The following is a 57,671-nucleotide window of genomic DNA, read 5'->3' as shown; positions in this document are numbered from 1 at the left end:
CACAACCAATACAACGGACTATATCGGTGACTTCATATTTGAAGATGGCAAGCTGAGCAAGTATCAGTTTGAGGGTGGCTATTGCTCATTCGACAGTAACCTCAATCCTACATACCACTATTACGAGAAAGACCATCTCGGAAGCATCCGCATGGTAGTGAATGAGAATGGTACGGTTGAGCAGGTAAACCATTACTACCCATTTGGAGGAGTATATGGCGACCTGACATACAACTCGGAATTGCAAAGAAACAAGTACATAGGCAAGGAGTTTGACCATACTTCGGGCTTGGATTGGTATGACCATGGGGCAAGAATGTATGATGCAGCCAAGGGTAATTGGGATAGAGTGGACAAATTAGCAGAGAAATACTGTAGTATAAATCCTTATATTTACAGTATAAATAATCCTATAAAATACTTAGACCTTGATGGGTTAAGGCCACGCATTTACATAGAAACAAATGGACTAGGACATACCTTTGTCACAATAGGAGAAGGCAGAAACACTATTGTATATACATATGGAAGGTATGGGGCTTTAGGTAGTTCTGGCAGCATTTTACATCAATTTACGCCTACAGGTGAAGGTGTGCTTGTCAGAAAAACAGGAAAACAAGCAAGAGAATATTTAAATGAGTTTTCAAAAAAAAGAAACATCTCAATTTACACAATAGAAAAAGGAAGCGATAAAGATATAGCTTCTTTCTTTGATGAAATATGGGGAAGTGGAACAAAAACCAAAAGTACTACAAAAAAAATAAAGAATAATCCAGATGCAAAGGTTGTAGACGAATACAATATCTTCACCAATAACTGTACGACAAAATCGATAGAAGGGGTAAACTATAAGCAAAGTAATCCTCTTGTCCCTGCAGAAGAAATAACTCCTATGCAAGATTTCGGTGGAAGCTATAATTACAAAGATAAAGTAATAAGTCCTTCCACATTGAAACATCTGTTAGATAAAGTTTCTAGAAAACATCCTAAAGACATAGTCAAGGTAAAGAACCCCCAAGAATTTATTAATCAATTATTTAAATAGCAAAGAAAATGAAAAAAAAATCATTTAAAATATTAGTGTTAATTTTAGTAGCTTTGCATATCTACCTCATTTTTATGAGATGGATATATTGGATGTTAGACTATCATTATGGAGATTTTGACTATATATTTTTAAAATTAGTTGATGTTCCTAATGGTTTTGAAGTTGTAGACAACCTATATAATGAGGTGTTATTTGATATATATTATTTGGCATTTTCCACAATAGTTACTATAATTATTGCTGTGAAATATCTAAAACAACAAAAGAAAAAAAATGAAAAAGATAATCATTTACATTAGCATCATGGTTAGCAATTGTGCCTCCTTGGGGGCACAAAGCCGCGAACTTACTGCCACCGCCAATCTCTCAAAAGGCGGTGACAGCATACACTATGACTTTATAACTGCAACAGTTCCGCAAAGTTCTAGTTTTTCGGAACAACTATGGGATTTCTCCAATTCCAAATATCTTGGACAAGAGAAAAAGGTGTTCTTTGTTGGAAACGATAGCAACCGCATCAAGATGATAGACAAGGATGCCATTCTCGATTTTTCACAAGATAAGGAGCATTTGCTTTTGAAGCATTTGCAAACCCCATTACTGAACATTGATTTTGGTAATTCTTTTGAATATCTCAAGTTTCCATTTCCCCTCAATGATTCCTTGGTCTGTCAGATTGAGGGCAAGGGGACTTATTGCTCAAAGAACAAACTTGTGTTATCAGGTACTTGCTGCACCAAAATCATGGCAAAGGGAAAATTAATCATGCCATACAATGATTCTCTCAACAATACGTTATTAATACAAAGGAACATCGTTGCCAACATCGATGTTTCAAAGGACAGTCTCATGTCTGTGAGACAAGACGAACCAATGAAATTCAAAGCTGCAATCTTCGAGTGGTACGCCATGGGATACCGTTATCCCATATTGAAAATCATCGAGGTTTCCATCAAAAAGGGAGAACGCAAAGTCTTGGAGCAATCCTTTGCCTATGCTGCCAATATTGAAGGAATGAGCCATCTAGAGGATGAACAAAACAAGGAACTGAAGGATAAAATGCGAGGCATAAGTTTGGAACCAAATACCAAGCAAGGTGACATTTCCTATAAAGTATCAGTCAATGGCAAGAAGGTATGTTTGTCATACTCCCTAGTCTCAGATGCTCAGCTCAGACTTCTCATCTGCAATACTTCCGGCATGGTATTCAAGTCTGCTTCCCTACAACAGCAGGCAGGTAACGATTATCGGAAAGATTTCGATTGCTCAGGGCTGCCTTTGGGAGAGTATGTACTTTATCTTTATGTTAACGGCAAAGCCTATTCAGAGAAAGTGATCTTAAAATAAAACAGAAAGTAGAGGCAAAAACAATGCCGGGCCATCTTTTTCAAGATGCACCCGGCATTTTTTCTTTCATCCGATAGCAAAATCAAAAAAATATCCGTATCTTTGCAGCAGTTTTTAAATACAAAGAAAAATGAAAAAAGCAATATTCTCTTTGCTCCTCATGGCAGCATCTGTCATCGGAGCCAGCGCTCAGGGCAGCGCAACAACAGCCCAGAACCCACAGGATGTGGATGTACTCTATGCCAAGAATCTCCTGGCTGTAGGAACAGAGGCCCCAGCCTTCCCTGCTCTCAAGAAGGGAACATGGACGGTATTGGATTTCTGGGCTACCTGGTGTCCTGATTGCCGTAGAGAGATTCCTACCGTCAAGGAGATGTTCCAAAAGTACGGCACCCGTGCCAAGTTCATCGGTGTATCCATGGATACCGACAAGCAGAAGCTCGACAACTACACCCAGGCAAACGGCGTGGAATGGGAGCAGTACAGCGAGTTCAAGAAGTGGAAGGAAACTCAGATTTCCAAGGATTACAAGATTTCCTGGCTTCCTACCATGTATCTCATCAACCCGGAGGGCAAGGTAGTTTATACCACCGTACTCGCAGAGCGCATGGCAAAGAAACTGGCAGAAATCTTCCCAGAGAAGTAAGAAAGAAAAATGGCAACCGAATTATTTCCGGTTGCCATTTTTTTGAGATGACATAGCAAAACGCTATTTCTTCCTCAAACTTTCGCGGTATTTCAATGGCGACATGTGGAGATGCTCCCTCACATACTTGCCAAAGAAAGATGTGTTGGAGAAACCAAGAATGCCCGAAATCTCCTTGATGGTCTTCGAGGTGGAACGGAGGAGATAAGTGATGTCTGCAAGCGTATATTCCGTAATCCACTCTATCGCCGTCTTGCCCGAATGGCGCTTGCAGATGATGGAGAGATACTTCGGAGTGATGCAGAGCTTGCGGGCGAAATTCTCCACCGGCTGATGCTTCACCTCCGCCTGCTGCAACAGCTCCAGAAACTGATCGAAAAGTTCGCTAGAACTGGAATTCAGCTCCTCCTTCGGCATATCCTCCAGCAGCATGTTGCTCACCGCCAGGAGCGCACTCTTCAAGAGCGTCTCTACAATCTCTCGGCGATAAGGCTTCCACGAAGTGCGCTCGCAGAACGACGGATCCAGGCACAGACGCACCAAATCGGTGAACTTGGCATAGAATACCATATCCACCTCGTTCATCTTCAGCACAGACACCTTGCTCACATACATCGCACGATTCCATACCGAAATATGAGAACGAAGGATATTCAGCATGCCGTGATTGCTCACACACATCGCCGTGCACGCAAAATCGCCCGACACTTCCACGATGTCGAGTGTAGAGTTGGGAGGACAGATAAAGATATCGCCCTTCTCTACCAAGAGGATATTGCCATTATACTCTACTTTCAGACTGCCACGCAAGCAGGATGCAATCATGTTCATCTGCAATCTCACGGGGTCAGGGTTCTGCAACACCTTGACATTGTCTATGATCAGGATGTCTTCGTCGAGATAACTGGCAGAAATCTCGGCGCTCTGTGCAAATTCGCCTTCCTCTACGCGCTGTTTAAAATCCTTCAGTTCCTGTTTTGCCATAATTTTTATTTTATATCCACTCCGGAAACCATGATTTCTAGAATGCCTCACGATACTTATTCTCGTCCTTATCTTCGAGCATAGAGAGATAGCTCTGATAGCGGCTGGCAGCAATATAATGCTCCTCCACAGCCTTGATGACGGCACAGCCCGGTTCGTGGGTGTGGGTACAGTCGGAGAACTTGCAATTCTGCGAAAACTTGAAAATTTCCTTGAAATAGCTGGTGAGTTCCTCCTTCTCGATATCAAAGGTACCGAAGCCCTTGATGCCCGGAGTATCAATGAGATAGCCTCCTTCCGGCAGTTCCAGCATCTCGCTGAAGGTGGTGGTATGCATACCGCTGTTATGCGCCTCGCTGATTTCGGCGGTGCGCTGTCCGGCATCCGGAATGAGCTGGTTGATGAGGGTTGACTTGCCTACGCCACTGTTGCCGCTGAGCAGCGACTTCTTGTCTCGGATGAGCGGACGCAACTCATCTACGCCCTCACCGGTAGCAGCCGAAATCTCTACACACTGGTAACCAATGGTCTCATAGAGGGTGCGCATCATTTTCTCGTAGCGCAGCTCTTCTTCGGTTAGAAGGTCGCACTTGTTGAACACGATGATGACGGGCACTCTGTATGCCTCGGCTCCAGCCAGGAATCGGTCGATGAAGGTGGTGGAAGTCTCAGGGTAATTCACGGTAACCACAAGCAGTGCCTGATCGAGATTAGCCGCAAGGATGTGACTCTGCTTGCTGAGGTTGGGTGATTTACGGATAATATAGTTCTGGCGGTCTTCGATGGAAGAGATGAACGCCGTGCCCTCCTGGTTGGTGATGAGCTGCACATAGTCGCCCACAGCCACAGGATTGGTGCTGCGGATGCCCTTCAATCGGAAATTGCCCTTGATTTTGCTTTCAATCAGCTGGCCATCGTCAGTCTTGACGGTGTACCAGCTGCCTGTATTCTTAATAACGAGTCCTCTCATTATCACATATTAATAATGTAAGTCTGATAAACATGACGTCTTTCTAGACAGTCATGATTTCCTTTTCCTTCTCGTCCATCAAACCTTCGAGCTGCTTGATGTACTTGTCGTGAAGCTTCTGCAAATCATTCTCTGCATCCTTCTCCAAGTCCTCTGAAAGACCATCCTTGATAGCCTTCTTCAGCTTCTCCTTGATTTCCTGACGCACGTTGCGAACCTCAATCTTGGCACGCTCCGCAATCTTGTTGCACTGCTTAACCAGCTCCTTACGGCGCTCACCAGTAGGCTGAGGGATTCCGAGGCGTACGATTTCACCGTTGTTCTCTGGTGTAATACCCACGCCACTGTCCATGATAGCCTTCTCGATATCCTTGATAGCCTTCTTGTCCCAAGGGCGGATGGCGATGGTGCGGGCATCTGGAGTGGTTACGGTAGCCACCTGGTTCAATGGAACCATGCTGCCATAGCTGTTAACACGCACGCCGTCGAGGATAGCCACGTTGGCGCGACCAGCACGAATATGAGAGAGCTCTTCTGCGAGATACATTGCAGCCATCTCCATACGCTCTGCTGCAGAATTCAAAGTTTCTTTTACGTCGATCATAGTCTGTATATATTTTTTTGTTTATTATTTTATTAATTCCAATCGTTTCAGTTCTTCGCCCACATAGTTGGTGAGTTCCACAAACTGCTGGATGCTGAGCTGCTCAGGGCGCTTGGTCATGATGTCGGTGGTGTAGAAATCCTCACGTGGGGTTACACCCGGGAACATCTGCTTGAGGCTTACTCGGAGCATCTTGCGGCGCTGGTTGAACACGGTCTTCACCAGTCGCTTGAAGAGTTTCTCATCACATCCCAGATCGGTCACCTCGTTACGGGTCATGCGGATGACGGCACTCTTCACCTTTGGCGGTGGATTGAACACGCCCTCATCTACTGTGAAGAGATACTCCACATCATACCATGCCTGGATGAGTACGCTGAGGATACCATACGCCTTGTTGCCCGGCTCGGAAGCCATGCGCAAAGCCACCTCTCGCTGGATCATACCCGTGCAGCAAGGAATGAGATCCTTGTAATCGAGCATCTTGAAGAAGATCTGCGAAGAGATATCGTATGGATAGTTGCCCGTGAGCACGAACTGCTTTCCATCGAATATCTGGTTGAGATCCATCCTCAGGAAATCCTCTCCGATAATGTTATCCTTCAGTGTCGGGAAATTCTCGTGGAGATATGCTACCGACTCAGAATCGATTTCCACCGCCTTTACCGGGCGAGGCTTCTCTACGAGATATTGGGTAAGAACGCCCATACCCGGTCCGATTTCAAGAACAGGTATATCAGGGCAGGCATCCACCGTGTCGGCGATGCGCTTGGCTATGTTGAGGTCAGTAAGGAAGTGCTGACCTAGATTTTTCTTTGGCTTTACAGCTTTCATACGTTCTATACGATATTGATATATTTATTTTGCAAAAATACGATTATTTTTCGAGAAATCACCCCTTGAATGCTTTTTTTTTCATCTTTTATATAAAAAAGAGGAAATAAAAAGGAGTCTAACCGTTTATTTATGCTAAAAATATGCGAAAGTAGTGCCATATAAGCGATAAAAGTGTTACCTTTGCAGCTATGATGGAAAAGAAAAAGATAGCAAACAATATTTGGCAGGTGGCACTCTCCTTGTTTCTGGGCGGTGCCATCCTCTATTGGATGTATCGCGGATTCGACTTCAAGAAGGTGGAGGAGGTACTGCTCCACAAGATGAGCTGGACCTGGATGCTGCTGTCGTTCCCATTCGGCATCTCGGCGCAGCTCTTCAGAGGATGGAGATGGAAGCAGGCGCTGGAGCCCATCGGCGAAAAGTCGCGCAGCAGCGTAAGCATCAACTCCATATTCCTCTCGTATGCCCTGAGCCTCGTCATCCCCCGATCGGGTGAATTTGCAAGATGTGCCGTACTGAAGAGATGGGACGGCGTTTCGTTTCCGAAAGCACTGGGTACCGTGGTGACCGAGAGAGCCATCGACTCGCTGCTCGTACTACTTATCACAGGACTGGTGTTCCTGATGCAGATTCCCGTCTTCCTGAACTTCTTCGACAAGACGGGCACGAGCATGGACAGCATCCTGGGCAACTTCACAGCCACAGGATACCTGGTTACCGCCATCTGCGGCATCGCCGTACTCTTCCTGGCTCACATACTGCTCAAGAAATTGGCTATATATAATAAGGTGAAAGCTACGCTGAGCGGACTCTGGCAGGGAGTAATCTCGCTGAAGGGCGTGAGAAACGTACCGCTCTACATCGCCTTCACCCTGGGCATCTGGCTGAGCTACTTCCTGCACTATTATCTCACCTTCCAGTGCTTTGAATCTACGAGCCATCTCAATCTGATGTGCGGACTGGTGACCTTCATCGTAGGAAGCATAGCTGTAATCGTACCTACGCCCAACGGAGCGGGCCCATGGCATTTCGCCGTGAAGACGATGCTCATCCTCTATGGCATCCAGCAGAACGACGCCCTCTACTTCGTGCTCATCGTTCACTCCGTGCAGACCCTGCTCGTCATCCTGCTGGGCATCTACGGATGGATTGCACTAGCGTTTACGAAGAAGCATAACATTCAAAAACAAATAGAACATTAACATTTAAAATAAAGATATTATGGCTGACATTAAGAATCTTAGTCCAGTGGAAATCTGGCGTAATTTCGACAAGTTGACACAAGTTCCACGTCCATCAGGACATTTGGAGAAAATTCAGGCTTATTTGCTCGACTGGGCAAAGGAAGCTGGCGTAGAGGCTTTCCAGGATGCTGCCGGAAACATCGTGATGCGCAAACCTGCTACTCCAGGCATGGAGAACAGAAAGGGTGTTATCATGCAGGCACACATGGATATGGTGCCTCAGAAGGCTCCTGAAAGCAACCACGACTTCGAGAACGATCCAATCGAGACCATCATTGACGGAGACTGGGTACGTGCCAATAAGACTACTCTGGGTAGCGACGACGGTCTGGGTGTAGCTACCATCATGGCTGTGATGGAGGCTAAGGACCTGCAGCACGGACCAGTAGAGGGTCTGATCACTGCTGATGAGGAGACAGGCATGTTTGGTGCCAACGGTCTTCCTGAGGGCGAGTTGAACGGTGACATTCTCCTGAACCTCGATACAGAGGTATGGGGTGAGTTCGTAATCGGCAGCGCCGGCGGAATCGACATTACAGCAACACTCGACTATAAGGAGGTTGAGACAGACAAGGAAGATGCAGCCGTGAAGGTTACCTTGAAGGGACTGAAGGGCGGTCACTCCGGCATCGAGATCAACGAAGGCAGAGCCAACGCCAACAAGTGCATGGTTCGCTTCGTACGCGAGGCTATCTCTGAGCTCGATGCACGTCTGGCTTCATGGCAGGGCGGCAATATGCGCAATGCCATCCCATTCCAGGCACAGGTAGTCCTCACCCTGCCAAAGGAGAACGTAGAGGCACTGAACGACATGGTAGCCGACTGGAAGGACGAGATCTGCGATGAGTTCAACGGCATCGAAAACATCGAGAACATTGAATTCTTCACCGAGAACGTAGAGACTCCAGCTACAGAGGTTCCTGCAGAGATTCAGGACAACCTGGTAGATGCCATCTATGCCTGCCACGACGGCGTATTGCGTATGGCTCCATCTATGCCAGGCATCGTAGAGACATCTTCTAACCTCGCCATCATCGAGATTGGCGGTGGCAAGGCTGCCATCAAAATCCTGGCTCGTTCCAGCCACGAGTACTACAAGATGTATCTCGCTACCATGATGGAGAGCTGCTTCAACATGGCTGGCATGAAGGTAGAGTTCAGCGGCGCTTACGGCGGCTGGAATCCTAACCCTAAGAGCGACATTCTGGAGCATGTACTGAAGGTTTACAAGGAGCAGAACGGCAAGGATGGCGTAGTACAGGCTGTTCACGCAGGTTTGGAGTGCTCTATCATCCTGGGCAAGTATCCTCACCTCGATGTAGTTTCATTTGGCCCTACATTGCTCAGCCCTCACACAGCCAATGAGCGTTGCCAGATTAGCTGCGTAGCTCCTTTCTGGAACCTGATGAAGCAGCTCCTGGCTGAGATTCCTGCTAAATAAGAAATAAGAAATTACAAAATGATGAAAAAAGAAAGCCGAGAAAGAAAATTCTCGGCTTTTTTGTTCCTTTTTTCAATTAAAATCATTACCTTTGCAGGCGATTTGGCAAGAACTGTAAAATCTGATCAGAACAGAATGCAGAAAAGCTTGCAGATGTTTCATTAAATAACAACCAAAATGGACGATTATCACGCGGAGAACAATAACGAATTGTAAGGCGTGGAGATTCAGCAACCGTAAGCCCACAAGAAGGGCGCAACCCAATGCTCATCTCCATACCCAAACCTTTTATTATTTGGAGATTAGCAAACAATGAAGACTTTCTGGAATATCGATAAGAATCTGACTGCACTCAATGAGTGGCAGCCAAACTGTTGGGTACAGGTAACATGTCCAACCGATGAAGACCAGCGACTGCTGGAAGAAGAATTCAAGATCCCTGATTATTTCCTTTCGGATATCAGCGATACCGATGAGCGTGCCCGCTACGAATACGACGACGGTTGGATGCTCATCATCCTCCGTATCCCTTACGTCAAGGAAATACGCAGCCGCACCCCATATACCACAGTGCCGCTAGGCATCATCCACAAGCGCGACGTAACCATTACCGTATGCTTCTACGAAACCAATATGATGATAGACTTCGTAAGCTATCAGCAGAAACGCGGCGAAGGATTCACCGACTATGTGGATATGATATTCCGACTCTTCCTCTCTTCTGCCGTATGGTATCTGAAACGACTCAAACAGATCAATTCACTTATCGAGAAGGCAAAGAGAAATCTTGACCACGGCGTGAACAACGAGAGCCTGATAGGCCTGAGCCGCCTGCAGGACTCCCTCACCTACTTCACCACCTCTATCCGCGGCAACGAAACCCTGCTCTCTAAACTGAAGTTCAAGCTGCAGGTGGATGAGCTGGATGCTGACCTGATCGAGGACGTAAACATCGAGATGACGCAGGCTAGGGAAACCACCAGTATCTACTCCGACATTCTGGAATCTACGATGGATACCTACTCGAGCATCATCAACAACAATATGAACACTACGATGCGTACCCTCACCAGTATCAGTATCGTCATGATGTTGCCAACGCTGATTTCATCCTTGTTCGGTATGAACCTGATCAACGGCATGGAAGAGAGTCCTTACGGATTCGCCTTCGCCCTGATACTCTCGTTCATCGTCTCAGGCTTAAGCTGGGGCTTCCTGAGATACAAGCGACTGTTATAAATATTGGAACAATTATAGCTGGAAAATGCAGCCCTAAGGGCTTCTATTGTTATAAAAGTATAAAAAATCGAATATCTTGACTAGATATTCGATTTTTTTGTTTAAGTTTGCAGAATTAATATAATAAATATTTTTGTGGGTCGAATCGTCTGAGACGACTACCGGCCAAAGAAACTCGAATCATAAACTAAACAAAGTGACATGATGGACTCTCAAGAAAACGCTCTGTTGCAGCAGAGCACCCTGGATCCTGCCAAGAAGGCATACGCCACCAAGCAGGAAGTACTCGAAAGAGTAAAAGAAATTGCTCATAGTGCAGAAGTTCCTAACAAAGAGGAGCTTGATATGCTGAAGACAATTTTCTACAAGATTCATCTCGCAGAAAGAGATGCGCAGACAAAAGAGTATCTCGCAGCAGGTGGTGATCCTGAAAAGTATGTTCTCTTACCAGATGACACAGAAGAAGCCTTCAAGGCCGAAATGCAGATTATCAAGGAAAAGAGAGCCAAGATCTTCCTTCAGCAGGAAGAGGAAAAGCAGGAAAACCTTGCGAAGAAACTTGAGATTATCGAAAAGATCAAAGCAATGACCACTTCGCCAGAAGAGGCCAACAAATCATATCAGGAATTCAAGACCCTGCAGCAGGAATGGAAGGAAATCAAGACTATCCCTGCTGACAAGGCAAATGAGGTATGGAAGAACTACCAGCTCTACGTGGAGCAGTTCTACGACCTCCTGAAACTCAACAACGAGGCTCGCGAATACGACTTCAAGAAGAATCTTGAGGCAAAGACTAAGCTCTGCGAGGCTGCCGAGAAGCTCGCAGAAGAGCCAGATGTAATCTCAGCCTTCCACCAGTTGCAAGACCTGCACCAGGAATACCGCGAAATCGGTCCTGTAGCAAAAGAGCTGCGCGAGGAAATTTGGACCCGCTTCAAGAACGCAAGCACCGTAATCAACAAGAAGCACCAGCAGCACTTCGAGGATCTGCGTGCCAAGGAGGAGGAGAATCTTGCCAACAAGACAGCCCTCTGCGAAAAGATTGAGGCTATCAATCTGAAGGAGAAGAAGCAGGCTTCCGATTGGGAGGATGCTACCAAGGCTATCATCGAGATTCAGGGTGAATGGAAGAAGATAGGCTTTGCTCCTCAGAAGATGAACGTGAAGATCTTCGAGCGCTTCCGCATCGCCAACGACGAATTCTTCAGCAAAAAGGCAGAATTCTTCAAGAATATCAAGAGCCAGTATGCAGAGAATCTCGAGAAGAAACAGAAGCTCGTGGAGAAGGCTAAGCAGTTGGCAGACAGCACCGAGTGGAAGAAGACCGGTGACAAACTGATCCAGATGCAGAGAGAATGGAAAAACATCGGCTACGTGCCTCGCAAGCAGGGCGACCAGCTCTGGAAGGAATTCCTCGGCGCATGCAATAAGTTCTTCGATGCACGCAACAAGCTGAACGCCGGTGCACGCAGCGAGGAGCATGCCAACCTGGACAAGAAGCGTGAGATCATCGCTAAGCTCAACGAGTTGGTTGAGAACGCCGGCGAGCACTTGCAGAAGAATATGCAGGACCTCATCGCAGAGTACAACGCTGTAGGTCACGTACCATTCAAGGAGAAGGACAAGGTTTACCAGGAGTATCACGAAGTGATGGACAAGCTCTACAAAACCTTACGTTCCAACAATGCCAAGCGCCATATCCACAACTTCAAGAACAACCTCAAGAATGTTGCCGAGAAAGGTGTCAACGCATTGGACAACGAGCGTGGCAGACTGTTGCGACGCTACGACCAGCTGCGCGCTGAGATTACTACCTACGAGAACAACCTCGGCTTCCTCAATGCTGCCAGCAAGAAGGGTAATAGCCTGGTAGAGGAAATGAACCGCAAGGTAGAAAAGCTCAAAGAAGACTTGAAGCTCGTAAAAGAGAAAATCAAGGCTATTGATGCAGAGAACAAATAAAAGATTTTATCGAAATCAAATAAGAGGGTGTGTCATAATTCCACGACACACCCTCTTTTCTTTTGAAGAACATAGTAGAAAGCGAAGTTCTCCCCAATCCCCAAAAGGTAAATATACGAAAAAAGCATCTTTCGAAATGAAAGATGCTCTCTAGTTGGGATACCCGGACTCGAACCAGGAATGACAGGACCAGAATCTGTAGTGTTACCATTACACCATATCCCAATATCATTGCAATCTCAAGCATATTGTTTCTCAATTGCGGGTGCAAAGGTACAACATTTTTTTGAATCACCAAAATTTTTCAGCACTTTTTTCTAAAAAATCTCAATTTTTTCTGTTTTCTATGGCTTTTTCGGGTATTTAGCGTATCTTTGTACCATAATTACATATAATAAGGTAGTAAATAAAGAAAATAAAAAAATAAAGAAAGATTAAATGAACACAGTTAAACAACTCGTAGAGACTATTAAGGAAGGAATACAGGAGAAAAAAGGTCAAGACATCGTTATCGCCGACCTCAGTGAAATGGATGGCACCATAGCCAAATATTTCATCATCTGTCAGGGTGGATCACCTACACAGGTAGAAGCCATCGCAGAATCAGTGGGCGATATGTGCCGCAAGAACCTTGGCGAAAAGCCGGTGAATGTGGCAGGTCTGGGCAACGACCAGTGGGTGGCTATGGACTTTGTGGATGTTCTCGTTCACATCTTCCTGCCAGAGGTACGCGCCTATTACGACCTGGAGCATCTCTGGGCAGACGCCAAGCTTACCCATATTCCGAATCTCGACTAATTCCCAAGAATGCCGAACATGGCAGCAGACTCTACAAATGCTTCAAGAACGGCATTAAGAAAGATGATGCACTAAAACAGCGCATCAAGAGAGAAAAAAAGAGCATACATCAAATAGAAATAAACAATAACAATGGAACAAAGCAACAACTTCAATAATCCTGGCGGAGGAAAAGGTCCGAAGATGCCTAGGTTTAACATGAATTGGCTCTACACCATTATCCTCATCGCCCTCATCGCTTTGTTTTTCAGTGGCGGTGGTGATGCCTTGGGCGGAAGCGCAGCCAAGGAAGCCACCTATACAGAATTCAAGCAATATGTAGATAAGGGATACGTGCTGAGCGTAGTAGCCAACAAGACGGAAAGTACTCTCAAGATATATATCAACCCGAAATATACGAGAGATGTCTATAAAATGAGCGCCCAGAGCGTAGGACCGAATCCTTACGTCAAGGTACAGTTCGGTTCGATCGACGAGGTAGATCGCTACGCCAACGAAATGGTGAAGGAGAAGAAAATCCGTTCCTTCAGTTACGATAACCAGAAGAGCAATGATTTCTGGAATCTCGTAATGAGCGTTGCCCCTCTCCTCCTCTTCTTCCTCTTCATCTACTGGATGTCGGGCAGAATGGGAAGCGGTATGAGTAACATGGGCGGCGGCATCTTCAATGTAGGTAAGAGCAAGGCAAAGATGTACGAGAAGGGAAATTCCCTGGGAATCACCTTCAAGGATGTTGCCGGACAGGAAGGTGCCAAGCAGGAAGTAGAGGAAATCGTGGAATTCCTCAAGAATCCGCAGAAATATACCGATCTGGGTGGTAAGATTCCTAAGGGCGCATTGCTCGTTGGTCCTCCAGGAACCGGTAAGACTCTCCTGGCAAAGGCTGTAGCTGGCGAAGCTGGCGTACCATTCTTCTCCATGAGCGGTTCAGACTTTGTAGAGATGTTCGTCGGCGTGGGTGCATCGCGCGTACGCGACCTCTTCCGCCAGGCAAAGGAGAAGGCTCCTTGCATCATCTTCATCGATGAGATCGATGCTGTGGGCCGTGCCCGCAGCAAGAACCCGGCAATGGGCGGAAACGACGAGCGAGAGAACACGCTCAACGCCCTGCTTACAGAGATGGACGGTTTCGGTACCAATAGTGGTGTCATCATTCTGGCAGCTACCAACCGTGTAGATATGCTCGACAGCGCCCTGCTCCGTGCCGGCCGTTTTGACCGAGAAATCCACGTAGATCTCCCAGGCTTGAACGAGCGTAAGGCAATCTTCCTGGTTCACCTCAAGCCTATCAAGATAGATGAAACTGTGGACGTGGACCTCCTGGCTCGCCAGACCCCTGGCTTCTCGGGTGCTGATATTGCAAATGTATGTAACGAGGCTGCCCTCATCGCTGCCCGCCACGACAAGAAGGCGGTATGCAAGCAGGATTTCCTTGATGCCGTAGATAGAATCGTAGGCGGACTGGAGAAGAAGACCAAGGTGATGACTGCCGATGAGAAACGAAGCATCGCACTCCATGAGGCAGGCCATGCAACCATCTCCTGGTTCTGTCAGTATGCCAATCCGCTCATCAAGGTTACGATCGTGCCTCGTGGTCAGGCACTCGGAGCAGCCTGGTATCTCCCTGAGGAGCGACAGATTACCACCAAGGAGCAGATGCTCGATGAGATGTGCTCGCTGATGGGTGGACGTGCAGCCGAGGAACTCTTCACCGGTCATATTTCTTCCGGTGCAATGAACGATCTGGAACGCGCGACCAAGAGTGCGTACGGAATGGTGGCTTATCTGGGTATGAGCAAGACTTTGCCAAATATCTGCTATTACAACCAGAACGAGTATTCATTCCAGCGTCCATACTCAGAGACTACAGCCCGCGAGATAGACAAGGAGGTTCTGCAGATGGTGAACGAGCAATACACCCGTGCCAAGAACATCCTGATGGAGCACAAGGAGGGTCACAACGCCCTTGCCGAGCTGCTGATTCAAAAAGAGGTGATTATGGCCGAAGACGTGGAGCACATCTTCGGCAAGCGTCCTTGGCTGAGCCGTTCTCAGGAAATCATGGAGGACGAACAGCCTAAGATTGATGATGCCGTAAAGGATATGCCTGAGGTTCAGGCAGCCATCAAGGAGCACGAAGAGGCAAAGAAAGCTTCGAAGGAGGAGGCTGAAGAGAATACTTCTGAGAAGACTTCTGAAAACGAGAAAAATAACGAATAAAAAGCAAGACCATGACTGAGAAACAAAAAAATCTAGTAATTAGATCCATCACAGGCGTACTCTTCGTTGTGTGTATGGTATCTTGCTTCCTGAATCCTAGGGCGATGGTATTCCTGTTCGCCCTGATTACAGGCCTAAGCATCTGGGAGTACTGCGGACTGGTGAACCAAAAGGAAGACGTAACCGTCAACCGATTCATCACCACCGTAGCAGGAGTATATTTCTTCCTTGCCGTAGCTGGATTCCGCACAGGTATCGTGGGCAACTTCGTGGTATTCGTACCATACTTGCTCACCATCATCTACCTCTTCATAGGAGGGCTCTATACAGCCAACAAGAACGCCATCAACGACTGGGCTTACACCATGCTTTCGCAAATGTACATTGCCCTTCCATTCTCGATGATCAACGTGTTGGCATTTGAGACTTCGGCATTCGACGGTCAGATTCATTATGATATGCTCTTGCCTCTGAGCGTATTCATCTTCCTCTGGACCAATGATACGGGTGCTTATTGCAGCGGTTCGCTTTTCGGCAAGCATAAGCTGTTTCCTCGCATCAGTCCAGCGAAGAGTTGGGAAGGTAGCATAGGTGGTGGCATCTTCGTGATTATCGCAGCCATCATCATCGGTTACATTGCCAACGATGGCGAGGCTCACCGCCTCAGCATTCTCGGATGGGTAGGTTTAGGAGTAGTTGTAGCAGTTTTCGGAACCTGGGGCGATTTGGTAGAGAGTCTCTTCAAGCGCACCCTGGGAGTAAAGGATAGTGGTAATATCCTGCCGGGCCATGGCGGAATGCTCGACCGCTTCGATTCATCACTCATGGCAATTCCAGCTGCCGTGATTTATCTCTACACCCTCCAGCTTTTCGGATAGACCTTCATTCAGAAAAAGTACAATAAGAAAAAAATCCAAGCCAGATTCATTCTAGCTTGGATTTTTTACGTTTATAATGGTTACAACTCATGGAGCAGCTATTTCAATTTCTCCTGCTGCGACTCATTGAGCTGCTCTTCTGCCCTTCTGGCTCTTTCGGCTTCTTCATCAGCCAGTCTTCTAGCCTCTTCCGCCTTTCTTCTAGCCTTTTCGGCTTCCTCTTCCGCTCTTTTTCTTGCAGCCTCAGCCTGTTGTTCCGCTTTCTTTTTTGCAGCTTCAGCTTCGGCCAGGGCTTTCAATCGGGCACGCTCGGCAGCTTCGGCAGCAGCCTTGGCTTCAGCTTCGGCTCTCTCCTTGGCAAGTCTAACCAGCATTTCACGACGCTTGACCAAAAGATCTAACATAATGGCAGCAGCCTCATCAGGAGCAACCTGGTTACCCAGACGTTCTCTCACCTCACGATATTCAGAAAGCATACGCTCCCTGCCCTCCTTGCCTGGCAAAATCCGATAAAGCTGGTCGGCGATGGCATCCACTTGAAAACGGTCGGCAAACATCTCCTGCACCACTTCCTTGTCGGCAATCAGATTCACCAGCGAAATATACTTGCACGACATCACATGCTTAAACGCAAGGCGAACCAGATGCGGCAATGGAGTCTCATAGCAAACCACCTGCGGAACCTCGAACAGCGCCGTCTCCAAAGTAGCCGTACCACTCGTTACCAAAGCCGCCGTACTGTGACTCAGGAGCGGATAGGTCTTATTGCGCACCATCTTGACAGGCGTACCCTTCAGGAACTTCTCATAATAAGAATCCTCGATGGAAGGAGCTCCTGCAAGCACCATTTGGTAATCCTCAAACCGCTCTGCCACCTCAATCATGGCAGGCAGATTATCCTTAATCTCCTGCAAACGGCTTCCGGCAAGCAAAGCAATAATCGGGCGATGCCTGTCCAGATTATTCTCTTCACAAAACTCCACGAAATTCTGATGATATTCCGACCGAAACTCATTCACCTCTTCTGCCGTAGGATTACCTACATAATGGATAGGATAACGGTGCTTTTTCTCGAAGAAAGGCACCTCGAAAGGCAGGATGGAGAAAAGTTCGGCGATATCACGCTTGATACTACGGATTCGCCATTCCTTCCACGCCCAGATTTTAGGAGAGATATAATAGTATGCCGGAATATTAGTCTTCTTTTTCAAGAACTTAGCGATATTCAGATTAAATCCAGGATAATCTACAAGGATTACCACATCCGGTTTCCATTTCACAATATCTTCCTTGCATCTTTTCATATTAGAAAAGATGGTACCCAGATGCATCAGCACAGGAACAAAGCCCATATAGGCAAGCTCCTTGTAATGCTTGACACGAGTGCCACCTTCGGCAGCCATCAAGTCGCCACCGAAGAACCTAAATTCCGCAAACTCGTCAACATTTTTTAGCGAACGCATCAATCTGCTGGCATGCAAATCACCACTCGCCTCTCCTACAATCAAATAATACTTCATAATTCAAAGTTCTTGATCCAATCATAATCCGTGATATCAATCTTGGTCGGCGTGATGGCAATATAGCCATGATTCACCGCCCATTGATCTGTATCCGCAGCATCCGGTTCGTCATTGCGATAATCGCCCACCATCCAATAGTATTCATACCCATGAGGGTGCGTACGATGTTCCACCTCGTTGATCCACGAACCATGTGCCATTCTGCAAGCCTTGAAGCCCTTGAACGGAGGCTGTGCCGGGAAGTTGACATTCAGGCAGGTATATTTCGGCAAGCCCTTCTCCAGAACCATCTTCACCACCCGGGTTACACCATCTCGCAAAGGCGAGAGATCGGCATTCTCATCATAGTTACAACTGCTGAAGGCAATGCTAGGAATGTGCTGCATACATCCCTCCTTGGCTACGCCCATCGTACCTGAATAGTGATTGTTCACACTGGAATTATCACCATGGTTGATACCGCCGATTACGAGATCAGGGCGACGGTCCTTGTAAAACTGGTCGAGCGCCAGTTTGACACAATCCACCGGCGTACCGCTGCACGACCAAACCTCCACATCTTCGCCCATATTATGACGGCGCTTCAGTCGCAGCGGAGTTGTAGCCGAGAAGGCACAGGCGAATCCGGAGCGGGCACTTTCGGGAGCCACAACGAGTACGTCGCACCAGTCTTTCAGAAAGCGCACGAGGGTCTTGATACCATTGGCATGATAGCCATCATCATTTGAAATTAACACTAAAGGTCTCTTATTTTCCATAAAAATATCTTTCTTTTTGGTGCAAAAGTACGAAAAAACCTTTAAAGAAACATATTTCTCGCATATTTTTTGTATCTTTGCCGAAAATTTCTGTGCGCAAAAGCCATTTTAGACTCGCAGGCGCACACTTCAGGTTATTATATAGACTTTAAAAATGGGAAAAATCATTGCATTAGCTAATCAGAAAGGTGGCGTCGGAAAGACAACAACCACCATCAACCTGGCTGCATCGCTTGCTACCCTGGAGAAAACGGTACTCGTCATCGATGCCGACCCTCAGGCAAACGCATCCAGCGGTCTGGGTGTGGACATCAGCGAGGTAGATTGTTCACTCTATGAGTGCATCATCAACCATGCAGATGTGCGTGATGCCATCTACACTACCGACATCGACGGACTCGACATCGTGCCGAGCCACATCGATCTTGTAGGAGCTGAGATAGAAATGCTCAACCTTAAGAATCGCGAGAAAGTAATCAAGAAACTGCTCGACCCCATCCGCGAAGAATACGATTATATTCTCATCGACTGTTCCCCATCGCTGGGTTTGATAACAGTGAACTCGCTTACCGCCGCAGACAGCGTGATCATCCCAGTGCAGTGTGAATACTTTGCACTGGAAGGAATCAGCAAGCTGCTCAACACCATCAAGATCATCAAGAGCAAACTGAATCCGAAGCTCGAAATAGAAGGTTTCCTGCTGACGATGTACGACAGCCGTCTCCGACTCGCCAACCAGATTTACGACGAGGTGAAACGCCACTTCCAGGAATTGGTATTCAAGACTGTCATCCAGCGCAACGTGAAATTGAGCGAGAGTCCGAGCCACGGTCTCCCAGTCATTCTCTACGATGCAGAATCAAATGGTGCCAAGAACCACCTGGCACTGGCAAAGGAAATTATCAACAAGAATAGATAAGATTTGGAAATTGAACCCATCAGAAAAGTTCAATGTTCAAAATTCAAAGTTCAAAGCAAAAATGGCAGTACATAAGAAATTCAATAACGGCATAAGAAACAACGCCCTGGGCCGCGGACTCGACGCCCTCATCTCGACAGAGGGAGTACGTACTCAGGGCAGCAGCACCATCAACGAGATACCTCTCGATCAGATCGAGGCAAACCCAAACCAGCCACGACGGGAGTTTGACGAAGAGGCGCTGCGCGAACTCGCCGATAGCATCAGTGCCATCGGCATCATCCAGCCTATCACCCTGCGACAGATTTCGGAAAACCGATTCCAAATTATTGCGGGAGAAAGACGATGGAGAGCTTCACAACTAGCTGGACTCATGGCAATACCTGCCTACATCCGCACCATCAGCGATGAAAACGTGATGGAGATGGCGCTCGTGGAGAACATCCAGCGCCAGGACCTCAACGCAATAGAGATTGCACTTGCATACGAACATCTTCTGGAAAACGAGGGAATGACTCAGGAAAAAATTTCCGAGCGTGTGGGCAAAAGCCGTGCTGCCATTGCCAACTATCTCCGACTTCTGAAGCTGCCGGCACAGGTGCAGATGGCTCTCCAGAAGAAAGAAATCGATATGGGACATTGCAGAGCGCTCCTAGCACTCGACAGTCCGTCGCTTCAGATCAAGCTCTTCAAGGAAATCCAGAAGAACGGTTACTCCGTGAGAAAAGTGGAAGAGATGGTACAGCGACTGAAAAGCGGTGAAGACGTGGAAAGCGGCAAGAAAACCATCACTGCCAAGACACAGATACCCGAGGAATTCACCATGCTTAGAGAAAAGCTCTCCAAATTCCTCAATACCAAGGTGCAATTCACCTGCTCTGCCAAGGGCAAGGGAAAAATCAGCATCCCATTCAGCAATGAAGAGGAACTGGAGCACATCATGAACGTTTTCGATAAACTGAAACAGGAATAAATCTTGTTTTATATAGAAAGAAATAGATTATTTCGATAAACAGGAACAGCTTCATCTGTTCCGAATAAGATATAGAAGAATAAAAAAGTGAATTTAAGTTTATCACATATTTGCATTTCGGCTTTACTGCTGGCAACCTCGCTCCAAGTTTCGGCTCAGAAACAGAAGGCGAAGGCAGAAGTAGCCGTTCCTGACTTCGCTGCTGCCGACTCGGCAAGGATGGCGACAGAAACGGCAAAGACTTCGGTAGATTCTGCCATCACAGCCAAGGACAGCATGAATCTGGCTAAACTCAACAGTTCGCTCAGGCCGATGCAGAAGAAGAAGCGCGATTGGGCTACCTGGCGACCAGATGCCAAGCGCGCCATGTGGCTTGCACTGGTTTTGCCCGGAGCAGGACAGATCTACAACCGCAAATACTGGAAACTACCTATTATATATGGTGGTTTCGTAGGCTGCGCTTACGCCATCACCTGGAACAACCAGATGTATCACGACTACTCGCAGGCCTACCTCGACATTATGGATGATGACCCGAACACGCAGAGCTACAACCAGTTTCTGCATTTGGGAGCCACAATCGATGCCTCTAACATAGAACGCTACAAGGAAATCTTCCGTAAGCGTAAAGACAAATTCCGCCGCTGGAGAGATATGGGAACCTTCGTGATGATTGGCATCTACGCCTTCTCCGTCATCGATGCGTATGTAGATGCATCGCTCTCAGAATTCGACATCTCCGACGACCTCAGCCTCAGAGTGGAGCCTGCCGTGCTCAATAACGGCAGATACAACAACCCGCTGCGTTCAGGCGCACTCGGACTGCAATGCTCACTCACATTCTAAAAGTAACCATCAGAAAACAAAACGAGAAAGAAGCATATAATTAAAATAGAAAACAATAGACATTAGATAATGAAGAAAATAATCATCATGGCAGCAGCGATGCTGTTTAGCTGGCAGGGCATTCAAGCCCAAAACGACAATAAAGAAGACAATGACGAGGTGATTACCGTGACCGACAAGGACGGTAAGCAGGAGGAAATCGAAGTTCCTGAAGGTTTGGAAGACAACCTCGACAGCCTTCTTCACCTCTACAATACACAGGCTTACATGATGGCCGACACCTCTTGCAAATACCGTGATGTGAATCCGGTTTTCGAAACACAGGTATATATCGACCGATTGAAGCGACTCCCTACACTTATTGAAATGCCATACAATGAGGTAGTACAGAAGTTCATCGACCGCTACAGCGGCAAACTTCGTCGCTCTGTAAGCTTCATGCTAGGTGCCAGCAACTTCTACATGCCTATCTTCGAAGAGGCATTGGAAGCATACAACCTGCCACTGGAACTGAAATATCTGCCGGTTATCGAGTCGGCACTCAACCCCAAGGCAGTTTCCCGCGTAGGAGCCACAGGTCTCTGGCAGTTCATGCTGAGCACAGGCAAGCGCTACGGTCTGGAGGTGAATACCCTCTACGATGAGCGCCGCGACCCAGTAAAGGCATCTTATGCCGCAGCCCACTACCTGCGCGATCTCTATAAGATCTTCGACGACTGGAACCTCGTTATCGCAGCCTACAATTGCGGACCAGCCAAGGTAAACAAGGCAATCCATCGTGCCAAGGGCGAGACTGACTACTGGAAGATTTATCCATACCTGCCAAAGGAAACACGTGGATATGTACCAGCTTTCATCGCAGCCAACTATATTATGAACTATTACTGCGACCACAACATCTGTCCGATGGTAACCGAGTTGCCAACCAAGACAGACACCGTGGAAGTGAATCAGGATGTTCATATCGAGCAGATTGCCAAGATTCTCAACATCGATGCCGAGCATCTTCGCAACCTGAACCCACAGTATCGCCGCGACATCATCAACGGCAGTCACAGGCCAATGCCTATACGTCTGCCGGAATCACTCATCGGAGCCTTCATCGACAACAAGGATTCCATCTTCAGTTACCGTGCTGATGAGCTTCTGCTGAAGCGTGATGTGGTAGAAGTCAACGACGATGAACCAAGCTACAGCCGCTCTCGCAGCAGCCGTTCACGCAGCAGTGTATCATCTTCACGTAGCAGCCGAAGCAAGTCTTCACGCAACAGCCGCAGTAAGAAGGGCAAGAGAAAGAACTCTAGAGGCAAGAGCATAACCATCAAGAGCGGAGATACACTCTCGGAGATTGCAGCTCGCAACGGAACAACCGTGAAGAAGCTCAAGAAGCTGAACAAGATTTCGGGCAACAGTATTCGTGCCGGAAAGAAGATCAAAGTGAAATAAAAAAATAAAATCTATATACTGAAGCCCACGCCCAGGATCGTGGGCTTCAGTAATACATCATTAATCATATTATAAATAGGAGGGTACAGCTATGGATGACCAGAACTTGAAAGACCTAGAAAGAGAGCAGGCCGACAACAAACTGATCGGTGATGCCTTTCAGCATTTACTCGACACCTACCTCAGCTCGCGACACCGCAAGAAGGTAGATATCGTGACAAAAGCCTTCAACTTCGCCCGTCAGGCGCACAAGGGCGTGCGCCGATTGTCTGGCGAACCGTATATCATGCACCCTATCGCCGTGGCACAGATTGCCTGTGAGGAAATGGGATTGGGTTCTACCAGCATCTGCGCAGCACTGCTCCATGATGTGGTAGAAGATACAGACTATACGGTAGAAGACATCTCCAACATCTTCGGTGCCAAGGTGGCACAGATTGTGGATGGACTCACAAAAATCAGTGGTGGCATCTTTGGAGACCAGGCTTCTGCACAGGCAGAAAACTTCAAGAAGTTGTTGCTCACCATGAGCGATGACATCCGAGTGATTCTCATCAAAATCTGCGACCGACTGCACAACATGCGCACCCTGGAATCGCAGCCAGCCAACAAACAATACAAGATTGCCGGCGAGACCTTATATATATATGCACCACTCGCCAACCGACTCGGACTCAACAAAATCAAGACCGAACTGGAAAACCTCAGCTTCCGCTACGACCATCCACAGGAGTATGCCAACATTGAGCATAAGCTTGCAGATACCGAATCGCAGCGCGACACCCTCTTTGCACAATTCACTGCTCCTATCCGTGAGGAACTGGATAAGCTGGGTGTGGATTACAAGATCAAGGCACGTGTCAAGAGCCCTTATTCCATCTGGAACAAGATGCAGAACAAACACGTTTCCTTTGATGAAATCTACGATATTCTTGCAGTTCGCATCATCGTGACTCCAAAGAGCAGAACCAACGAGGTGAACGAATGCTTCAATGTCTATGTTGCCATCAGCAAGATATACAAGAGCCATCCCGACCGCCTGCGCGACTGGCTGAACCATCCGAAAGCTAACGGATACCAGGCTCTCCACGTTACCCTGATGAGTAAGCAGGGACGCTGGATAGAGGTACAGATTCGCTCCGACCGCATGGACGAGGTGGCAGAAAAGGGATTTGCAGCCCACTGGAAATACAAGGAGGGTGGCGAATATACTGAGGATGAAAACGAGTTGAACGACTGGCTGAGCACCATCAAGGAGATTCTGGACGATCCGCAGCCTGATGCGATGGACTTCCTCGACGCTATCAAGCTCAACCTCTATGCATCTGAAATCTTCGTCTTCACCCCGAAGGGAGAAATCATCACGATGCCAGCCGGATGTACTGCACTCGACTTCGCCTTCCAGATACATACCTTCCTGGGCAGCCACTGCATCGGAGCCAAGGTAAACCATAAGCTGGTACCTCTGAGCCACAAGCTGAACAGCGGCGACCAGGTAGAGATCCTTACCTCCAAGAGTCAGCACGTGCAGCCTGCATGGGTGAACTTCGTAAGCACAGCCAAGGCAAAGAGCAAGATCATGGCGATATTACGCCGTGACTCCCGCGAAGTGCAGAAGAAGGGTGAGAGTATCCTCACCGAATGGCTGCAGAAAAACACCTTAGAGATGACCAACTCGGTAGTGGACAGGCTCTGCGAACTCCACAATATCCAGAAGCGCGACAACTTCTTCCAGTCACTGGGCGAACACTGTATCCTGCTCGGAGAGAAAGACCTCGATGAGCTGCAGGGCAAGCCCAAGAAGCAGAAGCAATCATCGAGCTGGCGCGACTACATTCCATTCCTGGGCAAGAACAAGCAGAAGGAGGAAACGGGCGGCATCGTAAAGCCACAGGAACTCTTTGTGGTAGGCAAGGACTTCAACAAGAAGAAGCCGCTCATCCTGACCGAAGAAAACATCAATCAGTTTATCTTCCCTTCCTGCTGCCATGCCATTCCGGGCGACGACGTGATGGGATTCATCGATAACAAGAACCGCATCGAGATTCACAAGCGTTCGTGCAATGTAGCTGCCAAGCTGAAATCAAGCTATGGCAACCGCATCGTGGATGCCAAGTGGGATATGCACAAGCAGATGCTCTTCGATGCAACCATCGAAATCAAGGGTATCGACCGCAAGGGCATGCTCCTCGATGTGAGCAAGATTATCAGCGACCAGCTGGGCATCAACATCCACAAGCTTACCATCAGCAGCGACAATGGTATCTTCGACGGAACCATCGAACTTCGTATTCATGACCGTGATGAAGTAAAGATCATCATGGATAAGCTCAAGACGATTGAGGATCTGCAGGAAGTGCAGAGAATCTTATAATCTGAAAAGAACAGAGATGGTATCATCATTAAAAAAGAACAAAGATGATATCATTTGAAATCTGGAGCAGGAAGCCTACTGCTTCCGGCTCCAGAATTTCATCAAGCCAAATAAACTACAATCATTAAAACAAAAACAAACAAAACAATGAAAAAGCTTTTTTTATCATTTCTGATGATGTTGGCTATGCTACCTCTGGCTGCAGCCAACAAGTACGACAATCCAGATACACTGGTCGTTTCACGAGATGGCACGGGCGAATTCCGCACCATTGACGAAGCCATCCAGGTATGCCGTGCCTTTATGGAATACACCAAGGTAATCTATGTGAAAAAGGGCGTGTATAAGGAGAAACTCATCATCCCATCATGGCTCACCAACATCACGATCTGCGGAGAAGACCGCGACCAGACCATCATCACCTGGGATGACCATGCCAATATCCTGATGCCTATCGGCGGACTTGACTCAGATGCATCTGTCAAAGGCAAAAAGATGGGAACTTTCCGCACCTACACCCTCAAGGTAGCAGGTAGCTACATCACGCTGAAAGACATCACCATCGAAAATAATGCCGCAAAACTGGGACAAGCAGTCTCACTCCACATCGAGGGCGACCATGTGTTGGTACAGAACTGCCGTCTTCTGGGTAATCAGGATACCGTTTATACCGGCAAGGCAGGCTCCCGCATCGCCTTCTACGACTGCTACATCGAGGGAACCACCGATTTCATCTTCGGTCCTAGCTTGGCATGGTTTGAGAATTGTGAGATTCACAGCAAGGCAAACAGTTACATTACAGCCGCATCCAGCCCTGCTGGTCAGAAATACGGTTATGTCTTCAACAAGTGCAAGCTGACAGCTGATGCGGGGGTTGACAAGGTATATTTGGGTCGTCCTTGGCGCCCATACGCCAAGACCCTCTTCATGAATTGCGAGATGGGCAGCCACATCACACCTGCAGGTTGGGACAACTGGCGCAACCCGAAGAATGAAGAAACTGCCGAGTACAGCGAATACAAGAACTATGGTCCAGGTGCATCCACCAAGGGCAGAGTAACCTGGAGCCACCAGCTCAGCAAGAAAGAAGCCAGCAAGATTACCATCGCCGAGGTTTTCGGCGAAGAATGCTGGTAATCCCCTACACTTTACTAATCATAAAGTTCAAAGCTCAATGTTCCAAGTTCAAAGTATTAAACCAGTCCGTCTAGCTGTTTCTTGAGTTCCTTGAGCTGATCTCTTACAGAAATGAGGGTGTCGAGAACGTCAGACGATTTCTCGGCACCCGTTCTGTTTTGACTCAGATACTTACGTGCCGCAGCAATCTTGAATCCCTTCACCTTGATCAGGTTATAGATGAGTTTCACCTGCTCAATATCCTTGTCAGAATATTGACGCACCTTGTTCACACCCACCTTAGGTCTGAGGAAAGGAAACTCCTTTTCCCAATAACGGAGAGTTGACTCCGTTACACCCACTTCCTCAGCCACTTCCTTGATGGAATAGTACAATTTTACGTTTTTATCTGTATTTAAAGCCATTTTTCCAAACTTTAATTTCAAAAATAATTAATTTTGTTGCAAAATTAAGCAATTCTTCTTATCTTTGCAAAGTTTTTCGGAAGAAAATGCCCTTAAGGGCAAAAAATAATCAAAACAGAGGAGAAATACAGCCTCTGAAACAATATTTGAGAATTAAAAAAGATTAATATAAAAGATAATATGATGACAGCTAATGAAGTGCGCGAATCCTTCAAGAAATTCTTCGAAGGTAAGGGCCACAAGATTGTTCCATCAGCACCTATGGTTATCAAGGATGACCCAACGCTGATGTTTACAAACGCTGGTATGAACCAGTGGAAAGACATCATCCTCGGTACAAAAGACCCAGGCAAGGATGTTCGTCGTGTTGATACTCAGAAATGTCTCCGTGTAAGCGGTAAGCACAACGACCTCGAAGAGGTAGGTCATGATACTTACCACCACACCATGTTCGAGATGCTCGGTAACTGGAGCTTCGGCGACTACTTTAAGGAGGGTGCCATTGATTTGGCATGGGAGTATCTTACTGAAGTTTTGAAGCTCAACCCTGCCGATCTCTACGTTACCGTATTCGAGGGTAGCAAGGAGGAAGGTCTGGAACGCGACAACGAGGCTGCAGGTTACTGGGCTAAGCACGTGCCAGCCGACCACATCATCAACGGTAACAAGCACGACAACTTCTGGGAGATGGGCGAAACAGGTCCTTGCGGTCCTTGCTCAGAAATCCACGTGGATTCCCGTACTCCAGAGGAGAAGGCTCAGGTGCCAGGCCGTGAATTGGTTAACAAGGATAACCCACAGGTCATCGAAATCTGGAACATCGTGTTCATGCAGTACAACCGCAAGGCTGACGGTTCTCTCGAACCTCTCCCAATGCACGTTATCGATACAGGTATGGGCTTCGAGCGCTTGGTTCGCATGTTGCAGGACAAGCACTCTAACTATGATACAGATATCTTCCAGCCAATCATCAAGGAAATCGAGGCTATCTCTGGCAAGAAGTATGGCTTCACTACTCCTACAGGTGAGAATGGTGAGGGTAAGGATGAGCAGGAGAAGATCGACATCGCTATGCGTGTCTGCGCCGACCACCTCCGTGCCGTAGCCTTCTCTATCGCCGACGGTCAGCTGCCAAGCAATGCCAAGGCTGGTTACGTAATCCGCCGCATCTTGCGCCGTGCCGTACGTTACGCTTACACATTCCTCGGTCAGAAGCAGGCATTCATGTACAAGCTCGTCAATGTATTGGTAGAGCAGATGGGTGCAGCCTTCCCAGAGTTGCCAGCTCAGCAGGAGCTCATCACCCGCGTGATGAAAGAGGAAGAGGATTCATTCCTCCGCACCTTGGAAAAGGGTATCAACCTCCTCAATGGCGATATGGACGAGCTCAAGGCTCATGGCGAGACTCAGCTTGATGGCGTAAGCGCATTCCGCCTCTTCGATACATACGGTTTCCCTCTCGATCTTACAGAGCTCATCTGCCGTGAGAATGGTTACACCGTAGATGCTGCAGGCTTCGACGAGGAGATGAAGAAGCAGAAAGAGCGTGCCCGCAATGCTGCAGCCGTAGAAAACGGCGACTGGGAAGTTTTGAAGGAAGGCGACCAGAACTTCGTGGGTTACGACTATACAGAATATGAGTGCCACATCCTGCGCTACCGCAAGGTGACTCAGAAGAAGAACTCTTTCTATGAGTTGGTACTCGACAACACTCCATTCTATGGTGAGATGGGTGGACAGGTTGGCGACAAGGGTGTACTCGTTAGCGAGGATGAGACTATCCAGGTTATCGACACCAAGCGTGAGAACAACCAGAGCATCCATATCGTAAAGGAGTTGCCAAAGGATGTAAACGCAGATTTCATGGCTTGCGTTGATATCGAAAGCCGCGAGGGAAGCGCTGCCAACCATACAGCTACCCACTTGCTCGACTACTGCCTGAAGCAGGTTTTGGGCGAGCACGTAGAGCAGAAGGGTTCTTATGTAGATAAGGATACATTACGTTTCGACTTCTCTCACTTCCAGAAGGTAACTGATGAGGAGCTCCGCAAGGTAGAGCACATGGTAAACGAAATGATCCGTGCCGACTATCCATTGGATGAGCACCGCGATACTCCTATTGAGGAGGCTAAGGAGCTTGGCGCTATCGCCCTCTTCGGCGAGAAGTATGGCGACAAGGTTCGTGTGGTTCGCTTCGGTCCATCTGCTGAGTTCTGTGGTGGTATTCACGCCAAGAGCACCGGTAAGATTGGTTTCTTCAAGATTATCTCTGAGAGCAGCGTAGCAGCCGGCATCCGCCGTATCGAGGCTTTGACTGGCAAGGCTTGCGAGGAGGCTATCTACGGCTTGCAGGATACCATCGTAGCCTTGAAGGGCTTGTTCAACAATGCCAAGGATCTTGAGGGTGTCATCAGAAAGTACATCGACGAGCACGATGCCCTGAAGAAGGATGTTGAGAAGTTCCAGGCTCAGGCTGTGGAGCGTGCTAAGGATAAGCTTGTAGAGAATGCAAGAGAAATCAACGGCGTGAAGGTTGTTACAGCCGTATTGCCAATGGAGCCAGCAGCTGCCAAGGATTTGGTATTCAAGGTTCGCGAGGCATTGCCAGAGAACATGATCTGTGTGGTAGGTTCTTACCACAACGATAAGCCTATGCTCAGCGTGATGTTCAGCGATGATATGGTAAAAGATCACGGTTTGAACGCTGGTAAGATGATTCGCGAAGCTGCCAAGTTGATTCAGGGTGGCGGTGGCGGTCAGCCTCACTATGCTCAGGCTGGCGGTAAGAACAAGGACGGCTTGAGCGCTGCAGTAGATAAGGTTGTAGAGTTGGCTCAGCTGTAATATTACATATAATACAAGGTATAAAGACAAAGTAGCAAAATATATAATGTGCTACTTTGTCTTTCATTTTAAGAACCCCAAATATTAACAACGAAATGAAATTTTTCAAAAGTCCAGCCTTCCGATTAGGCTTAATACTAGTATTTCTAAGTGGAACAACCAATGCCAACGCTCAATTTTTCAAAAAGTTAGGCAAAGCAATTCAAAAAGCAGCAAATACCATTGAAGAAATTACTCAACCAACTAACGAGCCTACAACTCGTACAATGAAAATATACAAACAGCCGGATTCTATCCAAGCAGACTCTACAAGCAATAAAAAAGAAATTACGGAAGGAACTTTAAATAGATGGAACAATGCTGCCCAAACTGCCTCTCAAATAAATAGTAAACCTGGCAACACTATCACTAGCTCTAGCAAACTAGGCGGCAAGTTATTACCAGGACAAAGAATAGCACTAGCCGTTCAACAGAGAGCAGAATACGAGAAACAATTCTACATCAATGATACCATCTATAAAAAGGAACAATTAGGTGAATATAAGACATTTGAACAAATGAAAAAAATATATGCTTTAACTGATAATTCAAAACAAGCATATGCTTTCTTAGTAGAACCTATTCAAATTTTTGCTCCTTGGGGAGGTAAAGATGGATTAGTTAAGATTGCTAATTCGCCAACACTTTACACAACACTCCAAAATCTACTTGCCAAATATAAAGAATGGCAAAAAATAGCAATCAGCAACAATGTTGGAGCATTTGAGAAAGAAATAGACATCGAAATTCCTATAGAAACCATGACTTTTTATAGGGGTAAAGAAATACATGCAGGAAAATGGGATAATAAAAAGTTCACATTTATATATAAAAATGCGACAAAACCTCCTGTTCTAACATGCACCGGAACTTGGAAAGGCATGAATGATGATACTGCTCAATTAACTATTGCATTTAAAAATGAGCAAGAACTCTGTGATTTCATTGCGTTTTTTAATCCAAAAGAATTGAAAAAAATGATAGACTTCCAAAAACAAGGAGGATTATTCCATTAAAGTATTTAATATAATGATTTTTTAAAAAAAACATCAACTTTCTACATAATGAAGTTGATGTTTTTTTGTTGAAGCAATTACAAAAAGTTGCCGGGAAAGACTAGTAAAAGAACTATCTCTATTATTTCTAAGAAAAAAATAATAAGCTAAATTATTTTTTATATCATTGCCAACCTTACAATTGCAGTAAGGGAAGCAAAAAAATGACAATTGCTACGTTTTATCATCTCACATAAAAGATAAAAATCCATAAAATATTCGCAAAAATAGCGAACTCTAATTATAAAGTATTATCTTTGCAATCAATAAAACATATATAATTATGGAAATAACATTTGAAGAGGATTATCTCCGAGAATTATATTATGAGGGTAAAGCGCATAACAAAAAGTATCGCTTCCAACCTCAAATCATAAAGAAGTACGTTCGAGTTATTGACCTTATGGCATCCTTGAACAGTACAGCTGATTTTTATCGCTACAAAGCTTTACATTACGAAGTTCTTGTGGGTGATAAGAAAGATCGTGAATCTGTTAGAGTCAATGACCAATATAGAATAGAGTTTCATTCTGAAGTTGTTGGCAACGAAAAACAAATCACGATATGTAATATATTAGAATTATCAAACCATTATAAATAAAAAACAGCATTATGTCAAACTTAGGTTTTGGTTTTTACCCAACTCACCCTGGTGAGGTTTTGAAAGAAGAATTAGAAGAACGTGGCATTTCGCAAAGAAAATTTGCGGAAAGTATTGGTATGGGATATTCCGTACTCAACGAGATACTGAATGGCAAACGTCCCGTTACCACAACTTCTGCTCTGATGTTTGAGGCTGCACTAGATATTCCTGCAGATTCTCTCCTAAAATTGCAGATGAAATACAATATGCATACTGCTCGAAAAGATAATGCTTTGGTAGAAAAACTTAAGCAGATTCGCAAAGTTGCAGCCATACTGTAAAATATATAATAAGGTATAGATATGGTAATGAAGAATCCTTTCGTCACAAACGGTTACGCCGGTCCGGAATACTTCTGCGACCGTATGGAAGAAACCCTGCATATCACAGAGATGCTGACCAATGAAAATAATATGGCTCTGATTTCCCCTCGACGTATCGGAAAGACAGAGCTGATTCACCATTGCTTTGCCCAGCCAGTCATCCAAAAAGACTATTATACTTTTATCATAGACATCTATTCAACCAATTCCATCAGCGATCTGGTCAATATGTTCGGCAAAGCCATCATTGACAAACTTCGTCCTAAAGGCATCGGCAACATGGTGAATCCGGAAATTACGCTTGATGAGATATTCGCTTATCTCAACCAAGCCGACAAGCCATGTCTTGTTGCCATCGACGAGTTTCTGCAAATCACCAACTATGCCGACAATCGCATAGAGGCATTGCTCCGTACCTATATCCAGCGATGCACCAATGCCCACTTCATCTTCTCGGGCTCTCATCGCCATCTGATGGCAGAAATGTTTACATCTCCTGTCCGCCCTTTCTATCAGAGCGTAACACTGATGAACCTGAAGCCACTGGATATTGAGAAATACAAGGAGTTTGCCACTGCCAAGTTCGAGGAGCGCAACAAACATCTGGATACTGCCATTATCGGAGAACTCTTCGTCCGTTTCGGTGGTGTCACCTCATACATCCAGCGAGTAATGAATGTCCTCTTCCTCAAGACTCCCGAGCAGGGTACCTGTACTCTGGATATGGTAGATGACGCCATCAACTACAATCTCAACATGGCATCAGATACCTACGAGACACTTCTGCGCCAGATGCCAGAAAAGCAGCGCAACGTCTTCATCGCCATCTCTGCAGAGGGCGAAGCCAGAAGCGTAAAGAGCGGAGCCTTCGCAAAGAAATATCATCTCCCGTCGCCAAGCTCTGTGAATTCTGCTCTGAAGGGATTGCTGGAGAAGGATTTCATCACCCAACAGGATGATGCCTATGTGGTATATGACAAGTTCTTCGATTTGTGGTTGAAAAAGTATATGAAATAGTTTGAGACAGCACTAGATATTCCAGCAGATTTGCTCATAAAATTGCAAAACATATACATATTTAATATGGCTATTATAAAGACAGTAGAGGGAAAGACTCCCCGATGGGGAAAGAATTGTTTTATCGCTGAGAACGCAGTGCTGACCGGCGACTGTATTCTTGGTGATGACTGTAGCATCTGGTATAGTGCAGTATTGCGCTCTGACGTGGATGCCATCAGATGTGGAAACAGAGTGAATGTACAGGATTGCGCCTGCATCCATCAAACCGGTACGATGCCTTGCATTCTGGAGGATGATGTATCTGTGGGACATGGTGCCATCGTCCACGGAGCGACAGTTAGAAAAGGGGCACTCATCGGCATGAATGCCACCGTGCTAGACAAGGCAGACATTGGCGAAGGAGCTATCATTGCAGCAGGTGCTGTAGTTACCCATGGCACCAAAGTTCCTGCACATGAGATTTGGGCAGGTATTCCAGCCAGGAAAGTAAAGGTCTGCGCTCCTGGACAAGCCGAGGAGTTTGCCAAGCATTATTCCGGGTACATCAAAGACTGGTATCTGAAGGAATATAAATAATCACTTTATGATTATCATAAAATGAGAATAAAACGCCATTTTTTATCTTTTATAGAAGATAAAAGCAAAATATTTAGGATTTTCATCCATTATAAAAGATAAAAATCGTATATTTGCAGAAAATTTCATTTATAAGTGATAAAAATATGGCAACTATTATTCGTCAATCATATATCGACAAGATAGAAAAGTATCTTGGAAAGGAGACTATCATCGTATTAGTTGGTCAACGTCGTGTAGGTAAAAGCTGCATGATGAAAATGATTCGTGACCGTAAGAAGGCAGATGACTGCAACAATATCATCTTTATAGATAAGGAGAAAAGAGAGTTTGACAACATTCAGACCTATCAGAATCTCAACGACTATATCGGAGAGCACTTTTTATCTGATAAACATAACTATATCCTTATCGATGAGATACAAGACATCAGGGAATTTGAACGCTCCATCCGAAGTTTTCGCACAGAACCCAACACCGACATTATCATCACAGGTAGCAATGCTCGCATGCTGAGCAATGAACTGAGCACACTCATCGGTGGCAGATATAAGGAAATCTATATCCAATCGCTGAGCTATAACGAGTTTCTGGAATTTCATCAACTATCAGATAATGACGAAGCACTTGCTCTGTACATTCAGTATGGTGGCCTGCCTGGTCTGGCAAAGATAGGTCTTGAAGAGGATGATGCACGTGAATATCAAATGGATATTTACCATACCGTTTTGCTTAAGGATGTCATTATGCGCAACCAGATAAGAAACGTGCCATTCTTAGAGAATTTAGTACGTTTCCTCGCAGACAACACCGGTAAGTTGATTTCCGCCAACAGTATCGCCAAATATATGAAATCACAAGGCGAATCTATAACGTCCACGGCTATCATCAATTACATCTCCTTCCTTTGCGAAGCTTATATCCTGCACAAGGTGAACCGCTATGATATCCACGGCAAACGCATCTTTGAAACCAACGATAAGTTTTATTTCGAAGACAACGGCATCAGAAATGCTATCGCCGGAGGAACACGTGAAGGAGACATTGAGAAAGTGATAGAGAATATCATCTATCAGAACCTCATACGCTTGGGCTATCAAGTTTATGTAGGACAACTGCAAGCTGGAGAAATCGACTTTGTATGCACCAGACCAGGCGGCGAACGCATCTACGTGCAAGCTTCCTATATCATAGCCGACGATGCAACCAGAGAGCGTGAGTTTGGCAATCTCCGTGCCATCAAGGACAACTACCCGAAGTACGTTATCTCCATGACCCCTCTGCTCACCAAAAATGATGATGACGGCATCACGCACCTGCATCTTCGCAAATTCCTCACAGAAGGAATATAAATAACAGGAATTTCTCAGATTGGGCACACAGTGTATTCCCAATCTGAGGATTCTTTTATTCCTCCCCATTCAGGCATTCGCCCGTCTCATAACTCTTCGTCATATCCTTTAAGATACCAATCATCTCCTGCCTCAAGTTCTCAGGTTTCAGCACAATGATATTTCTGCCATGCCATAACAGTTCCTGAAGGAAATCACGGCTGGGGCGAATGGTGAGGGTATATTCCCGATACATCGTTAACTATCTTAAGATACTTTGCCATGTATCTTAAGATACTTAAAAAAGTAACCTAAGATACCCTCGTACCCTTTCTTCAGTTATTTCAAATACTCTATGAGCATATTGAAGTTCTTTTTACCAAGATTATTCTCAGACAAAGACTGACTCATGTTCTTATTAACGATAAGACGTGATTGCATTTTTTCCCATACATCAGCATCTAATAATTCCTTCCATTTTGCTGCACTTCGCATAATAACAAACACCACATCTTCTCTTTCATAAGCCAAATATCTAATTAGTTTCTTCGTTAATTCCTGAGATGGCAACACAACACCCCTTGGAAAATCCTTAAAAGAAACAGAAGTGTAAGCACAATACTGAACTATTGCAAAGTTTCGGAAAAACTCATATTCTTTCTGATGATTTATATTGAGGCGATTAATATTGTTATACCAATAATAGTCACCGATTTCATTCAATGCATCGCCACAAAGGACTTGGGAACCCTCCATGCTATATTTTTCCTTGAACTCTTCATGACTCTTAACATAAGATTCCTGTGGGGTGAGCAATCCTCTCACTTGAAATGACAGCGTATTGATCAACTCCGCCATAGCATCCTCTAAAGGTGCCCTATATCTTTCATATTGCACATTATCATTCACACCTAACTTAAATCCTGGATTTAGGCTAAGAATAACGACTTTCGCCTTGAGAGGGTTACCTCTCCATGGCTCAGCAGGAGCACCAAGGACATACTTATAATCTTCCTTTACATTTCGGTTGAACTCATTTATTACCTGTTCTTCATAAGGATTTGGATAGACTATCTTTATATCCTCATTATACCAATGAGAGCGCATATAATCCTCTTGTAGCTTAGGCCAAAGATTTTCTTTAACAATATCTGATTCTGAAACGCAGTAAAATCCTGACGGATTGACAATTCGTTTGAGTAGATCTTCACTTGTCAAAGACTTTTTCAACGAAGCCAAACTATCCCATCTAAGATATTTCTGCGTAAAATTTACAGACTTATCGTCTTCTGTATAAGAGAATCTCAATCTAATCTCCATCATGAGAAGATCCAACACTTTCTCTAAGCTAAGCGTTTCTTTAAGATAATTAGCCATTGCAAACTGGTCATCTACATATCTATCGCCTTCAGAGTATCTAAGATGCGAAACGAAATACGCCAATGTTTGCTTGATACTATCTTGGGCAATCTCAGGATGATTGTCTAAAAACTCACGAATATGCGATAAGATATCAAAGCCCTTGTCGGCAACATAAAGCAGATGCATCAACTTTGAGTCTGTATCCGTTTGTCCAAACTCGTGACAACAATCGTCTACATAAGCCTTGATATGCCTCTCTGGTAGACTAACACGCTCGCCTCCTACTGGATAAAATGCAATTCTTCTCATAATTAATCGTTTTGATGTTACACTTTTTGCTTCAAATCTTACTACATCCACAAAGATTATCAGCATTTTCGTTTTTGCGGATTGTTAGATAACGGATTATCTAAAACTATATTGCATAGGGAACTCCTTTTTTGTACTTTATAGAAAATAAAATATTTCCGATTTATATCCATTATAAAAGATAAAAATATGGCAACTATTATTCGTTTATCATACATCGACAAGTTAGAAAGGTATCTTGGCAAGGAGACTATCATCGTATTAGTAGGTTAACGACGTGTAGTAAAAGCTGCATGATGAAGATGATTCGTGACTGTAAAACAAAAATGCGCCCGCACAATACGGACGCATTTCTGTTTTTATAAAAGCTCTATCTTTCCACCTTGAATATGGCGGCACTTATGCCTGAAGCTTTAATCACATCAGTCTTTCTTCCTGATTTATACACAACCTTTCCTGTAGAAAGAACAGAAACAGCCTTACCACCTACGGAGCTGATGTTGAGAGACACTGCCTTGGCGCTAGGATTCACGACAACAACATACTTCTCTTCACCCAAAGTACGCTCATATACCATCGGATATTCCTGATCCTTCTGGTTCAAGAGCTTCCAATCTCCCTCATTGTCAAGAGCCTTGGCAGAATGACGCAAAGCGGTCAGCTTACGGGTATATGACAATAGAGAATTCTTATCTCCCTGCTGAGCTTCAACGGTCAACTTTCCGTTTTCCGTATCTACAGGGAAGTAGAGTTTATCGGGTGCACTCGTAGAGAATCCGGCATTCTTGCCCTTGGTCCACTGCATCGGAGTACGGGTACCAGAACGCTCATTGCTACCCTCCTTGTTAGGGAGATTCATCTGATACTTCATACCAATTTCATCACCATAATAGATAAATGGAACACCTGGCATGGTGAGGAAGAAGGTCATCGCCACCTTCAGCTGGTCTGGCGTGTTGCGGGTACCGATGTTAGGACGCTGGTAATCGTGGTTAGCAGATGGAACAGCGATGTAGCCGAGATTCTTGGTGGCATTGAAAGCCTTGGTAAAGTTCTCGCTAAATTCCTTAAGCGAACCCTTGCCCTGCTTGTCGAAATAGCAGTTCTGGTAACTCTGCTCCCACTTGCCCCATGGAGTCTTGCGGTCGAAGAACAGAGAGGCATAGCCCTTAAGACCGAAATGGATGTAGAAATCGATGTTGAAGCCGGCAGGAATGGCTTGCTGAGGATTAGCCCACTCTGAAATCAGGACGGTCTCAGGATAGTACTTGTCCTTCCATGCACGCATCTCATTCCAAAGTTTGGAAACCTCCTTCTTGTCTGGGTCGTTCTTGATAAGCGATGACGCCATATCAACACGGAATCCATCCACACCCTTATCAAACCAGAAAGCCATGATGTTACGTATTTCCCTGCGGACAGCCTGTGGTCCTGGAGCATCTACGCTCTGCTCCCAAGGATGATTTGGATCTGGATGAGCAAAACCATAGTTCAAGGCAGGCTGGCACTCGAAGAAATTCTTCTCATAATACTTGGCACGAGGAGCATTAGCCTCCACATATCTGCCTCGGGTACTAGACTCCGGACTTGCCTCCTGATGACGGGCTTCTATTTCTTTCTTCTCACTCTCAGGGATATCATTCATCCAGATATAATAGTCGCTGTAACGCTGGTTAGGATCTTTCTCGGAAGACTCCTTAAACCAGGAACACTTGGTGCTGGAATGTCCTGCCACCAGGTCGAGACAAACCTTGATGCCACGTTTATGGGCCTCATTGACCAATGTAACCAAATCGGTATTGGTACCGAATCGAGGATCCACCTTGTAGAAATCGATGACATCATAGCCACCATCAAACCATCCCGACTCAAAGATTGGATTGAGCCAGAGGGCGTTCACTCCCAGAGACTTGATGTAATCCAACTTGGAAGTGATACCCGGCAGGTCGCCAATACCGTTGCCATCAGTATCCATATAGGAAGATGGATAAATCTGATAGAAAAGTGCATCACTCAACCAAGCCGGTCCCTTCTTCTGTTCTGCCTGAACAGAAAGTGTGGTTGCCGCCAAAGCAGCAACCAACAGCATTTTATTCATTCTTTTCATGAGCATAATTATTAATTCAAGAAAACTTTCTTTCATAATAACTCAAAATTCTGCATTTTATTGTGCAAAAATGCTAATTGCAAATCCGCCACCTGCAACAGAGTTCAACTTCAAGACCGACTTGCTGGTCACAGTCTTCTTGGTGATGACATAAGCCTGAGGATTTGTCTTGTAGTTGGCATTCTTTGCATCCTGATAGATGGTAGCCACATACTTCTTTCCCTTGTCAAGGAAATCGAGCTTTACGGTAGATTGATGAGCCTTCATGCCCGTAACACCACCGACAAACCAGTTATCAGAACCCTTTGCCTTGCGGGCAGCGGTGATATACTCCATTGGTTCAGCCTCCAGATAGATAGACTTGTCCCAATCTACGGCCACATCCTTGATAAACTGGAAGGCATCCATGTGCTTCTCGTAATTCTCAGGGAAATCAGCAGCCATCTGCAATGGACTATACATGGTAACATAAAGTGCCAACTGACCGCAGATGGTAGAGTTACAATGTGAACCATTGGCACAATCCATCTCAAAGATACCAGGGGTATAATCCATCGGACCACCCTGCAGACGGGTGAAAGGCAAGATGGCGGTATGTCCCGGTTTGGTTCCTCCGAAAGCCTGATATTCTGTACCGCGAGCACTCTCGTTGCCAATCAGGTTAGGATAAGTGCGGCAGAGACCGGTAGGACGCACAGCCTCATGGGCATTTACCATAATGTGATAATCGGCAGCACGGGTTACGGCATGCTGATAGTGATTGATTTCCAACTGACTGTAGTGATGCTCGCCACGAGGAATGATGTTGCCCACATAACCGCTCTTCACTGCATCGTAGCCATAATCCTTCATCAACTGATAAGCTCTGTCCATATACTTCTCATAGTTCATCACAGAAGAAGAGGTTTCATGATGCATAATAAGCTTCACTCCCTTAGAATGTGCATATTCATTGAGCGCCTTGATGTCGAAATCAGGATATGGAGTCAGGAAATCGAATACTTTTTCCTTCATATAGCCACTCCAGTCTTCCCAACCGATGTTCCATCCTTCTACCAGGACTGCATCGAAACCATGGGCTGCAGCAAAGTCAATGTAACGGCGCACATTGGCATTGTTGGCAGAATGCTTGCCAGATGGCTTGGCATGTACATAGTCGGTTCCATCCAACTTCACGGTAGGATAATCATGGGTATAAGCCCACTCTCCCTTACCGGAAATCATCTCCCACCATACACCCACGTACTTCACTGGGTGAATCCAGGAGGTATCCTTGATCTTGCAAGGCTCATTGAGGTTGAGAATCAAGTTGGAAGACAGAACCTTGCGGGCATCATTTGTAATGACCATGGTACGCCAAGGACTCTTGAACGGAGTCTGCATATATCCCTTCATTCCCTGGGCATCAGGGGTAAGCCAAGAGGTAAAGGTCATGGTCTTGTCATCCAGATTCAGATGCATGGCTGGATAATCCACCAGAGCAGCCTCATGCAGATTGATGTAGATACCATCATCTGTCTTCAACTGGAGTGATGTCTGTACACCGGTATCTGAAAAGACAGTCTGTGAGAGATTGCTGCTGACAGCAGCATGCAAGGCTGGACGAATGCCAGACAGACGGGTCTTGGTGTATTCATATTCCTGGGTATCGTAATCACCAGGAATCCACCAGGCGGTATGATCGCCCGTCATGGCAAACTCTGTACGCTCTTCTTTGATGGTAAAATAGTTGAGACTGCCTTTCTGAGGGAACTCATAGCGCAATCCTACTCCATCATCATAGACACGAAAACGGACGTTCATATAACTGTCGGTGGAATTCTGCTTCAACTCTACCAGCATATCATTATAATGATTGCGGATAGACTTGTTCTCTCCCCAAACAGGAGTCCAAGTCTCATCGAAAGTGGAAGTTTTCTCATCGATGACGCTAAAATCGGCAAGCAGGTCCTTGCCATCCTTACCACCCTTGGCGAGCTGATAACCCAGACGGCTAGGCTTGATAATGGTCTTGCCCTGATAGGTCACACTATAGGTAGGCACAGTGCCATCCAAAGTGAAGTTCACCTTGATTTGTCCGTTAGGAGAAGTGATGTCTCCAGCATCTGCCGAGATGCCAAAAGCCAACAGAAGGCTTGCGAGCAAAAAGAGTTTTTTCATATTATTTCCTTTTTTAGTTTGTAATATTCAATATAAAATTACCATTCTCCCTGGTATGCTCCAATGAGGAAAGTTTCCTCATTGGAGCTACCCCTTACTTGGTATAACCAGGATTCTGATCGAGTTTTTTGTTCAAGTTGAGCACGGCATAAGGGATAGGATAAACCATGGTATAGCCCTGCGTATCATCATTGTAATCACCTGCAGAAGCATTGTGGGTCACACCCTTGAAGCGGTCAGCAGTAGGCTCTGTAAAGGTACAGAATCTGATCTGGTCTTGGCGGCGTACTCCCTCCCAAGCCAGTTCCAGCATACGTTCATCCAGAATGTCATTGAGCGTAAGTTCTGTACGAGGTGTAGCAGCAACACGGCCACGAACCTCATTGACAATTGTGAGAGCCTCAGCCTTGTTACCCATACGATACTCAGCCTCAGCCTTCAGGAGCAAGGCATCGGCATAACGCCAGATCACCAGGTCGTTGTTGAAGCTATACTGCTGGGTAGTGGACTTGTCAAACTCATACTTCTTCATTCTGGCACCGGAACACTTCATGGCATGAGGGTCATCGGCAGCAGTGAAATCCACCTTTACAGCCAGTGGCATATACTCCAGTGGCTTGTCTGTGGCACCATCCTCTACAGCCTTTCCAGTCTCCTCCATATAATCCTTGTCAGTATAGAAGTTGAGCTTCAGACGAGGGTCCGGATTAGCCGTTCCATAGCCATATACCAGCATCTGCTGCTTGGAAGAGCAGGCTCCATTCCAGCCCTGATAACCGATGGCACCGCCATGGTTATAATGCAGGGTGCGCACGATGTTGTAATCCTCTATCTTATAGTTGACGCAGTCGTTCGGACGGGTCCAGATATTCTCCACGGAATTCTGGTTGGCTACGATGAAGTTGTCTGCATAGCTAGGCTGCAGGCGGTAACCCAAGCTGGCAATCTGATCAGCACAATAGGCTGCTGTTTCCCAAGCATTGCGAGTTTCACCATCCAAAGTGATGTTATTTTTTTTACCCATTTCCGAAACAGTCTTTCCCTGCTCCTCGCTGGCAGTAGCCTTGCCGCTCTTATCTGTACCGACAAAGGCACTATAGCTGGTTGGAGTGGTATCATCGATGGTATAGACCGGTGCATTGATGGCACACTTAGCCATACACATATATGCCACTGCCTTGGTGATACGGCCATAATATGCACCCTCGTTCTGACTCTTACTGTCTGAAAGATGAGGAATACATTCAGCCAATTCTGAAGTGACAAACTTGAAGACATCAGAGCGGTTGGACTGCTCCACCTCGTTAGCACTCACCTCAGAAGAAACAACCAATGGCACCTGTCCAAAGAGATCCATTACATAATAATAATAGACAGCACGAAGAGCCCTCAGCTCATAAACGTAGTCAGCATACTCCGGATGCTCACCCAGGTACTTGTTGAGTCGGTCGATAGAAGAATTGGCAAGACCGATGACACGATACAGGTTGTTCCACACATCGTTATACTTGCTTACAGACGACTCAAAGTTGTGGAGGAAAATGTTCTGCCAGGCACCACCATCCACCCAGTCACCTTGGCGACCAGGAATCATACTGGCATCAGAAGAGAACTCCTGAAAGGTATGTACCGAGCCACCATCGCTTCCATACAATCCATTGCCGATGGAAGAATAAACATTAGCCACTGTGTTTACATATACCAGCTTAGGGGTACTGAAAGCCTCCTCCTCAGAAAACTTGCTTCGTGGAGTCTCATCCAGTGAGCAACTAGCCAGTAATATCGATGAAAGAAGCATCGAACCTATAATATATTGTTTCATAACTGTAATCCTTTATATATTAATAATGTAATTCTTAATTAGAACTTGAAATCTATTCTATGTGAAAACATTTAGAAATTCACAGAGAGCGACAAAGTATAAGTACGGCTCAGAGGATAGATGTTCTTATCGTCGATACCCAGATTGTCACCACTGATGGTTGCTGAGTTGATCATTGGAGTCAAGCCCTTGTAACCAGTGAGGGTACAGATATTGTTGACTGACAATGACAGGTGAATGTTGTTGATGAACTTCCACTTGAGCATATCCTTGGTGAAGGTGTAGCCCAGAGAAGCGTACTCGAAGTTCATATAGTCACCCTTTTCCAACCAGTAGTCAGAAATCTGAACATCATGGATTCCCTTGCCATTATTGAGATGCTGTGCACCGCTCAGAATATTATAGGTTGGGAAATTACTCATATTGTTCAAGGTCATGGATGTAGCATTGTAAATCTTATGACCGAACGCACCATTAAACTGCATGCTCAGATCCCAGTTCTTGTACTTGAAGCTCATATCCCAACCGAGGAAGTACTTAGGAATGGCCTGTCCGCATACCTTGCGGTCGCCACTGTCACCCGTATCAATGGTACCATTATCATCAAGGTCTTCGATGATATACTGTCCGTTCTCATCAATACCTGTGCAGTGAGGCAGATAGAATACACCTACAGGCTGTCCCTCTATCAGATAGGTTACACCATTATTATGTACCAGACCAGCTGCACCTACCGTAGCAACAGAAATATGCTCGCTCGTTGTCATAGGCTGTCCCTTGTAGGTACCGCTCAACTTCTTCAGCTTATTCTTCTGATAAGAGAAATTCAGACCGGAATTGAAGGTGAAGTCCTTCATCTTGATGATGTCACCACGAACAGCCAGTTCGAATCCCATATTAGTCATGGTACCCATATTGGCCAACAGACGGTCGTAAGTGAAAGGAGGTACCGGCACGGTATAGGTATAAAGCATATCCGAAGTCTCGGAAGTGTACCAGTCGAAGGTTACGTTGAGACGCTGCTTGAACATCGACAGGTCGAAACCGGCATCAAACGTCTTCTTTACCTCCCACTTCAGATCAGGGTTGCTGTTGGAAGTAACCGCAAACGTAGTACTTGTTGCGCCGTTGACGGTAGTTACACCATTAGGTTCCATCAGAGCGAGAGAGGTATAAGGATCGATAGCATCCTGATTACCGGTCACACCATATCCTGCACGGATTTTGAAATTATCTATCTGCTTGATTTTCTTCATCCAAGGCTCGTTGCTGATTACCCAGGCTAAGGAAGCAGAAGGGAACCAGCCCCACTTCTGACCATCACCCAACTTGGAAGAACCATCGGTACGAACATTGACGGTAGCGATGTATCTGTCAGCAAACATATAGTTGACACGAGCCATATAAGAACTCAGGGTATATTCGGTGTAGTTAGACTGCAGATTACCCCAGCTCACATTGGCAGCAGCCTTCATGTTATTGAACTTGAAGTAGTTGGTATCAAATCCATGTGCCTCCTGTGAGTTCCAGTCATAGGTATATTTCTGTCCCTCCATCAGAGCCAAGGCATCAATGTGATGCTTGCCGAAATCCTTGGAGAAATTCACCATGATATTGCCCATATAGTCCTTGCGGTTGGTATTGGCGATATAAGCCCATCCGTTACCATTCAACTTACCCATCTGGATGTTGTTAGGAATATAGAACTTATTGTCACGGTTCCAATAGTTATATGAACCAAAGGCACTTACAGAGAGACCGTCGATGATATTGACAGTTGCCTTGCCATGAACATTGACAGAAGCATCCTTGTAGAAGTCATCAATATCGAGCAATCCCAGTGGATTCCAGATTTCATTGGCAAGCAAGTCCTCATCCCATTCGCCCTTGTTGTTTCTTACATGTGGATAGGTAGGGTTGTAAGCAGTGGCAGAATAGAACATCTTGTGCATATCATACTGGATATTGCTGTTGCGCTGAGAGCCAAACATTCCTAGTTCCAGCTTCAGATGCTTATCGAAGAGATACTGGGTGCCATCCAGCTTTGCTGTAATATTCTTCATATCAGAATTCTTCAAGGCTCCCTGACGGAGTATGAATCCCAAAGAAGCACGCAGACTGGATGTATCCGTACCAGAAGAAAAAGAAATATTATGATTTTGGGTAAGACCCGTATTGCGCTCAATCTCCTCGAGGAAATTGGTATCGCCACCCATATCGGTATAGGTCAACCCCAAGGACTTGGCTGTCTCACGATATTCGGAAGCCGACATCATATCCAGATTTTTATAGACCGTGTTTACACCAAACTGACCATTGTAGCTAAGGCTGGAATATCCCAGCTTACCCTTGGCTGTGGTAACAACGATGACACCGGAAGCACCACGTGAACCATACTGAGCCGTCTCTGAAGCATCCTTCAGGATGGTCAGACTCTCAATATCACCAGGAGCCAGGGAATTGAACATCGTCATATCAGCAAAGACGCCATCAATGATAACCAACGGATCGTTGCCGCCGGAAAGAGAAGATGTACCACGAACTCGAATGCTTGGCGAACTGGTAGGATCACCACCTGCCTGAGAGATGACAACACCAGCTACCTTACCCTTCAAGGCCTCGGCAGGACTGGTTACCACACCCTTGTTCATATCTTCTTTCTTGATGCGGTCGACAGCACCCGACACAGTTCGCTTGCTGCCCACGGCATAACCAACGACAAGCACTTCATCGAGCACCTCATCGTTTTCCTTCAGCGTTACATTGATAACATGATTTCCTTTTACAGGAATCTCCTGGGTACGATATCCCAGATAAGAGAATACCAAGACGGCTCCATCCTTTACATTATTAAGTGTGTAACCGCCATCCAAGTCAGATACCGCTCCATTCTTGGTGTCCTTCACCAGAATACTTGCACCAATGACAGGTTCACCCGTGGCATCCACCACCTGTCCTTTAATGGTTGCCTGACCAAAAGCATTAAAAGTAATCAAGCATCCTGCCATCAGCAGACCTGCTTTCTTTGATAAGTTCGTTTTATCCATAATTTAATAGGTTTATTATGATTAAAATTGTTTGTTGCCGCAAAAGTACGGCAAAAATCAATAAGTTGGTGCGAATAGTAGGCTTTTGGTAGATTGTCGGTATCTAGAACCAATCTCACAGCTCTGAATATCAATATTTTGCGAATTCTCAAAAAAAGCGGCTAGTAGATGCGAGATTCTCAATGTTTTTTATTATTTTTGCAGCGGAATCTAAAAACATAGGAAATATGAGACATCTTATCGTTATAATCATCACCCTGATGATACAGCCGATATACATAAAAGGAGACAACAACCAGCTATACAAGCAGCTGGATGCTGCCCTGGCACAACGTGCCCATTATGTAGAGTTAAAAGAGAAAAGCTTAAATGAAATCAAGCAAGGAGCCAAGTATGTTACCAGCAACGAAGACAAATTAAAGCTATACGAACAACTCGCCAACGAATACAAAGCCTACGAATACGACTCGGCAATGACCTACATAAACAAAGGCCTCATCCTTGCCCAAAAGAGCAACAATATCTTTTTTAACAAAAGATTCCAGCTTAGCCAAACCAGATTATTGATCACACGTGGATTCTATGCAGAAGCAAAGGAAATTTTGCAGAAGATAGAGCCTAAGGAAGAACCACGTGACTATCAGTTTCTATATTATTATACAATGTATGGACTATACAACAACTGGTCAACCTACTGTGAAAACAATGAATTCAGCAAGAATTACGACCTGAAAAAAGTGGAATACCTGAAGAAAGCAATAGAACTGTCGCCAAAGAAAGATGCATTCTATTACTACCTGATGGGAGAATTATACTATTTCAGCAATCATCCCAACAATAACAAGACCATCCAATACTACAAAAAGGCACTGAACATGGAAAAGACCAACAGCCGTCTGCATGCCATGACCGCCTTTGCGCTTTCAGAGGTCTATCAGAAAGCCAACAACCTAGAGCTAATGGAGCATTACCTCCTGGTTGCAGCCATCTCAGACATCACTTCTGCCACAAAAGAAAATGTCGCTCTGCAAGACATCGCACTCTTCATCTACAAACATAAGACCAGAAGTCTGAACAAAGCCCAGGAATACATCAACCTATCCCTGGAAGATGCTTATACCTACAAAAGCCGGTTGCGCCGCATTGAGATTTCATCCAAATTACAATTGATTACCAATGCCTATACAGATGACATCAAAACAACTAACAGATTGCTCAACATCGCCCTATTGGTCATTATCCTGCTCCTACTTGGAGTAGGTATTAGCAGCCTGTTCATCCGCAAAAAGAACAGGCTGCTGAAACAAAAGAAAGATGAAATCACAGCAACATCCGCAAAAATGGAAGTTCTCAATGGACAGTTGCATCTCATCAACGACGAACTGAAGGATACCAATCAGAAGCGCGAAAGACTGGTAAAGGTGTATATTGACCTGTGTTATAAGAATATAGAGAGAAACAGCAAACTGCGCACCTTGGCAGTAAGAAAGATAAAAGCCAACCAAAGCAAGGAACTTCTGAGCCTCCTTTCTTCCTCAACCAATACAGAGAAAGAAAACAAGGAGTTTTTGACGGAATTCGACAAAGCATTCCTGTCTCTGTACCCAACTTTTATAAGCGAGCTGAACCAGCAACTCACCGAATCGGCACACATCCAACTGAAAGAGAATGGGGAAATGCCACCCATCCTTCGTGTGTGCGCCTTGTTGCGATTAGGCATTACTGAAAGTTCCAAGATTGCCGGCATCTTGTCTTATTCACCACAAACTGTATATAACTATCGTTCCATCCTCAAGAACAATGCCATAGACAAGGAGCACTTCGAGGAGAACGTACTCAAGCTCTGTATGATAATCGCATAAGATCCACTCAAGAATATCAAATAAAAAATATGAAACACTTCATTCTATCCTGCGCACTGTCGATGGCGGCTATAGCCACCTCCAGCGCACAACAAACAGGTCAGTTGCCCGTCTATCTCGACAACACCAAACCTGTAGAACAACGCATCGACGATGCCATTGCCCGAATGACACTTCAAGAGAAGATTCGCATCATTCATGCACAGAGTAAGTTTTCCTCTGCAGGAGTTCCCCGTTTGGGATTTACTGACTTCTGGACAGATGACGGTCCTCATGGTGTTCGCCCTGATGTATTGTGGGACGAATGGGAGCAGGCTGGCCAAACCAATGACTCCTGCGTAGCCTTCCCTGCCCTCACCTGCCTGGCAGCATCTTGGAACCCACAGATGAGCAGAATCTATGGAGAATCATTAGGCGAAGAGGCTTTGTATCGAGGAAAAGACATGATTCTAGGTCCTGGCGTGAACATCTATCGCACCCCATTGAACGGACGCAACTTCGAATATATGGGTGAAGATCCTTACCTGGCAAGCATCATGGTTGTACCTTATATCCAAGGATTACAGTCTAAGGGAGTATCAGCCTGCGTGAAACATTACTGCCTCAATAACGACGAGGAATACCGTCATCAGGTAAACGTCATCGTGAGCGACCGTGCCCTCCATGAAATCTATCTCCCAGCCTTCAAGGCTGCTGTAGAGAAAGGAAAGACTTGGGGAATCATGGGTGCATACAATCTCTACAAGAACGAACACAACTGCCATAACCAGTGGACTCTGAACAAGATTCTGAAGGGCGACTGGAAATATGACGGCGTAGTGGTAAGCGACTGGGGAGGCGCACACGATACCGACCAAGCCGTGAAGAACGGGCTCGACATAGAGTTCGGCACATGGACGAACGGATTGACCATGGGTGCCAGCAATGCCTACGATAATTACTACCTTGCCGTACCATATATAAAAGGTATCCAGGAAGGTAAATACACCACCAAGGAATTGGATGAAAAGGTGCGCCGCGTATTGCGCCTCTTCTATCGCACCACCATGAATCCGAACCGTCCTCATGGTTTCCTCTGTTCTGACAGCCACTATGCTGCAGCCAGACAGATTGCCGAAGAAGGCATCGTACTACTCCAGAACAAGAACCATGTGCTTCCTATCAATACCCAGAAAGCACAACGTGTTTTGGTAGTAGGAGAAAATGCCGTGAAGATGATGACTGTGGGCGGAGGCAGCTCTTCGCTCAAGGTACAGAAGGAGATTTTGCCACTCGATGGCTTGAAGGCTCGACTCAGCAAGGAAGGTATCAGCGTGGACTATGCCCGAGGCTATGTGGGCGATGTAACAGGCGAATACAATGGCGTTACCTCTGGACAAAATCTGAAAGATAATCGATCTGAGGCAGAATTGATAAACGAGGCGGTGAAGAAAGCCAAGGATGCCGACTATGTGGTGATGTTTGGCGGACTGAACAAGAGCGACTACCAGGACTGCGAGGGTCACGACCGCAAGCAGTATGAATTGCCTTACGCCCAAAACAAATTCATTGAGGCTTTGGCTAAAGCCAACAAGAACTTCATCTATGTGAATATCTCGGGTAATGCAGTGGCTATGCCTTGGAAAGAGAAGGTAGCAGGTATCGTACAGGGATGGTATATCGGTAGCGAAAGCGGTAAAGCTCTGGCTTCTATCCTCACCGGCGACAAGAATCCTAGCGGCAAATTACCATTCACATGGGTAAACTCATTGCAGGAAGTGGGTGCCCACGCATTAAACACCTATCCGGGCACCTGGCGCAAGGAAGGTGGAACCAAGACTGAGGGCAACATCATTGATGAGGAGTATAAGGAAGGCATCTACGTAGGCTACCGCTGGAATGATAAGAAAAACATCAAGCCAGCATTCGCCTTTGGACATGGATTGAGCTACACTCAGTTTGCCATCTCTAATCTTCGCAGTGATAAGAATCTGATGAATCTGAATGACTCTATCACCTTTACCGTGAATGTAAAGAACACTGGCAAACGTGCCGGTGCAGAAACCATCCAGCTCTATATCCATGATGTAAAGGCTTCTGTCGATCGCCCTTACAAGGAGCTGAAGGGATTCCAGAAGGTTTACCTGCAGCCGGGAGAGAGCAAGGATGTAAACATCACCATCAATAAGCAGGCACTCAGCTTCTATGATGAAACAGCTGCATCCTGGAAGGCAGAAGCAGGCAAGTTTGAGGCGCTCGTCGGAAATGCTTCCGATCAGCTGAAACTCAAAAAGGCGTTTGAACTGAAATAAAACAAAAAAAGGTTCCTTTGGAGATTTTCAAACTCCACAAGGAACCTTTTTTATCACCCAGTATAAGTTTGCGCCAAACTTATACCGAATATCATCTCATTCCAATCTGCTTTACCTTTGTTTCAAATTCATCTCTTTCACAGATGGCTCCATTCTTTAGGAAGAGTTTCAGGAACGCAGCATCAAAGTAATCGTATAACTCGCCGATATACTCATGATCGGTTTGCATCATATCATTAGCTTGTTCATATATAGTCTTATTTCCTTCTTTAACAGAAAAAAAATCAACATTTTCACCCTTTATGCTATGTGGGCTCAAGTTTTTTTATTACTTTTGCAAAACAATACTAGCAATAATATAAGTTGCATAATAACCATACTAACATTATAAACATGAGAACAGCATTCATATCACTATCATTTCTGCTGGCTGGCTCGCTGATGGTTCCTGCCATCGCCCATACACCCGCCAGCAAGAAGAAAGTTGCTACAACAACTCAAAAAGGTAAAATCCTGCCGATGAAGGAGTATATCGACCAGCTGATGGCAAAGATGACTCTACAGGAGAAAATCGGTCAGCTCAACCTGATGGTGGCTGGCGATATCACTACCGGTGGAGCCCTAAACACCCAGGTGGGTGGCGACATTGCAAAAGGCAACATGGGCGGCGTATTCAACATCAAGGGACTCGACAAAATCAAGGCTCTCCAGGACATCGCCATCAAGAACAGCCGTCTGGGCATTCCGCTGCTGGTGGGCATGGACGTAATCCATGGTTACGAGACGATGTTCCCTATCCCTCTCGCCCTCTCCTGCTCCTGGGATACAGAAGCGATGAAGAAGGTAGGCGAAGTATCGGCAAAGGAAGCCAGTGCTGCAGGAATCAACTGGACTTACTCGCCTATGGTAGATATTGCACTCGATGCCCGATGGGGACGAATCAGCGAGGGTAACGGAGAGGATCCTTACCTGAGCGGCGTGATGGGTGCAGCACTCACACAGGGTTACCAGGGCGCCGACATGCGCACAGAGGAGATATTGAGAGCCGATAGAATCATGGCGTGCCTCAAGCACTTTGCCCTCTACGGAGCCGTGGAGAGCGGAAAGGAATACAACACCGTAGATATGAGTCGCATACGCATGATGAACCAATACCTGCCTCCTTACGAAGCCGTGGTAAAGGCTGGCGTAGGCAGCGTAATGTCTTCGTTCAACCTGATAGATTATACCCCTGCCACCGCCAACCACTGGATGATGACCGATGTCTTGAGAAAACAATGGGGATTCAAGGGATTCGTGGTAACCGATTATGCATCTATCGCCGAGATTCTGAACCACGGCACTGCCAAGGATCTGAAAGAGGCATCAGAACAGGCACTCCTGGCAGGTACGGATATGGATATGTGCTCCAATGCCTTCGTCAAGCATCTGGCACAAAGCGTGGCAGAGGGCAAGGTGACGGAGGAAGACATCAACACTGCCTGCCGCCGCATCCTCGAGGCAAAATACAAACTGGGATTGTTCAGCAATCCTTACCGCTACTGCAATACCAAGCGAAACAAGACCGACATCTACTCTGCCGAAAACCGACAGATAGCTCGCGACGTAGCAGCCGAGACCTTCGTGCTTCTGAAAAATGAAGGAAATCTTCTTCCTCTAAAGAAGCAGGGAAAGATAGCGCTGATAGGTCCTCTTGCAGATACCCGCGATAATATAGCCGGCACATGGAGTGTAGCCCAGGCTCCTGAGAAATACACTACCATCAAGGAAGCCATGGAGAAAGCGCTCGATGGCAAAGCCACCTTATTATATGCACAGGGCAGCAATATCTGGCGCGATAGGGAACTTCAGAAGAACGGCGAACTGGGCAAGTCTATCGCCTGGGGAGATGAAGTAAAGATGAAGAACGAGGCGCTGCAGATAGCAAAGGAAGCAGATGTGATTATCTGCGCCATGGGCGAAACTGCCGATATGAGCGGGGAATGCGCAAGCCGCACTAATCTGGAAATGCCTGATGTGCAGCAAGAACTTCTGGCAGAACTCGCAAAGACGGGAAAACCTGTCGTATTGCTCAACTTTGCCGGTCGTCCTACGGTTTTGTCATGGGAGAATGAACACATTCCTGCCATCATGAACGTATGGTTTGGTGGTTCAGAAGTGGGAGATGCACTTTGCGATGTCATCTTCGGCGACAAGGTTCCATCAGGTAAGCTCACCACTTCCATGCCAAAGACAACAGGTCAGGAGCCACTCTATTACAATCATCAGAATACGGGACGCCCTGTACCAGATGACAATCAGAAATTTGCCAAGTTTGCCAGCAATTGTCTGGATGTAAGCAATGGTCCTCTCTATCCATTCGGCTATGGATTGAGCTACACCACTTTCGAGTATGGCGATTTGAAGCTAAGCAGCCATGAAGTCAATAGGGATGACTGGAAGATCACCGCCACCATCAACGTAAAGAATACGGGCAGCCGTGATGCCGACGAGATAGTTCAGCTCTATATCCGTGATATGGTTGCCAGCATCTCTCGCCCTGTCAAGGAGCTGAAAGGTTTCCAGCGCATCCATCTGGCTGCAGGAGAAAGCAGGGAAATCAGCTTCGACATCACTCCTGAAATGCTCAAATTCTATAACGCAGAATTAAAGCATGTGATAGAACCTGGCGACTTCCAGATTATGGTGGGAGGAAACAGTAAAGAGGTAAAGACCCAGAATCTTACTGTTAAATAATTGTGCCAAAAGCAAATGAACATGCAATGATAGATACAAGACTGAAAATTTTCAGGAGTGTGGTTACACTCCTGAAAACTTTCCATAGATTCATAATCCAAGGTTATAACGGTGACAAACAATTAGCCTAAGTGCACTTATCTTCCTGTAACGCAACATAAGAACAGAACAATGTTCGAAACCGCCATTTCGGAAACAAATCCAACATTCAAACAAATAAAAAATCTTAAATCAACAAGCAAACTAACTGACATTCAAGCTTTTTTATTATCTTTGCATTCGAAACCGCCATTTCGGAAACAGCGGTTTCGGAAAATAACAAGAAAAAGAAACTCTAAAATAATAGAAATATGAAGTTCTTTGGAAGACAAAACGAAATAAAAGAATTGCAAGAGATAAGAAATCTATCTTTGCAAACGGCTCGTTTCACAATCGTAACAGGACGCCGACGTAGCGGAAAGACATCCTTATTGATAAAAGCATACGAGGATGTTCAGGATATGCTGTATTTCTTTGTTGCACGAAAATCAGAAGCTGAACTCTGCAGAGATTTTATCGAAGAGATGACGACCAAACTTCAGCTTCCTATCCTCGGCGAAGTAACACGCTTTGCAGATATCTTTAAATATCTGCTTCAACTATCCAAGATTCGCCCTATCACTCTCATCATAGACGAATTTCAAGATTTCAAGCGGGTTAATCCATCTATCTTTTCAGATATGCAAAAGATATGGGATCTAAACAAACAGGAAACTCATATCAATCTCGTGGTTTGCGGTTCTGTTTATTCACTTATGAACATCATCTTTAAGAACAATAAGCAACCACTTTATGGTAGGCAGACTGGAGAAATAAAAGTCACTCCATTTCCTCCTTCTGTCATCAAGGAAATTCTCTCTACATATAATTCTGCCTACACCAACGATGACCTACTAGCTCTCTACAGTTATACAGGCGGAGTAGCAGAATATGTAGAAATGATGATGGATGCAGGAGCCACGACCAAGGAACAGATGACAGAGAAGTTTGTTGCAAAAAACTCTTATTTCATCTACGAAGGGAAAAATATGCTGATAGAGGAATTTGGCAAAGACTATGCCCGATATTTCGAAATACTGCAACTTATCGCTTCAGGCTGCACAACCCGTGGTGAAATAGAAAGCATCATGAAAATAGAACTCTCGGGCTATCTCACTAAACTGGAGAACGACTATTGCTTGATTTCCCGTTATACACCGATGTTTCAAAAGACCAATCGCAACATTCGGTACCAGATAGAAGACAACTTCCTTCGCGTCTGGTTTCGCTACATCTACAAATATGGATATATGATAGAGGTTGGCGCCAACAAGAAACTAAAGATGGTCATGGACAAGGGCTACACCACATATACCGGCAAGGTTCTGGAAAGATATTTCATAGCAAAGATGATTGAAAGCGAAGAATATACCCAGATTGCTTCCTGGTGGGACAGAAAGGGAGAGAATGAAATCGATATCATCGCTGCCGATGAACTGGAGCAAAAAGTCATTTTCTATGAGGTGAAACGCCAAGCCAAGAATATAAATCTCGGCATCTTAAAAGATAAAGCCGAGCATTTCTTCCAGGCAACAGGAAAATTCAAGAAATTCACTATCGGATACCAGGGATTGTCGATGGAGGATATGTAGTTTGCTATTCCTTAATTACAAGAATGGCATTCTGCCAAAAAATTATGTTAATATTATTCTAAACGAGTAAAATACTTCTCAAACACCCGTAAAATGGGGACAAGAAGAGATTCTATATTTTCCCTTAAGGGTTTTTGTTTTTTCCCTTAAGGAAAATATTTTCCTTAAGGGATTTTTACGAAGCTTTCAACTTGTAAAGATAAGTACAATATCGATTATTCCATACACTTCATAAGTGCAAAGTCTGAGATTATAAAAAGTGAGGTTCACCAGCCAGGACAAAAACGGAGTTATAAGATAAAAAAGAGCGTAAAGAGATAAGATGCCTATGCTTCTTATACTCTTTACGCATAAGATTTAGTTTTCGCAGACAGTAAACTGATATTGGCCTGAGGCCAATTCCAAAACGTATTTATTGCCTATTAGCTTATATTGATTCTTCTTTAATTTCTTTCCATCCAGTAAAACAGACTTCTGAGAAGCTGCAGGTAAACTTACCGTAGCAGATGTGTTTGCTGGAATGACAAATGAATAGACAAGTCTATTGTCCTTTCGTTCCCATTTGCTTTCGATCCTACCATACATACTATCATAGAATCCGGAAGCATACTGCAAGCCCCCTGGCTCATCAGGCTCGGGTTGCAACAGAAAATGCTTAAATCCAGGGTTCTCCTCGTCGCGCTGAATACCCAAAGAAAAGTTATACATCCAAGCTGCCACAGCTCCAAAAGAATAGTGATTGAAGGAGTTCATGCGGTTGTTGCCTCCAAAACCTCTCTCATGTGTATAGGAATTGAGACGTTCCCATATTGTTGTTGCTCCCTGAGTTACTGGATATAGCCAGGATGGATAAGTTTTTTGGCGAAGCAGTCGATAAGCCAAGCTATCTTGCCCAGCATCCGACAAGGCTTTGCTAATCCAGGCAGTACCAATAAAACCCGTCATCAGAGAATAAGGTGGACAATATTCTCCTTTGTCTGTTTTGTTGGAACGTATGAGAGTTGACTTCAGGTTTTCTATAAACTTTGTTCTCAATGCTGGTTTGATGATATCAAATACCAGTGGAAGTACGTAAGATGTTTGTGTATCTACCAACTTGCCCTTTTGTTCTTTATTGAATGAGGAAGCTATCGTTTTACCCGAAGAAGGATTCACGTAGGAGGCGTTGAACAGCTCAACCCGTTCCTTGTGCAAATTCCCATAATAAGCTGCATCATCAGGAAAGCCCAATATTCCTGCCATCTTCTGCATCAATTCCAAATCATAGATATAATAACACTCCCAAAGAAGAGATTTGTCATTCCGTTCATCTTCCAGTCCCAGCCAGTCACCAAGATCTCCCCACTGCCGTTTCTGAACAATGATGTCTGTGGTACTATCTATATAATGGCTCTTCACATATTCTATATATTTCTTCATTGCTGCATAATGTTCCCTGATCAAGGTGGTATCATTATATTGCTGGTAGCACTCCCATGGAACAGTAATGCCGGCACTTCCCCACAGCAACCCACCAAAACCACCACCTACAGGGGCAATGTCTTGAAATCTTCCCTCAGGGATTTGTACATCTCTCATTGCCTGCAAGTAGCTGCGAAGCATGACAGCGGCATCAGTCATATAAGTTGCTGTACGGGAAAACACAGAGATGTCACCAGCCCAACCCATACGCTCATTACGCTGAGGGCAATCCGTTGGTATGGAGAGGAAATTTCCCATTGAGGACCATTTCACATTTTCCCAGAGACGATTGATATTGTCATCGGAAGTCTGATACTCTGAGGAAATCTTCTTGATAGAACTCAAGACGATTCCTTTGACATTTTCCAATGGAAGTGGAGCTTCCAAACCGGTGATTTCAATATAGCGGTAACCGTGATAGGTGAATCGGGGGGTAAAAACTTCGATACCACCTTTGGCGACATAGATATCCTGCGCCATCGCTGCACGGATGTTCTCCATCATCATCATTCCCGCATCACCAGCATATTCCGGAAGATTTGGATACAATACCTCTGCGTATCTCATCGTGACTTGCGTAGAAGGTGAAAGACCGCAGAATTTGATTTTTGGAACACCCACCATGTTCTGCCCCATATCATAAATGAATACCCCTTTTCGCACTTCCTTAACCGATTTTGCAGGGAGTTCACAGACAGGAAGTATGGTGTTTTCATTTTGCCCCACCAGTTTGAAAAAGCTATAATCATCGGGAGCCATTGCCGTGCCCCATCCGTCATGGCTTACATGTTTGGTCAACGGGATTTCAACACAATCTCTCCATTTGCCGGCATCATAAGAAGGAAGAGACCATCCTTCTACATCACCCTCACGGCAAGCATCATATACTTCTCCCTGGAAAAGACTTCCGTATTTCACAGGTCCTTCATCGTAGTATTGCCACAGAGAAGGAGATGTTACAACATCCTGGTTGCTGCCATCCTTATACCTAATATATAATCTGGCCAATAGTGACTGACGGTCACCGAAATAATTCCAGTTCTCACCTTGAAAGGTAAGACCGCCACTCCACCAGCCTTCACCCAAAATAGCACCTATTGCATTCTGACCATACAGTAAATGCTCAGTAACGTCATATGTCTGATAAGTATGTGTTTTGTTATATTGCGTTATACCTGGATTTAGATATTCCTCATTGACACGTTTGCCATTCATATAAACATCATATACACCACGTGCAGTAACATAGAGGCGAGCAGAGTCCACCTCCTTATCCACCTTGAAACTAGTACGAAGCATCGGCATAGACTTCTGGCTAGGATTAATGATAACCTGGCGTGAGGACTTCCTGCCATCTAAAGTCATTTGGAGCTTATCTACTTTTACGATAACATTACCTGGACTTCGAAATGCTCTCACTTCGGCTTCCGAAAAAGTAGCCATTTGAGATTTGTTGACTGCTATTCCCAGATCAGCCAATACTGGAAAAGCCAGGAAGTCTCCACCTTGCCCTATAGGATTCAATGACTGTATTCCAAGACTTTGACCATCCACGAAGATTTCCGTATACCCCAGGTTGACTGCCACTTCAAAATGATGCTTGAGATAACGGTTACCTTGATTGATGACACTCGCCGGTATGGATATAACCTTTAGAGGAACATCCTGCTTGTCCTCTTTGGCATATCCTACTCTATAAACTGCAACTGTTGCTTCCTTTTTATCATCTATTCCCTGAGTATTCAGTTCAAACTTTATATAGGAAGCATCCTGATGATTCTGCAGATGATAGATGTTTTTGTTGGCATCCATCAATCTTCTGTCATTGACACCAAGCAAGAAGGATGCTTGTTTTGATTTGCTGCGTTTGTCTAATTGAAGAGAAATGGAGAATCTGAATACAGGCAGGTATTGACTATGAAGCACATTGCTGGATTCCGGTAAACCAACCCATTTGGCACCTTTCCAGGCTTCGCTCTTATCCGAATGGTTCATTAAACCCATCTCAAACCAGGAAGTTTGACTCATTGGACAGTCATCCTGATTCCAAACGGTCAAATTCCATTGATACCTTTTCTGAGGCATCAATTTCTTACCTGCGTAACGTACATTCAAGGACTTTGAATTGGCAACTTTTCCAGAGTTCCACAATACCTTTCCCTGCACGTCGGTTACAGTAATGGCATAAGCTTTCTGATAGCAATTCCTGGAATGATCATCAGATAGCATTTGCCAACTGAATCTAGGATGCTCCTCTTCAAGAGCAATTGGAGTTTTCTGATACTCCACCTTCATCTGCGCTATCGATGTTGTACGTTTGGCGTAAGAAGCGCCAGCCAACATGCAAAAGAAAAAAAAGACAATACGATGTTTCATCAATACTCTGTTAATTCTTATGTAATCGATTGAAAATGA

42 protein-coding genes, 1 tRNA gene and 1 pseudogene (1 of these 44 running past the window's edge) are annotated in these 57,671 nt (G+C 45.5%); 28 read left to right on the top strand and 16 right to left on the bottom strand.

The genetic code is table 11. The features are described 5' to 3' along the window. From DXD25_RS01430 to DXD25_RS01415, 4 genes are all read left to right on the top strand, one after another. Positions 1-1,045: the 3' end of an RHS repeat domain-containing protein gene (locus DXD25_RS01430; RefSeq protein ID WP_117661455.1), read on the top strand. 4,982 nt of this gene lie to the left of the window's left edge; the window shows 1,045 of its 6,027 coding nt (coding positions 4,983-6,027); its start codon lies beyond the left edge, outside the window; the stop codon is at positions 1,043-1,045. Between the two features lie 8 nt (positions 1,046-1,053). Continuing rightward, positions 1,054-1,347: a hypothetical protein gene (locus DXD25_RS01425; RefSeq protein ID WP_117661454.1), complete on the top strand. Its 294-nt coding sequence runs from the start codon at positions 1,054-1,056 to the stop codon at positions 1,345-1,347. Continuing rightward, the gene (locus tag DXD25_RS01420) at positions 1,322-2,395 is read left to right on the top strand and encodes a hypothetical protein (RefSeq protein WP_117661453.1); all 1,074 of its coding nucleotides are present in this window, start codon (positions 1,322-1,324) and stop codon (positions 2,393-2,395) included. The genes DXD25_RS01425 and DXD25_RS01420 overlap by 26 nt, the downstream gene beginning before the upstream one ends. 130 nt (positions 2,396-2,525) lie before the next feature. Further along, positions 2,526-3,041, top strand: a complete 516-nt coding sequence (locus tag DXD25_RS01415) for a TlpA disulfide reductase family protein (protein ID WP_117661452.1) — start codon at positions 2,526-2,528, stop codon at positions 3,039-3,041. Positions 3,042-3,104: 63 nt separating this feature from the next. Here DXD25_RS01415 and DXD25_RS01410 read toward each other — a convergent pair whose 3' ends face one another. From DXD25_RS01410 to rsmA, 4 genes are read right to left on the bottom strand one after another with little or no spacing between them, the layout of a single operon-like run. Continuing rightward, on the bottom strand, positions 3,105-4,025 hold the full coding sequence (locus DXD25_RS01410; RefSeq protein ID WP_089544856.1) for an AraC family transcriptional regulator: 921 nt from the start codon (positions 4,023-4,025) through the stop codon (positions 3,105-3,107). A gap of 37 nt (positions 4,026-4,062) precedes the next feature. Continuing rightward, the gene (gene rsgA, locus DXD25_RS01405; RefSeq protein WP_089544857.1) at positions 4,063-4,995 is read right to left on the bottom strand and encodes a ribosome small subunit-dependent GTPase A; all 933 of its coding nucleotides are present in this window, start codon (positions 4,993-4,995) and stop codon (positions 4,063-4,065) included. A gap of 43 nt (positions 4,996-5,038) precedes the next feature. Continuing rightward, the gene (frr, locus tag DXD25_RS01400; RefSeq protein ID WP_089544858.1) at positions 5,039-5,599 is read right to left on the bottom strand and encodes a ribosome recycling factor; all 561 of its coding nucleotides are present in this window, start codon (positions 5,597-5,599) and stop codon (positions 5,039-5,041) included. 24 nt (positions 5,600-5,623) lie between these two features. After that, positions 5,624-6,433, bottom strand: a complete 810-nt coding sequence (gene rsmA / locus DXD25_RS01395) for a 16S rRNA (adenine(1518)-N(6)/adenine(1519)-N(6))-dimethyltransferase RsmA (RefSeq protein ID WP_117661451.1) — start codon at positions 6,431-6,433, stop codon at positions 5,624-5,626. A 194-nt stretch (positions 6,434-6,627) separates the two neighbouring features. On the opposite strand from rsmA, the gene DXD25_RS01390 reads away from it, so the two are divergent. The 4 genes from DXD25_RS01390 (at position 6,628) to DXD25_RS01375 (ending at position 12,322) form a co-directional block, all read left to right on the top strand. Next, positions 6,628-7,638 (top strand): lysylphosphatidylglycerol synthase transmembrane domain-containing protein, encoded by a 1,011-nt coding sequence (locus DXD25_RS01390; protein ID WP_117661539.1) that lies wholly within the window; start codon positions 6,628-6,630, stop codon positions 7,636-7,638. Positions 7,639-7,657: 19 nt separating this feature from the next. After that, a complete protein-coding gene (locus tag DXD25_RS01385) occupies positions 7,658-9,121 on the top strand; it encodes an aminoacyl-histidine dipeptidase (protein ID WP_089544860.1) in 1,464 nt (487 codons plus the stop codon). Positions 9,122-9,433: 312 nt separating this feature from the next. Next, the gene (locus tag DXD25_RS01380) at positions 9,434-10,360 is read left to right on the top strand and encodes a magnesium transporter CorA family protein (protein WP_117661450.1); all 927 of its coding nucleotides are present in this window, start codon (positions 9,434-9,436) and stop codon (positions 10,358-10,360) included. 201 nt (positions 10,361-10,561) lie between these two features. After that, on the top strand, positions 10,562-12,322 hold the full coding sequence (locus DXD25_RS01375) for a DUF349 domain-containing protein (RefSeq protein ID WP_117661449.1): 1,761 nt from the start codon (positions 10,562-10,564) through the stop codon (positions 12,320-12,322). Between the two features lie 154 nt (positions 12,323-12,476). On the opposite strand, the gene DXD25_RS01370 is transcribed toward DXD25_RS01375, so the two are convergent. Then, a tRNA-Gln gene (locus tag DXD25_RS01370) sits at positions 12,477-12,547 on the bottom strand. 213 nt (positions 12,548-12,760) lie between these two features. On the opposite strand from DXD25_RS01370, the gene rsfS reads away from it, so the two are divergent. The 3 genes from rsfS to DXD25_RS01355 all read left to right on the top strand — a co-directional run bounded on the left by rsfS (position 12,761) and on the right by DXD25_RS01355 (position 16,218). After that, positions 12,761-13,120 (top strand): ribosome silencing factor, encoded by a 360-nt coding sequence (gene rsfS, locus DXD25_RS01365; protein ID WP_089544864.1) that lies wholly within the window; start codon positions 12,761-12,763, stop codon positions 13,118-13,120. Between the two features lie 132 nt (positions 13,121-13,252). Beyond that, positions 13,253-15,340 (top strand): ATP-dependent zinc metalloprotease FtsH, encoded by a 2,088-nt coding sequence (ftsH, locus tag DXD25_RS01360; protein ID WP_117661448.1) that lies wholly within the window; start codon positions 13,253-13,255, stop codon positions 15,338-15,340. Between the two features lie 11 nt (positions 15,341-15,351). After that, on the top strand, positions 15,352-16,218 hold the full coding sequence (locus DXD25_RS01355; RefSeq protein WP_089544865.1) for a phosphatidate cytidylyltransferase: 867 nt from the start codon (positions 15,352-15,354) through the stop codon (positions 16,216-16,218). Between the two features lie 380 nt (positions 16,219-16,598). Here the strand turns inward: DXD25_RS01355 and lpxB are convergent. Both lpxB and surE read right to left on the bottom strand, forming a co-directional pair. Continuing rightward, a pseudogene (gene lpxB, locus DXD25_RS01350) lies at positions 16,599-17,738 on the bottom strand (lipid-A-disaccharide synthase); the annotation flags it as partial. After that, the gene (gene surE, locus DXD25_RS01345) at positions 17,735-18,499 is read right to left on the bottom strand and encodes a 5'/3'-nucleotidase SurE (protein WP_176425608.1); all 765 of its coding nucleotides are present in this window, start codon (positions 18,497-18,499) and stop codon (positions 17,735-17,737) included. The gene surE and the pseudogene lpxB, both read right to left, overlap by 4 nt. A gap of 154 nt (positions 18,500-18,653) precedes the next feature. Between surE and DXD25_RS01340 the strand changes: the two genes are divergently transcribed. The 6 genes from DXD25_RS01340 to DXD25_RS01315 all read left to right on the top strand — a co-directional run bounded on the left by DXD25_RS01340 (position 18,654) and on the right by DXD25_RS01315 (position 26,194). Beyond that, positions 18,654-19,418, top strand: a complete 765-nt coding sequence (locus DXD25_RS01340; RefSeq protein ID WP_089544868.1) for a ParA family protein — start codon at positions 18,654-18,656, stop codon at positions 19,416-19,418. A gap of 61 nt (positions 19,419-19,479) precedes the next feature. Further along, positions 19,480-20,391, top strand: a complete 912-nt coding sequence (locus DXD25_RS01335; RefSeq protein ID WP_089544894.1) for a ParB/RepB/Spo0J family partition protein — start codon at positions 19,480-19,482, stop codon at positions 20,389-20,391. 87 nt (positions 20,392-20,478) lie between these two features. Next, entirely contained in the window at positions 20,479-21,237 is a 759-nt protein-coding gene (locus DXD25_RS01330; RefSeq protein WP_187360411.1) for a DUF5683 domain-containing protein, read from the top strand. 69 nt (positions 21,238-21,306) lie between these two features. Further along, complete coding sequence (locus DXD25_RS01325; RefSeq protein ID WP_117661446.1) at positions 21,307-22,683, top strand: lytic transglycosylase domain-containing protein; 1,377 nt, start codon at positions 21,307-21,309, stop codon at positions 22,681-22,683. 91 nt (positions 22,684-22,774) lie between these two features. Next, a complete protein-coding gene (locus DXD25_RS01320; protein WP_117661445.1) occupies positions 22,775-25,057 on the top strand; it encodes a bifunctional (p)ppGpp synthetase/guanosine-3',5'-bis(diphosphate) 3'-pyrophosphohydrolase in 2,283 nt (760 codons plus the stop codon). Positions 25,058-25,204: 147 nt separating this feature from the next. Beyond that, complete coding sequence (locus DXD25_RS01315; RefSeq protein WP_117661444.1) at positions 25,205-26,194, top strand: pectinesterase family protein; 990 nt, start codon at positions 25,205-25,207, stop codon at positions 26,192-26,194. A gap of 56 nt (positions 26,195-26,250) precedes the next feature. Here the strand turns inward: DXD25_RS01315 and DXD25_RS01310 are convergent, their stop codons facing one another. Then, complete coding sequence (locus DXD25_RS01310; protein ID WP_089544872.1) at positions 26,251-26,598, bottom strand: MerR family transcriptional regulator; 348 nt, start codon at positions 26,596-26,598, stop codon at positions 26,251-26,253. 180 nt (positions 26,599-26,778) lie between these two features. On the opposite strand from DXD25_RS01310, the gene alaS reads away from it, so the two are divergent. From alaS to DXD25_RS01275, 7 genes are all read left to right on the top strand, one after another. Beyond that, the gene (gene alaS, locus DXD25_RS01305) at positions 26,779-29,442 is read left to right on the top strand and encodes an alanine--tRNA ligase (RefSeq protein ID WP_117661443.1); all 2,664 of its coding nucleotides are present in this window, start codon (positions 26,779-26,781) and stop codon (positions 29,440-29,442) included. Between the two features lie 95 nt (positions 29,443-29,537). Further along, entirely contained in the window at positions 29,538-30,497 is a 960-nt protein-coding gene (locus DXD25_RS01300; protein ID WP_117661442.1) for a hypothetical protein, read from the top strand. A gap of 322 nt (positions 30,498-30,819) precedes the next feature. Continuing rightward, complete coding sequence (locus tag DXD25_RS01295) at positions 30,820-31,137, top strand: type II toxin-antitoxin system RelE/ParE family toxin (protein ID WP_117661441.1); 318 nt, start codon at positions 30,820-30,822, stop codon at positions 31,135-31,137. Positions 31,138-31,148: 11 nt separating this feature from the next. After that, the gene (locus DXD25_RS01290; protein WP_117661440.1) at positions 31,149-31,460 is read left to right on the top strand and encodes a HigA family addiction module antitoxin; all 312 of its coding nucleotides are present in this window, start codon (positions 31,149-31,151) and stop codon (positions 31,458-31,460) included. A 27-nt stretch (positions 31,461-31,487) separates the two neighbouring features. Then, entirely contained in the window at positions 31,488-32,519 is a 1,032-nt protein-coding gene (locus DXD25_RS01285) for an ATP-binding protein (RefSeq protein WP_117661537.1), read from the top strand. 66 nt (positions 32,520-32,585) lie between these two features. Continuing rightward, complete coding sequence (locus tag DXD25_RS01280) at positions 32,586-33,098, top strand: gamma carbonic anhydrase family protein (protein ID WP_117661439.1); 513 nt, start codon at positions 32,586-32,588, stop codon at positions 33,096-33,098. A gap of 146 nt (positions 33,099-33,244) precedes the next feature. Continuing rightward, a complete protein-coding gene (locus DXD25_RS01275) occupies positions 33,245-34,450 on the top strand; it encodes an ATP-binding protein (RefSeq protein WP_117661438.1) in 1,206 nt (401 codons plus the stop codon). A 55-nt stretch (positions 34,451-34,505) separates the two neighbouring features. Here DXD25_RS01275 and DXD25_RS01270 read toward each other — a convergent pair whose 3' ends face one another. From DXD25_RS01270 to DXD25_RS01245, 6 genes are all read right to left on the bottom strand, one after another. After that, positions 34,506-34,685 carry a WYL domain-containing protein gene (locus DXD25_RS01270; protein ID WP_117661437.1) on the bottom strand — a complete coding sequence of 60 codons (180 nt, stop codon included), beginning with the start codon at positions 34,683-34,685 and terminating at the stop codon, positions 34,506-34,508. 83 nt (positions 34,686-34,768) lie between these two features. After that, complete coding sequence (locus DXD25_RS01265; protein ID WP_147327815.1) at positions 34,769-36,100, bottom strand: hypothetical protein; 1,332 nt, start codon at positions 36,098-36,100, stop codon at positions 34,769-34,771. A 370-nt stretch (positions 36,101-36,470) separates the two neighbouring features. Next, on the bottom strand, positions 36,471-38,198 hold the full coding sequence (locus tag DXD25_RS01260; RefSeq protein WP_117661536.1) for an alpha-amylase family glycosyl hydrolase: 1,728 nt from the start codon (positions 38,196-38,198) through the stop codon (positions 36,471-36,473). Between the two features lie 66 nt (positions 38,199-38,264). Further along, a complete protein-coding gene (locus tag DXD25_RS01255) occupies positions 38,265-40,367 on the bottom strand; it encodes a glycoside hydrolase family 97 protein (RefSeq protein WP_117661435.1) in 2,103 nt (700 codons plus the stop codon). A gap of 94 nt (positions 40,368-40,461) precedes the next feature. Next, positions 40,462-42,189 carry a RagB/SusD family nutrient uptake outer membrane protein gene (locus DXD25_RS01250; protein WP_117661434.1) on the bottom strand — a complete coding sequence of 576 codons (1,728 nt, stop codon included), beginning with the start codon at positions 42,187-42,189 and terminating at the stop codon, positions 40,462-40,464. A gap of 71 nt (positions 42,190-42,260) precedes the next feature. Continuing rightward, positions 42,261-45,236 (bottom strand): TonB-dependent receptor, encoded by a 2,976-nt coding sequence (locus DXD25_RS01245; protein ID WP_117661433.1) that lies wholly within the window; start codon positions 45,234-45,236, stop codon positions 42,261-42,263. Between the two features lie 227 nt (positions 45,237-45,463). Here DXD25_RS01245 and DXD25_RS01240 point away from each other — a divergent pair, with 227 nt between their 5' ends. Together DXD25_RS01240 and DXD25_RS01235 are read left to right on the top strand one after the other, a co-directional pair. Next, positions 45,464-47,098: a DUF6377 domain-containing protein gene (locus DXD25_RS01240; RefSeq protein WP_117661432.1), complete on the top strand. Its 1,635-nt coding sequence runs from the start codon at positions 45,464-45,466 to the stop codon at positions 47,096-47,098. 29 nt (positions 47,099-47,127) lie between these two features. Beyond that, positions 47,128-49,389 carry a glycoside hydrolase family 3 C-terminal domain-containing protein gene (locus tag DXD25_RS01235; RefSeq protein ID WP_117661431.1) on the top strand — a complete coding sequence of 754 codons (2,262 nt, stop codon included), beginning with the start codon at positions 47,128-47,130 and terminating at the stop codon, positions 49,387-49,389. Positions 49,390-49,480: 91 nt separating this feature from the next. Here the strand turns inward: DXD25_RS01235 and DXD25_RS16555 are convergent, their stop codons facing one another. Beyond that, positions 49,481-49,621 (bottom strand): hypothetical protein, encoded by a 141-nt coding sequence (locus DXD25_RS16555; RefSeq protein ID WP_153128175.1) that lies wholly within the window; start codon positions 49,619-49,621, stop codon positions 49,481-49,483. A gap of 161 nt (positions 49,622-49,782) precedes the next feature. Here DXD25_RS16555 and bglX point away from each other — a divergent pair, with 161 nt between their 5' ends. Both bglX and DXD25_RS01215 read left to right on the top strand, forming a co-directional pair. Then, positions 49,783-52,125, top strand: a complete 2,343-nt coding sequence (gene bglX / locus DXD25_RS01225) for a beta-glucosidase BglX (RefSeq protein WP_117661429.1) — start codon at positions 49,783-49,785, stop codon at positions 52,123-52,125. 350 nt (positions 52,126-52,475) lie between these two features. Then, the gene (locus DXD25_RS01215) at positions 52,476-53,795 is read left to right on the top strand and encodes an ATP-binding protein (protein WP_117661427.1); all 1,320 of its coding nucleotides are present in this window, start codon (positions 52,476-52,478) and stop codon (positions 53,793-53,795) included. 357 nt (positions 53,796-54,152) lie between these two features. Here DXD25_RS01215 and DXD25_RS01210 read toward each other — a convergent pair whose 3' ends face one another. Continuing rightward, on the bottom strand, positions 54,153-57,632 hold the full coding sequence (locus tag DXD25_RS01210) for a family 78 glycoside hydrolase catalytic domain (protein WP_233522152.1): 3,480 nt from the start codon (positions 57,630-57,632) through the stop codon (positions 54,153-54,155). Positions 57,633-57,671: the final 39 nt, after the last annotated feature.

Origin of the sequence: Prevotella sp. TF12-30 (assembly GCF_003436715.1) — a bacterium.
GTDB classification, from domain to species: Bacteria; Bacteroidota; Bacteroidia; order Bacteroidales; family Bacteroidaceae; genus Prevotella; species Prevotella copri_A.
Note: the sequence above shows the minus strand (reverse complement) of the source record. Positions and strands in the feature narration are given on the sequence as shown.

Excerpts from the sequence above, each read along its gene's own strand:
- DXD25_RS01310 (WP_089544872.1), bottom strand. The coding sequence starts at position 26,598 with ATGGCTTTAAATACAGATAAAAACGTAAAATTGTACTATTCCATCAAG.
- DXD25_RS01280 (WP_117661439.1), top strand. The coding sequence starts at position 32,586 with ATGGCTATTATAAAGACAGTAGAGGGAAAGACTCCCCGATGGGGAAAG.
- DXD25_RS01250 (WP_117661434.1), bottom strand. The coding sequence starts at position 42,189 with ATGAAACAATATATTATAGGTTCGATGCTTCTTTCATCGATATTACTG.
- DXD25_RS01375 (WP_117661449.1), top strand. The coding sequence starts at position 10,562 with ATGATGGACTCTCAAGAAAACGCTCTGTTGCAGCAGAGCACCCTGGAT.
- DXD25_RS01380 (WP_117661450.1), top strand. The coding sequence starts at position 9,434 with ATGAAGACTTTCTGGAATATCGATAAGAATCTGACTGCACTCAATGAG.
- DXD25_RS01385 (WP_089544860.1), top strand. The coding sequence starts at position 7,658 with ATGGCTGACATTAAGAATCTTAGTCCAGTGGAAATCTGGCGTAATTTC.
- DXD25_RS01410 (WP_089544856.1), bottom strand. The coding sequence starts at position 4,025 with ATGGCAAAACAGGAACTGAAGGATTTTAAACAGCGCGTAGAGGAAGGC.
- DXD25_RS01295 (WP_117661441.1), top strand. The coding sequence starts at position 30,820 with ATGGAAATAACATTTGAAGAGGATTATCTCCGAGAATTATATTATGAG.
- surE (WP_176425608.1), bottom strand. The coding sequence starts at position 18,499 with ATGGAAAATAAGAGACCTTTAGTGTTAATTTCAAATGATGATGGCTAT.
- alaS (WP_117661443.1), top strand. The coding sequence starts at position 26,779 with ATGATGACAGCTAATGAAGTGCGCGAATCCTTCAAGAAATTCTTCGAA.
- DXD25_RS01415 (WP_117661452.1), top strand. The coding sequence starts at position 2,526 with ATGAAAAAAGCAATATTCTCTTTGCTCCTCATGGCAGCATCTGTCATC.
- DXD25_RS01210 (WP_233522152.1), bottom strand. The coding sequence starts at position 57,632 with ATGAAACATCGTATTGTCTTTTTTTTCTTTTGCATGTTGGCTGGCGCT.
- ftsH (WP_117661448.1), top strand. The coding sequence starts at position 13,253 with ATGGAACAAAGCAACAACTTCAATAATCCTGGCGGAGGAAAAGGTCCG.
- bglX (WP_117661429.1), top strand. The coding sequence starts at position 49,783 with ATGAGAACAGCATTCATATCACTATCATTTCTGCTGGCTGGCTCGCTG.
- DXD25_RS01270 (WP_117661437.1), bottom strand. The coding sequence starts at position 34,685 with ATGTATCGGGAATATACCCTCACCATTCGCCCCAGCCGTGATTTCCTT.
- DXD25_RS16555 (WP_153128175.1), bottom strand. The coding sequence starts at position 49,621 with ATGATGCAAACCGATCATGAGTATATCGGCGAGTTATACGATTACTTT.
- rsfS (WP_089544864.1), top strand. The coding sequence starts at position 12,761 with ATGAACACAGTTAAACAACTCGTAGAGACTATTAAGGAAGGAATACAG.
- DXD25_RS01265 (WP_147327815.1), bottom strand. The coding sequence starts at position 36,100 with ATGAGAAGAATTGCATTTTATCCAGTAGGAGGCGAGCGTGTTAGTCTA.
- DXD25_RS01260 (WP_117661536.1), bottom strand. The coding sequence starts at position 38,198 with ATGAATAAAATGCTGTTGGTTGCTGCTTTGGCGGCAACCACACTTTCT.
- DXD25_RS01340 (WP_089544868.1), top strand. The coding sequence starts at position 18,654 with ATGGGAAAAATCATTGCATTAGCTAATCAGAAAGGTGGCGTCGGAAAG.
- rsgA (WP_089544857.1), bottom strand. The coding sequence starts at position 4,995 with ATGAGAGGACTCGTTATTAAGAATACAGGCAGCTGGTACACCGTCAAG.
- DXD25_RS01300 (WP_117661442.1), top strand. The coding sequence starts at position 29,538 with ATGAAATTTTTCAAAAGTCCAGCCTTCCGATTAGGCTTAATACTAGTA.
- DXD25_RS01235 (WP_117661431.1), top strand. The coding sequence starts at position 47,128 with ATGAAACACTTCATTCTATCCTGCGCACTGTCGATGGCGGCTATAGCC.
- DXD25_RS01275 (WP_117661438.1), top strand. The coding sequence starts at position 33,245 with ATGGCAACTATTATTCGTCAATCATATATCGACAAGATAGAAAAGTAT.
- DXD25_RS01425 (WP_117661454.1), top strand. The coding sequence starts at position 1,054 with ATGAAAAAAAAATCATTTAAAATATTAGTGTTAATTTTAGTAGCTTTG.
- DXD25_RS01315 (WP_117661444.1), top strand. The coding sequence starts at position 25,205 with ATGAAAAAGCTTTTTTTATCATTTCTGATGATGTTGGCTATGCTACCT.
- rsmA (WP_117661451.1), bottom strand. The coding sequence starts at position 6,433 with ATGAAAGCTGTAAAGCCAAAGAAAAATCTAGGTCAGCACTTCCTTACT.
- DXD25_RS01420 (WP_117661453.1), top strand. The coding sequence starts at position 1,322 with ATGAAAAAGATAATCATTTACATTAGCATCATGGTTAGCAATTGTGCC.
- DXD25_RS01325 (WP_117661446.1), top strand. The coding sequence starts at position 21,307 with ATGAAGAAAATAATCATCATGGCAGCAGCGATGCTGTTTAGCTGGCAG.
- DXD25_RS01335 (WP_089544894.1), top strand. The coding sequence starts at position 19,480 with ATGGCAGTACATAAGAAATTCAATAACGGCATAAGAAACAACGCCCTG.
- DXD25_RS01240 (WP_117661432.1), top strand. The coding sequence starts at position 45,464 with ATGAGACATCTTATCGTTATAATCATCACCCTGATGATACAGCCGATA.
- DXD25_RS01290 (WP_117661440.1), top strand. The coding sequence starts at position 31,149 with ATGTCAAACTTAGGTTTTGGTTTTTACCCAACTCACCCTGGTGAGGTT.
- DXD25_RS01285 (WP_117661537.1), top strand. The coding sequence starts at position 31,488 with ATGAAGAATCCTTTCGTCACAAACGGTTACGCCGGTCCGGAATACTTC.
- DXD25_RS01255 (WP_117661435.1), bottom strand. The coding sequence starts at position 40,367 with ATGAAAAAACTCTTTTTGCTCGCAAGCCTTCTGTTGGCTTTTGGCATC.
- DXD25_RS01390 (WP_117661539.1), top strand. The coding sequence starts at position 6,628 with ATGGAAAAGAAAAAGATAGCAAACAATATTTGGCAGGTGGCACTCTCC.
- frr (WP_089544858.1), bottom strand. The coding sequence starts at position 5,599 with ATGATCGACGTAAAAGAAACTTTGAATTCTGCAGCAGAGCGTATGGAG.
- DXD25_RS01320 (WP_117661445.1), top strand. The coding sequence starts at position 22,775 with ATGGATGACCAGAACTTGAAAGACCTAGAAAGAGAGCAGGCCGACAAC.
- DXD25_RS01355 (WP_089544865.1), top strand. The coding sequence starts at position 15,352 with ATGACTGAGAAACAAAAAAATCTAGTAATTAGATCCATCACAGGCGTA.
- DXD25_RS01215 (WP_117661427.1), top strand. The coding sequence starts at position 52,476 with ATGAAGTTCTTTGGAAGACAAAACGAAATAAAAGAATTGCAAGAGATA.
- DXD25_RS01245 (WP_117661433.1), bottom strand. The coding sequence starts at position 45,236 with ATGGATAAAACGAACTTATCAAAGAAAGCAGGTCTGCTGATGGCAGGA.